Source organism: Pseudomonas sp. NUPR-001 (assembly GCF_052147955.1).
Lineage (GTDB): Bacteria > Pseudomonadota > Gammaproteobacteria > Pseudomonadales > Pseudomonadaceae > Aquipseudomonas.
Map to the genome: position 1 here is coordinate 349,347 of NZ_CP197353.1, position 57,671 is coordinate 407,017.

Below are 57,671 nucleotides of genomic sequence, written 5' to 3' on the forward strand. Positions count from 1 at the left end.
TCGCACGGCGTGCTTTCCTCTTCTTCGGCAACGGCACCGAATGCCAGTAACAGCAGGGTCAAGCCAACCATTGATCTCATCTGCGACATTCTCCTAAACCGGTGGGAACAGCGGCGCCGATTCTCGCTCAGCGCCACGGCAAAGAACAGGGTAGCTGCAAGCTCCGGCGCTTCCGAATGAAACTTACGCCGACCCTTTGTCGCGCTTTGACGCTTTCGGCAATTCCCCTGTCGTTTTTGCATCTGGGCGACCTGGCCCCTAGGCATATGCTGGCCCCAAAGCGCCGACAGACGATTCGGCGCAGGTAACATCAAAAAAGGGGACAGCCTGATGAGCCCAGCCGAGTTACACGCCGACAGCATCGTTATCGACGGGCTGATCATTGCCAAATGGAACCGCGAGCTGTTCGAGGACATGCGCAAGGGTGGCCTGACCGCTGCCAACTGCACGGTGTCGGTCTGGGAGGGCTTTCAGGCCACGGTCAACAACATTGCCGCCAGCCAGAAGCTGATCCGTGAAAACGCTGACCTGGTGATGCCGGTGCGTACCACCGCCGACATCCGCAAGGCCAAGGAACTGGGCAAAACCGGCATCCTCTTCGGCTTTCAGAATGCCCACGCGTTTGAAGACCAGATCGGCTATGTCGAGGTGTTCAAGCAGCTTGGCGTCGGTATCGTGCAGATGTGCTACAACACCCAGAACCTGGTGGGCACCGGTTGCTACGAGCGTGACGGCGGCCTGTCGGGCTTCGGTCGCGAAATCGTTGCCGAGATGAACCGCGTGGGGATCATGTGCGACCTCTCGCATGTCGGTTCGAAAACCTCTGAAGAAGTGATCCTCGAATCGAAAAAACCGGTGTGCTACTCCCACTGCCTGCCCTCCGGGCTTAAAGAGCACCCGCGCAACAAGTCTGATGCAGAACTGAAGTTCATTGCCGAGCACGGCGGCTTTGTCGGCGTGACCATGTTTGCGCCGTTCCTGGCCAAAGGCATCGACTCGACCATCGACGACTACGCCGAAGCGATCGAATACACCATGAACATCGTTGGTGAAGATGCGATCGGCATCGGCACCGACTTCACCCAGGGTCACGGTCAGGACTTTTTCGAGTACCTGACCCACGACAAGGGCTACGCCCGGCGCCTGACCAGCTTCGGCAAGATCATCAACCCGCTGGGCATCCGCACCGTGGGCGAGTTCCCCAACCTCACCGAAACCCTGCTGCGGCGCGGGCATAGCGAACGCGTGGTGCGCAAGATCATGGGCGAGAACTGGGTCAACGTGCTCAAGAGTGTCTGGGGCGAATAACGCCGCTCTCCACGCCTGTCCAGCCCCGGCCAGCAACGCCGGGGCCATCAATCAAATTTTTATGGAGTTGAGTTTCCATGGCCAAGATCGCCCCGCAATTGCCAATCGAAGTCGACAGCGAGACCGGTGTCTGGACCTCCGACGCCCTGCCGATGCTGTATGTGCCGCGGCATTTCTTCGTCAACAACCATATCGGCATCGAGGAAGTGCTGGGCGCCGATGCCTATGCCGAAATCCTCTACAAGGCGGGTTACAAGTCGGCCTGGCACTGGTGCGAGAAAGAGGCTGAATGCCACGGTCTGGAAGGTGTGGCGGTGTTTGAGCACTACATGAAGCGCTTGTCGCAACGCGGTTGGGGCCTGTTCAAGATCCAGGACATCGACCTGGAGAAAGGCACCGCCAGCGTCAAGCTGGAACACTCGGCGTTCGTCTACGTGTACGGCAAGGTCGGGCGCAAGGTCGATTACATGTTCACCGGCTGGTTCGCCGGGGCCATGGACCAGATCCTCGCCGCGCGTGGCAGCGCGATTCGCACGGTCGCCGAGCAGGTGTACGGCGGTTCGGAAGAAGGCCACGACGACGGCCTGTTCATCGTCAAGCCGCTGTAAGTCGAGGATCTCGCCATGGCGTTCGAAGCAATGTTCCAGCCGATCCAGATCGGCAAACTGACCATCCGCAACCGCGTGCTCAGCACCGCCCACGCCGAGGTGTACGCCACCGACGGCGGCATGACCACCGACCGCTATGTGAAGTATTACGAAGAGAAGGCCAAGGGTGGTCTGGGCCTGGCCATCTGCGGCGGTTCTTCAGTGGTGGCGATCGACAGCCCGCAGGAGTGGTGGGCGTCGGTGAACCTGTCCACGGACCGGATCATCCCGCACTTTCAGAACCTTGCCGACGCCATGCACAAGCACGGCGCCAAGATCATGATCCAGATTACCCACATGGGGCGTCGTTCACGCTGGGACGGCTTCAACTGGCCAACCCTGATGTCACCTTCGGGGATTCGTGAACCGGTCCACCGCGCCACCTGCAAAACCATCGAGCCGGAGGAGATCTGGCGGGTGATCGGCAACTATGCGCAAGCCGCGCGCCGCGCCAAAGAAGGCGGTCTGGACGGTGTGGAGCTGTCGGCGGTGCACCAGCACATGATCGACCAGTTCTGGAGCCCACGGGTCAACAAACGCACCGATGAATGGGGCGGTACTTTCGAGGGGCGGATGAAGTTCGGCCTGGAAGTGCTCAAGGCCGTGCGTGCCGAAGTGGGCCCGGACTTTTGCGTCGGCATGCGCATCTGCGGCGACGAGTTCCACCCCGATGGCCTCAGCCATGAGGACATGAAGGAGATCGCCAAGTATTACGACGCCACCGGCATGCTCGATTTCTTCGGGGTGATCGGTTCGGGGTGCGATACCCACAACACCCTGGCCAACGTTATCCCCAACATGAGTTATCCACCGGAGCCGTTCCTGCACCTGGCCGCCGGTATCAAGGAAGTGGTGAAGGTTCCGGTGCTGCACGCGCAGAACATCAAAGACCCGAACCAGGCCACGCGTATTCTGGAAGGTGGCTATGTCGATATGGTCGGCATGACCCGCGCACATATCGCCGACCCGCACCTGATCGCCAAGATCAAAATGGGCCAGGTCGATCAGATCAAGCAGTGCGTCGGGGCCAACTACTGCATCGACCGCCAGTACCAGGGCCTGGATGTGCTGTGCATCCAGAACGCGGCGACGTCTCGTGAATACATGGGCGTGCCGCACATCATCGAAAAATCCACCGGGCCCAAGCGCAAAGTGGTGGTGGTCGGTGCAGGCCCTGCCGGGATGGAAGCGGCGCGGGTTTCGGCCGAGCGTGGCCACGACGTCACCCTGTTCGAGAAGAAAGACGCCATTGGCGGTCAGATCAGCATCGCCGCCAAGGCTCCGCAGCGCGACCAGATTGCCGGTATCACCCGCTGGTATCAGCTGGAACTGGCGCGCCTGAAGGTAGACCTGCGCCTGGGTACCGCCGCGGATATCGACACCATCAAAGACCTGCGCCCGGATGTGATCGTACTGGCGGTGGGTGGCCATCCGTTCCTCGAGCAGAACGAGCACTGGGGCGCGGCCGAAGGCCTGGTGGTCAGCAGCTGGGATGTGCTCGACGGCAAGGTGGCGCCGGGCAAGAACGTGCTGGTGTACGACACCATTTGCGAGTTCACCGGCATGTCGGTGGCCGACTTCATTGCCGACAAAGGCAGCCAGGTCGAGATCGTTACCGACGACATCAAACCGGGCGTGGCCATTGGTGGCACCTCATTCCCGACCTACTACCGCAGCATGTACCCCAAGGAAGTGATCATGACCGGCGACCTGGCGCTGGAGAAGGTCTATCGCGAGGGTGACAAGCTGGTGGCGGTGCTGGAGAACGAATACACCGGCGCCAAAGAGGAGCGGGTGGTTGACCAGGTGGTGATCGAGAACGGCGTGCGTCCAGACGAAGCGCTGTACTACGGGCTCAAGGAAGGTTCGCGCAACAAAGGCCAGATCGATGTCGAGGCACTGTTCGCGATCCAGCCGCAGCCGATCCTTGGTCAGGCGGGCGAAGGCTACTTGCTGTATCGCATCGGCGACTGCGTGGCTCAGCGCAACACCCATGCGGCGATCTACGACGCCCTGCGCCTGTGCAAGGACTTCTGATCCCTCTCGGTAGGAGCGGGCTTGCCCCGCGATAGCGCAGCAGCTGACACACCGCTATCGCGGGGCAAGCCCGCTCCCACAGTGGATGTATCTCCAAATTGTGTGGGAGCTTCCCATGTTGAATACCCTGATCCCCATCCTGCTGTTCGCCGCCCTGGGCCTGGCGGTCCTCGGCGCGCTGCGGCGCGTGCGGATGTGGCGCCAAGGCCGGCCCTCTCAGGTCGATCTGCTCGGCGGCCTGCTGGCGATGCCGCGACGTTATATGGTTGACCTGCACCATGTGGTCGCCCGCGACAAATACATGGCCAACACCCACGTCGCTACCGCCGGTGGCTTTGTTCTGGCGGCGGTCTTGGCGATTGTGGTGCACGGTTTTGGCGTGCACAGCAGCATCCTGGCCTATGCCTTGCTGTTCGCCACCGTGCTGATGTTTGCCGGTGCCGTGTTCGTCTACAAACGCCGCCTCGATCCTCCTTCGCGCCTGTCCAAAGGGCCGTGGATGCGCCTGCCGAAAAGCTTGCTGGTGTTCGCCAGTACCTTCTTCATCGCCACTTTGCCGGTTGCCGGCATCCTGCCTGAAGGCTTTGGCGGTTGGCTGCTGGTGGCCCTGCTGGGCGTTGGTGTGCTGTGGGGCGTGTCCGAGCTGTTCTTCGGCATGACCTGGGGCGGGCCGATGAAGCACGCCTTCGCCGGGGCGCTGCACCTGGCCTGGCACCGCCGCGCCGAACGCTTCGGCGGTGGCCGTTCCACCGGCCTCAAGCCGCTGGACCTGGAAGACCCGCAAGCGCTGCTGGGGGTCGAGAAACCCAAGGACTTCACCTGGAACCAACTGCTCGGCTTCGATGCCTGCGTGCAGTGCGGCAAGTGCGAGGCCGCCTGCCCGGCATTCGCAGCCGGGCAACCGCTCAATCCGAAAAAGCTGATTCAGGACATGGTCGTTGGCCTGGCTGGCGGCACTGATGCCAAGTTTGCCGGCAGCCCTTACCCGGGCAAGCCGATTGGCGAACATGGCGGCAACCCGCACCAGCCGATCGTCAACGGCCTGGTCGATGCCGAAACCCTGTGGTCGTGCACCACCTGCCGCGCTTGCGTGGAAGAGTGCCCGATGATGATCGAGCACGTCGATGCCATCGTTGATATGCGCCGCCACCTGACCCTGGAAAAAGGCGCCACGCCGAACAAAGGCGCCGAGGTGCTGGATAACCTGATCGCCACCGACAACCCGGGCGGCTTTGCCCCTGGCGGGCGGATGAACTGGGCCGCAGACCTGAACCTGAAACTGCTCAGCGAGTGCCAAACCACCGACGTGCTGTTCTGGGTCGGTGACGGTGCCTTCGACATGCGCAACCAACGCACCCTTAGGGCCTTCGTCAAAGTGCTCAAGGCCGCGCAGGTGGACTTTGCCGTGCTCGGCCTGGAAGAGCGCGACAGTGGCGATGTGGCGCGGCGCTTGGGTGATGAGGCGACTTTCCAGCACCTGGCCAAGCGCAATATTCAGAGCATGGCCAAGTACAGCTTCAAACGTATCGTCACCTGCGACCCGCACAGCTTCCATGTGCTGAAGAACGAATACGCCGCCTTCGGTGGCGAGTACCGGGTGCAGCACCACAGCACCTACATCGCCGAGCTGATTGCCGCGGGTGCCTTGAGCCTGGGCCAGCACAAAGGGGGCAGCGTTACCTATCACGACCCGTGCTACCTGGGCCGCTACAACGGCGAGTACGAGGCGCCGCGCGATGTGCTACGGGCCCTGGGCATCGAGGTCAAGGAGATGCAACGTTCGGGCTTCCGCTCCCGCTGCTGCGGCGGTGGCGGCGGCGCGCCGATTACCGACATTCCCGGCAAGCAGCGGATTCCCGACATGCGCATGGACGACATCCGCGAGACAGCCGCCGAGCTGGTGGCGGTGGGTTGTCCACAGTGCACGGCAATGCTCGAAGGTGTGGTTGAGCCGCGTCCATTGATCAAAGACTTGGCCGAACTGGTGGCCGACGCCCTGCTTGAAGAGCAGACGCTAGCGAATAAGACCGCGCCAAGCAAGCGTGAACCTGCGGAGGTGCACTGATGAGCGACATTATTCGCCGTGACCCACGCGCCGAGTGGATTGCCCGCAACCGCCTGCATCCCCTGCACGCCGCCATGCAACAGAATCAACAGCACAGCTGGATGGGCCCCAACGGCATCATTCGCAAGAATCCCCATGGCGTTGGCTTCATCGGCCCCCACGGCATCAAGCGTATCGACCGTAGCGGGGCCCAGCAGGGCACCAGCAACAAGCGCAGCGCCGCGCAGGCGGTGGAACTGCCGCTGCATCAAGTGGCGCAACCCGCGTTCTACATCGCCGTTGTCCCGGACATGGTCGGTGGCCGCCTGGGCAGCCATGACCGCGACCTGCTCGGCCTGGCGCATAGCCTGGCGGGCAGCGATGGTGCGGTGTTGGCTGTGGTGTTTGGCGAGCACAAGGAAAGCAACTTTTCCACAGCCGGGGTGGATCGCCTGCTGGTCATCGAAGGCGATGAGTTCAGCGGTTATGCGCCGGAGCAGTGGGTGCAGGGTTTACGCGCTGTGGATAACCAGTTCAACCCGCGTCACTGGCTATTACCCGACAGCCGCAGCGGTGGCGGCGAGTTGGGCCGGCGCTTTGCGGCGGCGATCAATGAACGGCCAGCGACAAGGGTCTGGCAGGTCAACGATGGGCAGTGCAGCGGACGTGCCGGTGCCGGCCAGCAAGACCTGATTCGCGGCCTGCCACGGTTGATTCTGGCAGCCGCCGAATGCGCCGAGCCGGTCAGTGAAACCCGTCACGAAGCCTTGCCTGAGCAGTTATCCACAGCGGCAGCGCGAAGCCTGTCACGCATCGAAGACCTCGGCCCGGTGGCAGTGGACCCGGCTGCGATTGCCATGGCCGAAGCCGAGTTCATTGTCTCCGGGGGCAATGGCGTCAAGGACTGGCCGTTGTTCCACCGTGCCACCGTGGCCCTCGGCGCCACCGAAGGCGCTTCGCGGGTGGCGGTTGATGACGGCTTCATGCCGCGCAACCGTCAGGTTGGCGCTACCGGTACCTGGGTGACGGCGCGGGTGTATGTGGCTGTGGGTATCTCCGGGGCGATCCAGCACCTGCAGGGCATTGGCGCCTGCGACAAGGTGGTGGCGATCAACATGGACCCCGGCTGCGACATGATCAAACGCGCCGATTTGTCGGTGATCGGTGACAGCAGTGCGATTCTGCAGGCGCTGATCGAGGCTGTGGAAAACTACCGCAACGACGCCAAACGCGACGCGGCATAAGGCAGGGACAACTATGAACACCAAGGTCATTAGTCTGGTTTCAATCGGTGCCCATCCCACCTCAGGCCGCACCCGGCGTGCCGAGCAGGACGCGCGGGCGGTGGAACTGGGCCTTCAGCTGGCTGGGGATAACTTGCAGGTGTTGCACGCCGGTGATCCCCAGGAGCCTGCCTTACGCGCTTATCTGGGCATGGGCCTGGAACAACTGGATGTGCTTGAACAGCCTTACGGTGCCGATGCGCTGGGAGTACTTGGGGATTATCTACGCGACGCCGGTGCCCAGTTGGTGCTCACCGGAAGCCAGGCGGAAACTGGTGAAGGTTCCGGCATGCTGCCGTTCTTGTTGGCTGAGCGTTTGGGTTGGCCGCTGGTGGTGGGCCTGGCCGAAGTGGAATCTATCCACAACGGCGTGGCCCAGGTGCTGCAGGCGCTGCCGCGTGGCCAGCGGCGTCGCCTCAAGGTGCGCTTGCCGTTGCTGGCAACGGTGGATAACGCCGCGCCCAAGCCGCGGCAGAGCGCGTTTGGCCCGGCGCGGCGCGGGGTACTGGCTGCGCGTCAGGTGCAGGTTGTCGAAGACGAGTTATTCACAAGCGCCGAGCTGCAAGCCGCCAAGCCGCGCCCCAAGCGGTTGAAAGTGATCAAGGCCAAAAGCGGTGCTGACCGCATGAAAGCCGCCACCGCCAAGGCCAGTGGCGGCGGTGGACAAGTGCTCAAGGATGTCAGCCCGCAAGCCGGCGCCGAAGCCATCCTCAAGCTGTTGGTAGAAGAGGGCGTGCTGCGCTGAGCAGTTGCTCACAAACTCTGTTGGCCGATCTGTGGATAAAGTGTTTGTGTATGGCTACAAGGCACGCACTGCGTGCCTTTCGGCGTTATGGTCAAAAAATGATCAGGCTAAGTGACGGAATTTTCGAGCTTTTCTCTGAACGACTGGGCTGAGATTGCCCACAATCGCTGTTGGCGGCTCTGTGGATAATATGTTCGCCTATGGCTGCAGGCCACGTGCAATAAGGGCTGCACAGGTTTGATCAAAAAACGCTCAATTGGTGCATTTATCCCCTTCGACGCCCGGTTTTTATGCATGCTGAGGCGTTATCCACAGTGGTTTTCCACCGTCAGGACTTTTGCACACAAAGTCTGTTGGCGTCTTTGTGGATAAGGTGTTTGCCTTCCGCTGTGAGCCTTGTGTTTAAAGGGTTACAGAGAATTGATCAAATATTGATCAATAATTTTTGCTCGGAAAAACAGTGACTTGCCCACATTAGCTGTGGGCCGTCCTGTGGATAAAGTGTTTGCTGTATGGACGCGGCCAGCAGGGCCGGGGGATTGCGCGGGTTGGTCAATATTTAACCAGGTGATTGCCCTGCGATTGTGGTTTGCCAGTCCCATCGCATCGCGGGGCAAGCCCGCTCCCACAGAGTTTGCAATTCCAGGTGGGAGCGGGCTTGCCCCGCGATTGTGGTTTGTCAGTCACATTGCATCGCGGGGCAAGCCCGCTCCCACAGAGTCTGCAATTCCAGGTGGGAGCGGGCTTGCCCCGCGATTGGGTTTGTCAGTTACATTGTTTCGCGGGGCAAGCCCGCTCCTACTGTGAAGCCACGCCTTTGAGGTATGGCGCAGGCGCTGCCCCCAGGTTGTTCAGCATGCGCTCGCTGTACCAGTCGATGAAGTTCACCACGCCAAACTCGTAGGTCTTGGAATACGGCCCCGGCTGGTACGCGGTGGAGTTGATGCCGCGCTGGTTCTCTTCGGCCAGGCGCCGGTCCTGGTCGTTGGTGGCGTCCCACACCTGGCGCATGCGCTGCGGGTCGTAGTCCACGCCTTCAACGGCATCCTTGTGTACCAGCCACTTGGTGGTGACCATGGTTTCCTGGGCACTGATCGGCCACACGGTGAAGACGATCATGTGATCGCCCATGCAGTGGTTCCACGAATGCGGCAGGTGCAGGATGCGCATCGAGCCCAGGTCGGGGTTCTTGATCCGGCCCATGAGCTTCTGGCAGCCCTGCTTGCCATCCAGGGTCATCGACACCGTGCCTTTGAGCAAAGGCATGCGCACGATGCGGTTGCGCAGGCCGAAGCTGGCGTGGGCGTAGGGGATCTTTTCTGCGTCCCAGGCCGCCGCCGAGGCCGCGACGTGGTCTTTGAACGCCTGGTCAGCCCGTGGGTCGGTCACGTCGTCCCACTCCAGCAGGGTTTTCAACAGTTCCGGGTGGGAACCACTGCAGTGGTAGCACTCGCGGTTGTTTTCCAGCACCAGCTTCCAGTTGGCCTTTTCCATCAAGGTGGTTTGCACCGCCACCTTGGTGTTTTCCATGTCGTAGGGCTCCATGTAATGGGCCAGGGTGGAGAGGAAGTCATCGATCGCCGGTGGGTTCTCGGCCAGGCTGATAAAGATATAGCCGCCTGCGGTTTTCACCTGCACCGGCTTGAGCCCGTACTGCTTCATGTCGAAATCGGCGCCCATTTCGGTGCCGGCGAACAGCAGGCGACCATCGAGCTCGTAGGTCCACTGGTGGTAATGGCACACCAGCTTGGCGACTTTGCCTTTGTCGCTGGTGCACAGGCGCGAACCACGATGACGACAGACGTTATGGAAGGCATGCACCTGGCCTTCGGCGCCACGCACCACGAGGATCGGGTTCTTGCCGATCTGCAGGGTGAGGAAATTGCCCTTGGCCGGAATTTCACAGGTCATCCCGGCGATCAGCCATTCCTTCTGGAAGATCTCTTCCATGTCGATCTGGAACAGGCGTTCGTCGCAGTAAAACGGCTGTGGCAGCGAGAAGGTACGCTCGCGGCTCTGCAGCATCTCGGCAGTCGCCTTGCGTGCAGGTTCCAGTGGATCGCCCAGACTCAGAGTTGCGGTGACGTCCATCGTGTAAGTCCTCATGGCCAGTGCGTGTGGCCGGTGAAAGTGGCTAATCGTTGTTATGGCGACGCAAAGCTGAAGTACAGCAGGATTATTTGCGATGGAGTGTGCGATTGAAGCGGCGGCGATCCATGTCCATGGACGACATGATCCGATCCGTTTCCGACGCGCCAGCCCTTGCCACAGGGGGCTGGTCGCGATAAGCACGCCGATGTCGCGGATAGGAATGTGCCGGCCGCCGAGCTTGCGCAAAATCGCAATCATCAGGCCGCAGTCGGCCGTGGAGACGAGCATGTCCAACTTCCTCAATCCGGTCAGCACCCAGACCTGGGCCAACGGCCGTCACATCGTCCGTTGCGTCAAGGTGATCCAGGAAACCTGGGATGTGCGCACCTTCTGTTTCATGGCCGACCAACCGATCATGTTCTTCTTCAAGCCCGGTCAGTTCGTGACCCTGGAGCTGGAGATCGACGGCCAGCCGATCATGCGTTCGTACACCATCTCCAGCTCGCCTTCGGTGCCGTACAGCTTTTCGGTGACGATCAAGCGCGTGCCCGGCGGCAAGGTCTCCAACTGGCTGCACGACACCCTGCACGAAGGCCAGGAGCTGGCGGTGCACGGGCCGGTGGGGTTGTTCAATGCCATCGATTTTCCCAGCCCGAAAGTGCTGTACCTCAGTGGCGGTGTCGGCATCACGCCGGTGATGTCCATGGCGCGCTGGTTCTACGACACCAACGGCAATGTCGACATGGTGTTCGTGCACAGCGCCCGCTCACCGAAAGACATCATTTATCACCGCGAGCTGGAGCACATGGCGTCGCGGATCGAAAACTTCAGCTTGCACATCATTTGTGAGAAGCACGGCCTGGGTGAGCCTTGGGCCGGCTACCGTGGCTACCTGAACCAGAAACTGATGGAACTGATTGCCCCGGACTACCTGGAGCGGGAAATCTTCTGCTGTGGCCCTACGCCTTACATGCATGCGGTCAAACGCCTGCTCGAAGGCAGTGGCTACGACATGAGCCGCTACCATGAAGAGTCGTTCGGGGCGACCCCGGCTGAGGTCAAGGCCGATGCGGTTGAACTGGCAGAGCTTGCGGCCGAGGCGCCAGAGCTCGATAACGCCGACCTGCATCAAGTGGAATTTACCGCTGCGGGCAAAAGCATTCGCGTGGCCCCAGGCGAGACCGTGCATGCGGCAGCCGCCAAGCTGGGCCTGATGATCCCCAAGGCCTGCGGCATGGGTATCTGCGGCACCTGCAAAGTGCTCAAGCTGGGCGGTGAGGTAGAGATGGAGCACAACGGCGGCATCACCGACGATGACGTTGCCGAAGGCTATATCTTGTCGTGCTGCAGTGTGCCCAAGGGCGATGTACGGATTGAGTATTGAGGTGAGAGGATTTCACGGGGCAAGCCCGCTCCTACGGTAGGAGCGGGCTTGCCCCGCGAAAAGTCAGGCTCGATTTTCCTGACAAGCGGGCACATTCAGCGGGAACCGGACGGTTATCAGTGGGTCAATCTGCACCAGGCCGAAGCGTCTAACCCGATATCCCTGGCGAGCACGCGGAGTTTTCTTTATCGTGTGCGCCCCCTGAAAAACCCGAGAAGGCAATCATGTTGGAAACTTCCCTCAGTCAATTGGAACAACTGGTCAGCGACCTGGTACAGAAGAATCAGGAACTGGCCGAGCGCAATCAGCAGATCAGCGCAGAACTGGCCCAGGCCAAAGATGAAAACGAAAGCCTGCAGCTGGCGCTGATGGAACAGGAAGAAAAGCAGGGCGCTACCGCAGCACGCATTCAGGCCCTGGTTGAGCGCGCCAGCGTCGGTACCGTCAACGCATGAGAACTTCAGCACAGCCGATCAATGTCGTGTCGATTCTGGGCAACGACTACTCGATCAAGGCTCCCGAAGGCCAGGAACAGGCCCTGGCGCAGGCCGTGCAGATGCTCAATGCGTCGCTGGCCGACACCAAGCGCAAATACCCGACCCTGATTGGTGACAAGCTGCTGGTACTTGCAGCCCTGAACCTGTGCTCGCAGCAGGTCGAACTGCAACAGCAACACCAACAAGCCCTCGACCGTTACCAAGAGCAAGTCAGCGCCACGGTCGATGCCATTTCACGGACCATCGGCAACAGCTGATAGGGCCCGCTATAGCATCCTGCATTCTTTTGCTTGCTCACTGCCATTACGGCAGTGGGCGGCATTGTCGTGAGTCAATGGAATTATTGTATTTCCACCTGTATACAATTGGCCTGGCTATTGCAGCTCAAGGCTTATTTACTCAGGGGAAGCTACATGCAGTTCTGGCGGCGCAGCATTCAGTGGCAATTGATCGCAAGCATGGGCGCAGCCCTGTTGGTGAGCATTTTAATCGTGGTCGGGATCTACTCGGTGGTGGTCAATCGCCTGACCGAGCGTTACCTGGTCGAGACCGCATTGCCGGCCAGCATTGAGGCAATTCGTAACGATATCGAACGGATGTTGAGCCGTCCGCTCACCGCCGCCGCCGACATTGCCAACAACACCTTGCTGCGCGACTGGCTGGCAGCAGGCGAAGACCCTGCCCAAGCGCCGCAATTTATCGAGTACATCGAAGCGGTGCGGCAGAAGAACCAGGCCTTCACCGCGCTGTTCGCCGCGACGCAAACCGACCACTACTACAACGAAAAAGGCCTGGACCGCACGCTGAGTCGCAGCAACCCCAAGGACAAATGGTTTTACGGCTTTATCGACAGTGGCAACCCGCGCCTGCTCAACATCGACATTGATGGCAGTACCGGGGAACTGGCGCTGTTTATCGACTACCGGGTGGAGAAAGCCGGGAAGTTGGTGGGCATCGCCGGGCTTGGCTTGCGCATGACCGAGTTGTCGACCCTGATTCACAACTTCAGCTTCGGTGAGCGCGGCCGGGTTTTCCTGGTGCGTAACGATGGCCTGATCCAGGTGCACCCGGAGCAGCAGTTGAGTGGCAAAACAAAACTCGCCGAGCAGATCGGTGAATCCGCGGCCCAAGCGGTGTTGACGCGCACTGACGGCTTGCACAGCAGCCGCTTCGAGCGTGAGGGTGAGGGTTACCTAGCCTTGAGCCTGCCGTTGCGCGACATGAACTGGACCCTGGTCGCTGAAGTGCCGGAAGCGCAAATCTATGCCCCGGTGCGCGAGGCGCTGTGGTGGACCAGCCTGATCGGTGCCGCCGTGGCCCTGGTGTCGCTGTTGCTGGTGGTGTTGCTGGCGCGGGGTATTGTGCGGCCGATTCGCCGGGTCACGGCTGCCTTGATGGCGATTGGCAATGGTGGTGGCGACCTCACCCAACGTCTGGATGCAACACGCGCCGACGAACTGGGCGATCTGGCGCGTGGCTTCAACCGCTTTCTCGACAGCCAGCGCGACCTGATTGCTGACGTGCTGCGCACCAGTGAGCGCCTGCACAGCTCGGTGGCCCAAGTGACGCAGGTGGTGGAAAACACTGCCGAGCGTTCAGGGCGCCAGCAGGAAATGACCGAAATGGTCGCCACCGCCGTGCATGAGATGGGCCTGACCGTGCAAGACATTGCCCAGAACGCCGGTAACGCCGCGCAAGCCTCGGAAACCGCACGCACAGAAGCGCTGCAAGCCCGTGAGGTGGTGCGCCGCTCGATCGCCCACATTGAAAGCATGTCGGGCGAAATTGGCCAGGCCGCCGATGCGGTCGGTGAATTGGCCAATGAAGTGGCTTCGATTGACGAAGTGCTGGCGGTGATTCGCAGCATTTCCGAGCAAACCAACCTGCTGGCGCTCAATGCCGCGATTGAAGCGGCGCGTGCAGGGGAAATGGGCCGTGGTTTTGCCGTGGTGGCGGATGAAGTGCGGACACTGGCCAGACGTACCCAGGTGTCTACCGATGAAGTGCAGCAGATGATTCTGCGCCTCAAGCAGGGGGCGGGCAGTGCGGTGGCGTCCATGCAGGCCGGGCAGGTTGCCACTGGCACCGGCGTGCAATCGAGCCAGCAGACCGGTGCATCGCTGGGCACCATCACCGATCAGGTTGAGCACATCAGCGACATGAACCATCAGGTCGCCACCGCGACCGAGGAACAGTCGGCGGTGACGGAAGAAATCAACCGCACCGTGCAAGGCATTTCCGACCTGGCGCGGGCCACTGCATCAGAAGTGCAGGGGTGCCGGGAAGAGTGCCAGGCCTTGCGTGGCCTGGCTGATGATCTGGCGCGGCAGATGGGCGGCTTCAGACTTTAACCCGTAGGAGCGGGCTTGCCCCGCGATTGCGGTGTGTCTGTTACATCGCATCGCGGGGCAAGCCCGCTCCTACCGGCGGTTATTCAGGCACCCATGGCCGCGCGTATATCGGCGGCCAATTCACGTACCCGCGCTTCGTCGGTATCCCACGAGCACATAAACCGCGCACCCCCGCTACCGATGAAGGTGTAAAAGCGCCAGCCCTTGTTGCGCAAGGTTTCCAGGGCCGGTTCCGACATCTGCAGAAACACGCCGTTGGCCTCAACCGGGAACATCAGTTCAACCCCCGGCACGTCACTGACCAGCTCGCTGAGCAGCGTCGCGCAGCGGTTGGCATGGGCGCCGTACTTGAGCCAGGCGCCATCTTCCAGCAAGCCCACCCAAGGTGCCGACAGAAAGCGCATCTTCGAGGCCAGTTGGCCTGCCTGTTTGCAGCGGTAGTCAAAATCTTCCGCCAGCTTGCGGTTGAAGAACAGAATCGCCTCACCCACGGCCATGCCGTTTTTCGTGCCGCCAAAGCACAACACATCAACCCCGGCCTTCCAGGTCAGTTCAGCTGGTGTGCAGCCCAGAGAGGCGCAGGCGTTGCTGAAACGGGCGCCGTCCATGTGCAGGTTCAGGCCCAGCTCTTTGCAGGTGGCGCTGATGGCCTTGAGCTCATCGGGACGGTACACGGTACCGACTTCGGTCGCCTGGGTGATGGTCACCACACGCGGCTTGGGGTAGTGGATGTCCTGGCGCTTGAGGGCGATTTCGCGGATCGATTCCGGGGTCAGCTTACCGGCCACAGTACGCGCGGTGAGCAATTTGGAACCGTTGGAGAAGAACTCCGGTGCACCGCACTCGTCGGTTTCGACGTGGGCGGTTTCAGAGCAGATGACGCTGTGATAGCTCTGGCACAACGACGACAGCGCCAGGGAGTTGGCGGCGGTGCCGTTGAAGGCGAAGAACACTTCGCAGTCGGTTTCGAACAGCTTGCGAAAGTACTCGGCGGCACGGGCGGTCCACTGGTCATCGCCATAGGAGCGATCGTGGCCCTGGTTGGCTTTTTCCATCGCGGCCCAGGCTTCAGGGCAGATACCGGAATAGTTGTCGCTGGCGAATTGTTGGCTTTGATCTGTCATGACCCTGTCCTGTGAACGACGCAGAACAGCACTCTAAATCATGCCTCGCAGCTTGCCCATAGGAGTGTGCTGCCGTCGGCGAAGGACGGTATCTACGACGGCAAGGCTGTTCATTTAGGTTTGTCATTCATCACGATAGGGGTGAGTTGTATATCAAACTCCTCTTCAACTTGCATGGTGCGCCAGTTGACAAGGTGTACGTGGTCTTGGTCTGCGAAAACGACGAAGTCGCCTGGAACTAATTGTTTTACAGCACCAATCATTGTGAAGTCGCGCTCTATGAAGGCCGCGTTGATTGTTTCGATCACAAACTTCGCTCTTCCATCAGGTAGTTCGTAAAGCGTCCTTGATTTTACAGTGTCGTCGACTCCAAGAATTTTGATCTTGTTGTTTTTTGAGAGAAAAAGTGCGGCCGGATGGCTAGTTCCGGCTGTCGGGGCTAGTGGCGGAAGAACAGAGATTTGTAAGTCTGTTGATACACCATTTACAGGGATGGTTTTACCAGAGACGAAGTTGTATTCGCCATTTTCTATTATGATGTCAAAATTATCAGCGTTGGCTTTGGCCTCCTCATGGTCGACGTCTTCGGAATGCCAATCGAATGGTAAGCAAATGCTGATAGTTGCTTTGTCAGGATGCGTCAAGTCGATGAAGCGCAGCATGACAATTTGATCGGCATCATGATTTTTGTAATAGCTGCCCATTGGCGTATGCAGAAGGGTTCCAACGCCTTTAACTTTTTTCGATATTTTATCTTGACTAAGTACTTCGTTCAGGGTCGGTTGATTTTTTGTGGTTTTTTTCATGGCGATCGTCCTGCTATATTTCTTCAGTCAAATGTTGGAAGTGTGTGTGCAGTCGCCTTTGCTAGGTGTGATCGCTTAGGGATTCAGGTTAGGGATGCCCGAGACCACCTCGTATATATGATCTTCAACTTCCATTATGCGTCCGTTAACAAAGTTCATATTTGCTTTGAGTTTATAAACGACGAAATCACCGGGGACTAGAAATTCTCCAAATTCCTCGCCGGTAACGTCATCTTCAAATATATCATTGTCTTTTGTTTTTACGACAAGTTTGGATGTTCTATCTTCAAAGTGGTAGAGCGTCCTTGACGTTACGACGTCGATTTTTCCAAGAATATTAGTTCTAGTGTTTCTGGGGGTATGGCGCACGATTTTATTCTTAATCCCAGTCTCTGCATCGCGAGGTGGAAGGTCACAGGTTTCCAATCGTACTGGTACACCGTCTTCGTCAATAATTTTATGCAAGACAAACTGGTATTTGCCGTTTTCCAGGATAATGTCAAACATATCTACGCAGGCGATAGCTTTATCGCGGTCGACGACTTCGCTGTACCAAGTGTTCAGCGCCTGAATACTAATGGTCGCTTCGCCAGGGACTGTCAGATCGATGATGCGTATTCTGACAAAGGAATTATAATCGTGGGTTTTGTAATAACTTCTCATTGGTGTATACAGAAGGCTTCCAGGAATTTGAACTTTTTCCGGCGTTCTGAAGTTTTTCAGTTGCTCTTGAACGCTTAGTTCCTGAATTTCGAGGTTTTCCATGGTGAGTGTCCTGGCAAGTGCCTATCGGTTTTTCAGAAAGTTTTCGTGCAACTGCAGACGTTAAATTAAGTTTCAGCCGGGGCAGGGGCAACTGACAGTTTTACTAGTTGTCGAGCGTTGCCAGGCAGCGTTTACTGTGCGGCTATCCCGCACTTTTGTTTCAATTTGCGCTGGGTTGTCACAGCACCATCCTCTCCTCGCTACATAGGCAGGCTTCATCTGCGCGCCACGAATGTCGTAAACGCGCCACTGCACGGCGTGCGTAGGCATCTGGGCGGTCTGCGTCGGTCATACCATCGCTGCAAAAGGGCGATTGCCCGACAAGAACCGATGCCGCTGCCGGGAGAGATGCGATGTTCAGCAAGCAAGACCAGATCCAGGGTTACGACGATGCACTGCTGGCGGCGATCAATGCCGAAGAACAGCGTCAGGAAGATCACATCGAACTGATCGCCTCGGAGAACTACACCAGCAACCGGGTGATGCAGGCTCAAGGCAGCGGCCTGACCAACAAGTACGCCGAAGGCTACCCGGGCAAGCGCTACTACGGCGGCTGCGAGCATGTGGATAAAGTCGAGCAACTGGCGATCGACCGCGCTAAACAGCTGTTCGGCGCCGACTACGCGAACGTTCAGCCGCATTCCGGTTCGTCAGCCAATAGCGCCGTGTACCTGGCCCTGCTGCAAGCTGGCGACACCATCCTGGGCATGAGCCTGGCCCACGGTGGGCACCTGACCCACGGCGCCAAAGTGTCGTCTTCGGGCAAGCTGTACAACGCTGTGCAGTACGGCATCGACACTGCAACCGGCCTGATCGACTACGACGAAGTCGAGCGCCTGGCGCTGGAGCACAAGCCGAAGATGATCGTCGCCGGTTTCTCGGCCTACTCGAAAACCCTGGATTTCCCACGCTTTCGGCAGATCGCTGACAAAGTCGGTGCCTACCTGTTCGTCGACATGGCCCACGTTGCCGGCCTGGTTGCCGCAGGCCTGTACCCGAACCCGCTGCCGTACGCCGATGTCGTCACCACCACCACCCACAAAACCCTGCGTGGTCCACGGGGTGGCCTGATCCTGGCGCGCAGCAACGAAGAGATCGAGAAGAAGCTCAACGCTGCGGTGTTCCCCGGCGCCCAGGGTGGCCCGCTGATGCACGTCATTGCTGCCAAAGCGGTGTGCTTCAAAGAGGCGCTGGAGCCGGGCTTCAAGACTTATCAGCAGCAGGTCATCGACAACGCCCAGGCGATGGCTAAGGTATTTGTCGAGCGCGGCTTCGATGTGGTTTCCGGCGGCACTGACAACCACCTGTTCCTGGTCAGCCTGATTCGTCAGGGCCTGACCGGCAAAGATGCCGATGCCGCCCTGGGCCGCGCGCATATCACCGTTAACAAGAACGCCGTGCCGAACGACCCGCAGTCGCCGTTCGTCACCTCCGGTTTGCGTATCGGTACCCCGGCGGTGACCAGCCGTGGTTTCAAGGTGGCCCAGTGTGTGGCGCTGGCCGGTTGGATCTGCGACATCCTCGACAACCTCGGTGACGCCGATGTCGAGGCCAACGTTGCGAACAACGTGTCGGCACTCTGTGCAGATTTCCCGGTTTATCGCTGAGCGGTTCAGGAGTGAAGACTATGCAACGTTACTCGGGCTTCGGCCTTTTCAAGCACTCGCTCAGCCATCACGAAAACTGGCAGCGCATGTGGCGCACGCCTACCCCGAAAAAGGTCTATGACGTGGTCATCGTTGGCGGCGGCGGGCATGGCCTGGCCACCGCCTACTACCTGGCCAAAGAACACGGCATCACCAATGTGGCGGTGGTTGAAAAGGGCTGGCTGGGCGGTGGCAACACCGCGCGCAACACCACCATCGTGCGTTCCAACTACCTGTGGGACGAGTCGGCGCACCTCTATGAGCACGCCATGAAGCTCTGGGAAGGCCTGTCGCAAGACATCAACTACAACGTGATGTTCTCCCAGCGTGGCGTCTACAACCTGTGCCACACCTTGCAGGACATCCGCGACTCCGAGCGACGTGTCAGTGCCAACCGCCTCAATGGCGTGGACGGCGAACTGCTCAATACCCAGCAGGTTGCCGACGAGATTCCGTACCTGGATTGCTCGAAAAACACCCGCTACCCGATCCTCGGCGCCACCGTGCAACGGCGCGGCGGTGTTGCTCGTCACGATGCCGTGGCCTGGGGCTATGCCCGTGCCGCTGACGCCCTGGGCGTGGACCTGATCCAGCAAACCGAAGTCATCGGCTTTCGCAAAGAAAACGGTGTGGTCATCGGCGTCGAAACCAACAAAGGCTTCATCGGCGCCAAGCGCGTTGGTGTGGTCACCGCCGGTAACTCCGGACACATGGCCAAGCTTGCCGGTTTCCGCCTGCCAATCGAATCGCACCCGCTGCAGGCGCTGGTGTCCGAACCGCTCAAGCCGATTATCGACAGCGTGATCATGTCCAACGCCGTACACGGCTATATCAGCCAGTCGGACAAGGGCGACCTGGTGATCGGCGCCGGTATCGACGGCTGGGTCGGCTACGGTCAGCGCGGTTCGTACCCGGTGATCGAACACACGCTGCAGGCCATCGTTGAAATGTTCCCGATTCTTTCCCGGGTGCGCATGAACCGCCAGTGGGGCGGCATCGTCGATACCACCCCGGACGCTTGCCCGATCATCTCCAAGACCCCGGTGAAGAACATGTTCTTCAACTGCGGCTGGGGCACCGGTGGCTTCAAGGCCACGCCGGGTTCGGGCAACGTCTTTGCCGCCAGTCTGGCCAAGGGCGAAATGCACCCGCTGGCCAAACCCTTTTCCATCGACCGTTTCTACAACGGTGCACTGATCGACGAACACGGCGCCGCCGCTGTCGCCCATTAACAGGAGAAATTCCGATGCTGCATATCTTCTGTCCCCACTGCGGCGAGCTGCGCTCCGAAGAGGAGTTTCACGCTGCAGGCCAGGCGCATATTCCGCGGCCGCTGGACCCTAACGCCTGCTCCGACGAGGAGTGGGGCACTTACATGTTCTTCCGCGATAACCCGCGTGGCCTGCACCACGAGCTGTGGATTCACGCCGCCGGTTGCCGCCAGTACTTCAACGCCACCCGTGACACGGTGACTTACGAAATCCTGGAAACCTATCCAATCGGCGCCAAGCCACAAGTGACCGGTAAAAGCACCAGCCCGCAGTTGGCAGTCAGTGGTCAGGGAGAAAAGGTATGAGCCAGGTCTATCGCCTGTCCAGCGGCGGTCGTATCGATCGCAGCAAAGTCTTGAACTTCACCTTCAACGGTCAGACCTACCAGGGCTATGCCGGCGACACCCTGGCCGCCGCGTTGCTGGCCAACGGCGTCGATATTGTCGGGCGCAGCTTCAAGTACTCGCGCCCTCGCGGGATCATCGCCGCAGGCTCTGAAGAGCCGAACGCCATCCTGCAGATCGGCGCCACCGAAGCCACCCAGGTGCCGAACGTGCGCGCCACCCAGCAGGCGTTGTATGCCGGCCTGGTAGCGTCCAGCGTCAATGGCTGGCCGAGCGTGAACACCGACATGATGGGGATTCTTGGCAAGGTCGGCGGCAAGCTGATGCCGCCGGGTTTCTACTACAAGACCTTCATGTACCCGCAGTCGTTCTGGATGACCTACGAGAAGTACATCCGTAAAGCCGCAGGCCTTGGACGTGCGCCGCTGGCCAACGACCCGGACAGCTACGACTACATGAACCAGCACTGCGATGTGCTGGTGGTCGGCGCCGGGCCTGCTGGCCTCGCCGCAGCACTGGCCGCAGGTCGCAGCGGTGCGCGGGTGATCCTGGCCGATGAGCAGGAAGAGTTTGGTGGCAGCCTGCTCGACAGTCGCGAAAGCCTCGATGGCAAACCGGCGGGTGAATGGGTCGCTGCGGTGGTGGCCGAACTCAGGGGCATGCGTGAAGTCACGCTGTTGCCACGGGCGACGGTCAACGGTTATCACGACCACAACTTCCTCACCATCCATGAGCGCCTGACCGACCACCTGGGTGACCGCGCCCCAATCGGCAGCGTGCGCCAGCGCATGCACCGGGTGCGTGCCAAGCGTGTGGTGCTGGCCACCGGCGCCCATGAGCGGCCGCTGGTGTATGGCAACAACGATGTGCCGGGCAACATGCTGGCCGGTGCAGTGTCCACCTATGTGCGCCGCTATGGTGTAGCGCCGGGGCGTAATCTGGTGCTGTCGACCAACAACGACCACGCCTACCGCGTGGCGCTGGACTGGCATGACGCGGGCCTGAAAGTCGTCGCCATCGCCGATGCCCGGCATAACCCGCGCGGTTCGCTGGTGGAAGAAGCGCGCGCCAAGGGCATGCGCATCCTCACCTCCAGCGCGGTGATCGAAACCCGTGGCAGCAAGCATGTCACCTCTGCCCGCGTCGCGGCCATCGATGCCAAGGCGCATAAAATCACCAGCCCCGGCGAATGGCTGGACTGCGACTTGGTGGCGTCCTCCGGCGGCTACAGCCCGGTGGTGCACCTGGCTTCTCATCTGGGTGGCAAGCCCGTCTGGCGTGAAGACATCCTCGGCTTTGTGCCGGGCGATGCCCCGCAAAAACGTGTGTGTGTCGGTGGTATCAACGGTGTGTTCGCGCTGGCTGACACCCTGGCAGACGGCTTCGAAGGCGGTGTACGCGCCGCCACCGAGGCAGGTTTCAAGGCGGTAGAAGGCACCCTTCCCAAGGTGCTGGCGCGTCATGAAGAGGCCACCCTGGCGCTGTTCCAGGTGCCACACGACAAAACCACCGCGCGGGCACCGAAGCAGTTTGTCGATCAACAGAACGACGTTACCGCTGCCGCCATCGAGCTGGCTACCCGCGAAGGCTTCGAGTCGGTCGAACACGTCAAGCGTTACACCGCACTGGGCTTCGGTACCGACCAGGGCAAACTCGGCAACATCAACGGCCTGGCCATTGCTGCCCGCTCCATGGGCATCAGCATCCCGGAAATGGGCACCACCATGTTCCGTCCCAACTACACGCCGATTACCTTCGGTGCGGTGGCGGGTCGGCACTGTGGTCACCTGTTCGAGCCGGTACGCTTCACCGCGCTGCATGCCTGGCACCTGAAAAACGGCGCCGAGTTCGAAGACGTCGGGCAGTGGAAACGGCCGTGGTACTTCCCGCGCAACGGCGAAGACATCCACGCTGCCGTCGCCCGCGAGTGCAAGGCAGTGCGCGACAGCGTCGGCCTGCTCGATGCATCGACCCTGGGCAAGATCGACATCCAGGGCCCGGACGCACGTGAATTCCTCAACCGCATCTACACCAACGCCTGGACCAAGCTTGATGTCGGCAAGGCGCGCTACGGCCTGATGTGCAAAGAAGACGGCATGGTCTTCGACGACGGCGTTACCGCCTGCGTTGGCGAAAACCATTTCATCATGACCACCACCACGGGCGGTGCGGCGCGTGTGCTGCAGTGGCTGGAGATTTATCAACAGACCGAGTGGCCAGAGCTGAAGGTGTACTTCACCTCGGTCACTGACCACTGGGCGACGCTGACCTTGTCTGGCCCCAACAGCCGCAAGCTGCTCAGCGAAGTGACCGACATTGACCTGGACAAAGACGCCTTCCCGTTCATGAGCTGGAAGGAAGGCCTGGTGGCCGGTGTTCCGGCGCGGGTGTTCCGTATTTCGTTCACTGGCGAGCTGTCTTACGAGATCAACATCCAGGCCAACTACGCCATGGGTGTACTGGAGAAAATCGCTGAAGCAGGCAAGCAGTACAACCTGACCCCGTACGGCACCGAAACCATGCACGTACTGCGGGCCGAGAAGGGCTTCATCATCGTTGGTCAGGATACCGACGGCTCGATGACTCCGGACGATCTGAACATGGGCTGGTGTGTGGGTCGCACTAAAGCGTTCTCGTGGATCGGCTGGCGCGGCATGAACCGCGAAGACTGCGTGCGGGAAAACCGCAAGCAGTTGGTCGGGCTCAAGCCGGTTGATCCGACCCAGTGGCTGCCGGAGGGTGCGCAACTGGTGTTCGACCCGAAACAAGCGATTCCGATGGACATGGTTGGGCACGTCACTTCCAGCTACGCCAGCAACTCCCTGGGCTATTCCTTCGCTATGGGCGTGGTCAAAGGTGGGCTCAAGCGTATCGGCGAGCGGGTCTACTCGCCGCAGGCCGATGGCAGCGTGATCGAAGCGGAGATCTGTTCTTCGGTGTTCTTCGATCCGAAGGGCGAACGGCAGAACGTAGCGTAGGGGTGGGGTTGACCCGCGATGTGATGTGACTGACAGAGCGCTATCGCGGGGCAAGCCCGCTCCCACAGCAAGCCCGCTCCTACAGGCAGGGTCCATAGAATTCAAGGCAGGTGTGTAATGAGCACAGTCAACGTTTATCAGCAAAACCCTGGCAACGGTGTCAAAGCCGAGTCGCCACTGCACCACGCCGACCTGCCGAGCCTGGTCGGCAAAGGCCGCAAGAACGCCGGGGTGACCCTGCGTGAACACAAATTCCTCGGTCACCTGACCCTGCGTGGCGATGGCCGCGACCCGGCTTTTGCCGGTGGGGTCTTCAAAGCGCTGGGCCTGGAATTGCCGGTGGCACTGACGGTGGTCGCCAATGGCGAGATGTCGCTGCAATGGCTGGGCCCGGATGAGTGGCTGCTGATTGTCCCGGGCGGTCAGGAGTTTGCCGTCGAGCAAAAACTGCGCGATGCCCTTGAAGGGCAGCACATCCAGGTGGTCAACGTCAGCGGCGGGCAAACCCTGCTGGAACTCAGTGGCCCCAATGTGCGCGAAGTGCTGATGAAGTCCACCAGCTACGATGTACATCCAAACAACTTCCCCGTCGGCAAGGCAGTCGGCACCGTGTTCGCCAAGTCGCAACTGGTGATCCGCCGCACCGGCGAGGAAACCTGGGAGTTGCTGATTCGTCGCAGCTTCTCTGACTACTGGTGGCTGTGGCTGCAGGATGCGGCAGCCGAGTATGGTTTGAGCATCGAAGCCTAGGGAGCGTTGTCATGAGCCGAGCACCGGACACCTGGATTCTCACCGCTGACTGTCCGAGCCTGCTCGGCACGGTCGATGTGGTGACGCGTTATCTGTATGAGCAGCAGTGCTACGTCACCGAGCACCATTCGTTCGATGACCGCTTGTCCGGGCGCTTTTTCATTCGCGTGGAATTCCGCCAGTCGGATGACTTCGACGAAGCCCGCTTTCGCGACGGGCTGGCCGAGCGTGGTGAGGCCTTTGGCATGCTGTTCGAACTCACCGCGCCCAAGCATCGGCCGAAAGTGGTGATCATGGTGTCCAAAGCCGATCACTGCCTCAACGACCTGCTCTATCGCCAGCGCATCGGGCAATTGAGCATGGACGTTGTGGCAGTGATCTCCAATCACCCCGACCTTGAACCGCTGGCGCATTGGCACCGTATTCCTTACTACCACTTCGCCCTTGACCCGCACGACAAACCGGCGCAAGAACGCAAGGTGCTGCAGGTGATCGAAGAGTCTGGCGCCGAACTGGTGATCCTTGCCCGCTACATGCAGGTGCTGTCGCCGGAGCTGTGCCGCAAGCTCGATGGTTGGGCGATCAATATCCATCACTCGTTGTTGCCGGGCTTCAAAGGCGCCAAGCCTTACCACCAGGCCTACAACAAGGGCGTGAAACTGGTGGGCGCCACTGCCCACTACATCAACAACGACCTCGACGAGGGGCCGATCATTGCTCAGGGCGTGGAGTCGGTTGACCACAGCCATTACCCCGAAGACCTGATTGCCAAGGGGCGCGACATCGAGTGCCTGACCCTGGCGCGGGCGGTGGGGTATCACATTGAGCGGCGGGTGTTTTTGAACGCTAACAGGACGGTAGTGCTTTGATCGCGGGGCCGGTGGGAGCGGGCTTGCCCCGCGATAGAACAAACAGATTCCAGTAACACAGCGTCGCTACATAACAACAAACCTAGCGAGGTAAAAGCATGTCTGGTAATCGTGGTGTGGTGTATCTCGGTGCAGGCAAGGTCGAGGTGCAAAAAATTGACTACCCGAAAATGCAGGACCCACGAGGCAAGAAAATCGAGCACGGGGTGATCCTCAGGGTGGTTTCCACCAACATCTGCGGCTCCGACCAGCACATGGTCCGTGGCCGTACCACGGCCCAGGTTGGCCTGGTACTGGGCCATGAAATCACCGGCGAGGTGATCGAAAAGGGCCGCGATGTGGAAAACCTGCAGATCGGTGATCTGGTCTCGGTACCGTTCAACGTCGCCTGTGGCCGCTGCCGCTCCTGCAAGGAACAACACACCGGCGTGTGCCTGACCGTTAACCCGGCGCGTGCCGGTGGTGCCTACGGTTATGTCGACATGGGCGACTGGACCGGTGGCCAGGCCGAATACGTGCTGGTGCCTTACGCCGATTTCAACCTGCTGAAACTGCCCAACCGCGACAAGGCCATGGAGAAGATCCGCGACCTGACCTGCCTGTCCGACATCCTGCCGACCGGCTATCACGGCGCAGTAACCGCCGGTGTTGGCCCGGGCAGTTCGGTGTATATCGCAGGCGCCGGCCCGGTCGGTTTGGCTGCCGCTGCATCGGCGCGTCTGCTGGGCGCTGCGGTGGTCATCGTTGGTGATGTAAACCCGGTGCGCCTGGCCCACGCCAAAGCCCAGGGTTTTGAAATTGCCGACCTGTCTCAAGACACCCCGCTGCACGAGCAGATTGCCAACCTGCTGGGTGAGCCGGAAGTCGACTGCGCCGTTGATGCCGTAGGCTTTGAAGCGCGTGGCCACGGCCATGCCGGTGCCAAGCATGAAGCACCGGCCACCGTGCTCAACTCCCTGATGGGCGTGGTGCGGGTGGCGGGCAAGATTGGTATTCCCGGCCTCTACGTCACCGAAGACCCGGGTGCGGTGGATGCGGCAGCGAAGATCGGCAGCCTGAGCATTCGCTTTGGTTTGGGCTGGGCCAAATCGCACAGCTTCCATACCGGGCAAACGCCAGTGATGAAATACAACCGCCAGCTGATGCAGGCGATCATGTGGGACCGTATCAACATTGCCGAAGTGGTGGGTGTGCAGGTGATCAGCCTGGATCAGGCACCTGAGGGGTATGGGGAGTTTGATGCCGGGGTGCCGAAGAAATTTGTGATTGATCCGCATAAGTTGTTCAGCGCCGCTTGAAGCAATCGCGGGGCAAGCCCGCTCCCACCAGGCCTGTGGGAGCGGGCTTGCCCCGCGATAGATTCAAAGCCACACCGCATCCCAATGCGGATAATCCCCCAGCTTTTCCACCAGGCCAGCCCTCAGCGGGTTGGCCACCACATAGCGCGCCACCGTGCGTACATTCTCTTCGCGGCGCAGTGCATGGTCGTGGTAGCCGGGCTGCCACAGCTTGCCCTGCAGCGCTCCGGCCTTGTACAGCGCACATCGACTGCGGGACTTGAAGCGGCTCATCAGGCAGGCCAGAGAGCCGTGTTGTAGTTGGATCAGCCAATGAATGTGATCGGGCATCACCACCCAGGCCAGCGTGCGGGCGGCGCCTTCCAGTTGTGCCTGGTGGAACTGTGCGGGAATACAGCGTGCGGCCTGAAAGTCATTGAAGTAGGGGATGCGATTGCGGGTAATACTGGTGAGCAGATACAGCCGCCCTGGCTCGGAGAACCTTCCTCGGCGCAGGCGATGAGAAGCGGGACTGTCCATGTCGTGCTCCTTGAGAGGTGAGTACTCAAGGTAGTTGTCCTGTGCGCAAGACAGCGCCCAGTGTTGAATCTCAATATTACAGCCACCCCCTTCCGGTGGGAGCGGGCTTGCCCCGCGATAGCGGTCTGTCAGTCACATTGCATCGCGGGGCAAGCCCGCTCCCACCGGGTGTGCTTCGGGATGTTTCGTGGCTGGTCAATTCAGGTCCTAGGAAATACCCTACTGAGTCTGTCGATCACCGTCTGATTGCCCTCGGAAGCCTGTCCTCCTAGGCTCCGTGGGTCGCTGTCAGTTCAGCGACCGGGTGTGGAAACCCGGTAATCACACGATTGTCGTCCTTGTTATGGCGGCTGTGCGCGGGAGGCTTTCGAGCCTACCGGGTTTCTCCGTGTGCCCCGGCTTTCCACCCCGCGTACAGCTGCCACCATTTCGTGTGGAAACTAAATGGTGCAGCCAAACTACACACGGAGGCTGTATGAAAAAGATCGTCCCCGACCCACCCCCATCACTCAACGCCACCCTCGAAAAGCCCTTCGGCGACTGCCCAGCCGGTCACCCGCAACTATTTGCAGTAAATGCCGGAATCGCCCCGCATGACGCGTTGGTGCATGTTTCGCTGTACCTGCGTTGCGCCTACGACACTGCGTATAAATCTTTTGAGGGTATCGACGAAGCCTCCAAAGGCTTTCTCTGGTCCACCCTGCACTCGGTCGAAATGGCCAAGGGGTTGGTCGAAGCCTTGCTGGATGCGCTGGAAAATCATGAGCTGACCCCACTCTGACTGTGGGTGGGAGCGGGCTTGCCCCGCGATAGCGATCTGTCTGCCACATCGCATCGCGGGGCAAGCCCGCTCCTACCGGGGGATTGAACATTCTCCCGCGCATGCAGTCCAACCCTCGTTTCCCCCGCCTTTACGGCTGACGAGGTCTATTCATGAAACGTTTTGCACTGGTCACCCTGATGACCCTGGCCGCCGGGTCGGTATTTGCCTTCAACCTCAATGACGCAGCCAACGCGGTTTCCGCTATTCAAGGCAACAAGGACGGGGCAGCGGTACAGGCGCCAGCGGCGTCGGCGAATTTGCTCAACACCCTCGGCAGCGAACTGAAAATCACCCCTGAACAAGCCATCGGCGGCACCGGCGCTTTGTTGGGCCTTGCTCGCAATCAGCTGAGCAGCACCGACTATGAGCAGTTGAGCAAAGCCGTGCCGGGCCTTGATCTGCTCTCTGGCGAAAACGCCTTGGGCGCGTTGAGCGGGCTGGGTGAGTTGCTGGGCAACAGCGAAAACGCTTCGGCCCTGAGCAATGCCCTGGGCGATAACGTCAAAAGCGCCACCGACCTGAGTAACGCCTTCAGCGCGTTGGGCATGGACACCGGCATGATCGGCCAGTTTGCCCCGCTGATCTTGCAATACCTCGGTCAGCAGGGCGTTGCCGGTTCGTTGCTGCAGAACTTGAGTAGCCTGTGGATTACACCCGAGACCGTGCCTTCGGTGTAATCAGCTTCAAGCCGCTTCAGAGAAGTTGACCGTGCGCACCGGGCGGCGGAAGCCGCTGGTGAGCACCATCAGGTAGGCCAGCCCCAGGCCGAACCAGCTCAGACCAATGGTCAGGGTCAGCGTCGACAGGCTGGTCCACAGCCACAGGGTCAGGCACATACCCACCAGCGGGATCAGGCCATAGCGCAGCAACCCGGCCAGGTTGCGATGGCTGCTGTCGCTGATCAGGTGAGTACGAATCACCGCCAGGTTGACCGCCGAGAAGGCGACCAGCGCGCCAAAGCTGATCAGCGATGCCAGGGTGGCGAGGTCGATCACCAGCGCCAGCAAAGAGAACGCCGAAACCACCAGGGTGGCAACCACCGGGGTACCAAAGCGCGGCGACAGAGTCGCGAACCAACGTTCAGGCAAAACCTTGTCGCGGCCCATGGTGTAGAGGATGCGCGACACCGCCGCTTGCGAAGCCAGCGCAGAACCCAGGCTGCCAGCCACATAGGCTGCGGTGAAGAAGTTGGCGAGGAACTGCCCGCCTGCCTTGAGCATGACTTCGTTGGCAGCCGCATCGGTATTGGCGAAATGGCTGCCAGGCATCACCAACTGGCTGATGTAGGCCAGCAGGGTGAACAGCAAGCCCGCCCCCAGGGTGGTGAGGATGATGGCCCGTGGCACGTTGCGCTGCGGGTCTTTGGCTTCTTCGGCCAGGGTCGATACCGCATCGAAGCCAAGAAACGACAAGCACAGCACCGCCGCCCCGGCCATCAAGGCGCCAAAGCCTGGCTGGCTGCCATCACCGAGCAACGGCGAGAGCACATCGACCGGCTGCCCGCCGAGGGTTTTCACCGACATGGCGACGAATACCACAATGAAGATGATCTGCGCGCCGACAATCAGGTTGCTGGCTTTGGCTACGGAATGGATGCCGAGGACGTTGAGTACGGTGACCAGGGTGATCGAGCCGAGCACCAGGGTCCAGACCGGAATGCTGGGGAAGGCGATGTTCAGGAACAGGCCGATCAACAGGTAGTTGATCATTGGCAGGAACAGGTAATCGAGCAGCAGCGACCAGCCGGCGAGAAAGCCTACGCCTGGTCCGAATGCCAGGTTGGTGTAGGAGTAGGCAGAGCCTGCAACCGGAAAGCGGCGCACCATGAAGCTGTAGGAGGCGGCGGTGAACAGCATGGCCAGCAAGGTGACCAGGTAAGCGCCAGCGGTACGGCCACCGGTCAGCTCGGTGACGATGCCGTAGGTGGTGAAGATGGTCAGCGGGACCATGTACACCAGGCCGAAGAACACCAGGGCGGGAAGGCCGAGGACGCGGCGCAGTTGAGCGGAATCTGCCTGGGCAGTAGTGCTGGATGGGGTGGCCATTGATCGATCCTGGCTTTTTTGTAGTTGTTTGTTGATCGATTTTTATCCAGTTAATCCGCCAATAGCAAAGAAGATTCCCTTATCTCGATTATTAGTGAGGGTTTTAATGGGCGCCTGTAGGAGCGGGCTTGCCCCGCGATAGCGGTCTGTCAGTTAAATCGCATCGCGGGGCAAGCCCGCTCCTACAGGCTGCGCAACGCTTCTATGCGCTGATCTTTTTCATGCCACAGCTGGTTGACCCACTCCTGTACCGCTTGGCGCACAGCCGGATCGCTTTCGTAATCACCACTCCACAGCGCCGGGTCCAGCTCACGCACCTGAATGTCGATGATCACCTTAGGCACCGCGCCGCTCAGCAGGTCCCAGAATCCCGGGGCTTTGTTGCCGGGGTAGACAATGGTGACATCCAGCAAGGCATCAAGTTGGTCGCCCAGTGCAGCCAGCACGAAGGCGACGCCTCCGGCCTTGGGCTTGAGCAGGTGCTTGTACGGTGATTGCTGGGCGCTACGCTTGGCTTCGGTGAAGCGAGTGCCTTCCAGGTAGTTGACCACGGTCACCGGCTGGCGCTTGAACAGCTCGCAGGCCGCCTTGGTGATTTCCAGGTCCTGGCCTTTGAGGTGCGGATGTTTATCGAGAAACGCTTTGCTGTAGCGCTTCATGAACGGGTAATCCAACGCCCACCAGGCCAGGCCCAGCAGCGGCACCCAGATCAGCTCTTTCTTCAGGAAGAATTTGAAGAACGGAATGCGCCGGTTCAGTGCCTGGATCAATGCCGGAATATCGACCCAGGTCTGATGGTTGCTGATCGCCAGGTACGAAGTGTCCAGGCGCAGGTCTTCTGCGCCGCGCACTTCCCATACAGTGGGGATGCACAGGCGGAAAATCAGCTTGTCGATTTCCGACCAGGTTTCGGCGATCCACATCACCGCCAAGGAGGCGTAGTCGCGGTAACGGCCGGGCAGAACCAGCTTGAGCAGGGCAAAGACCAGCAAGGGGCCGATCAGGACCAGGGTGTTGAGCAGCAACAGCAAGGTCACCAGAATGCCCGTTAGTAAGCGGCGCATAAGAAAGCTCTTATCTTCAAGTAAACAGTCGGCAATGATAAGCAGCCTGGCGGCGTACGCCAAATGTGCCGGTCTGCGAGTACCGGACAAATGTTTCACATTGTGTTGAATAAGCTATTAACGCGAACCTATCCTGCTTGCGCAGTCTAAACACTGTCTTATCTCAAGGAAGCGCAACCTGTGAAATCTGTACTTGCCCTGCTGTCGCTGCTGGCCCTTCCGGTGATGGCTGCCGAACCGACCCTGTACGGCCGTTACGAATACATCACCTTGCCGGAATTTGGCGGTGAAACCCTCAAGGCGAAAATGGACACCGGCGCGCTGACCGCCTCGTTGTCGGCCAAAGACATCGAACTGTTCACCCGAGACGGTGAAGAGTGGGTGCGTTTCCGCCTGGCGACCAAAGAGTCCGATGGCAAGGTCTACGAACACAAGCTGGCGCGCATCAGCAAAATCAAAAACCGCGCCGACGAAGATGAAGACGGTGAGGGCGCGGAAATCAGCAAACGCCCAGTGGTTGATCTGGAACTGTGCCTGGGCGACGTCAAGCGCACGGTCGAGGTTAACCTGACCGACCGCAGCAGCTTCAATTACCCGCTGCTCATCGGTGCCAAGGCCTTGCGCGAGTTCAAGGCAGCAGTGAACCCGGCGCGACGCTTTACCGCGGGCAAACCAGAGTGTTGACTGGAAGCTTCAAGTTTTAAGCGGTTAGCGGCAAGATGAAGCAGTTTGTGTAACGTCACCGAATCTGCTTCTTCTTGAAGCTTGTTGCTTGAGGCTTGCAGCTCCCCATGTCGTACATTCTGATTGTCGAAGATGAAGCGGCCATCGCCGATACCCTGATTTTTGCCTTGCAGGGCGACGGTCACAGCACACAGTGGGTGACGCTGGGGAATGCAGCGGTGGAGCAGCAGCGTCAGCACCCGGCTGACCTGATCATTCTCGATATCGGCCTGCCGGATATCAGCGGCTTTGAAGCCTGCCGGCAACTGCGGCGTTTCACTGAGGTGCCGGTGATGTTCCTGAGTGCCCGCGATGGCGAAATCGATCGGGTGGTGGGGCTGGAAATCGGTGCCGACGATTATGTGGTCAAGCCGTTCAGCCCGCGGGAAGTCGCAGCGCGGGTGCGCGCCATCCTCAAGCGTATGGCGCCGCGTGCCGAACCAACCAGCAGCGCGCCTGGGCTGTTTCAGGTCGATACCTTGCGCATGCTGATCAGCTATCGCGGCCAGGCCCTGAGCCTGACCCGTCACGAATTTCGCCTGTTGCAGAGCCTGCTGGAGCAGCCGGAGCGGGTGCTGAGCCGCGAGCAGTTGCTCGATGCCGTCGGGGTGCCGGCCGATGCCGGTTATGAGCGCAGTATCGACAGCCACATCAAGAGCCTGCGCGCCAAACTGCGCCTGGTGGCTGCCGAGGCCGAGCCGATCCAGACCCACCGCGGCCTGGGTTACAGCTATAGCCCGAGCCACAGCTGATGCGTCTGGGGATCCGGATCTTTCTGGTGTACTTCCTGTTTGTCGGGCTGACCGGGTATTTCATCCTCAGCACGGTGCGCGAGGAGATCCGCCCCGGGGTGCGCCAATCCACCGAAGAAACCCTGGTAGACACCGCCAACCTGCTCGCTGAACTGCTGCATGACGACGTCAAGGCCGGCACGCTCGGTCAGAGTCGTTTGCCGCAGTTGTTGCGCGCCTATGGCCAGCGTCAGCCGCGTGCGGATATCTGGGGGCTGTCGAAGAATCAGGTCAATCACCGCATCTACGTTACCGATGCCAAGGGCATTGTCCTGCTCGATTCCACGGGTGCAGCGGTGGGCCAGGACTATTCGCGCTGGAACGATGTGTACCTGACCCTGCGCGGTGAATACGGGGCGCGTTCAACCCGCAGCAATCCGGATGATCCTGAGTCGTCGGTGATGCACGTTGCCGCACCCATCCTCGATGACGGCAAGATCATCGGCGTGGTGACCGTGGCCAAGCCGAACAAGTCGCTGCAGCCTTATATCGACCGCTCCGAACAGCGCCTGATGTACCTGGGCTTGGGGCTGATCGGCCTGGGCTTGCTGGTGGGTGCGGCGTTGTCGTGGTGGCTGGCACGCTCGCTGCGGCGCCTGACCCACTACGCGCAGGCCGTCAGCGAGGGTGAGCGTACCGCGCTGCCGCATTATCGCGGCGGTGAACTGGGGCAGCTGGCCGCGGCGGTAGAGCGCATGCGCACCCAGCTCGATGGCAAAGACTATGTCGAGCGCTATGTGCACACCCTGACCCATGAGCTGAAGAGCCCGCTGGCGGCGATCCGCGGCGCCTCCGAGCTGCTTCAGGGGCCGATGCCGGAGGAGCAGCGCCAGCGCTTTGCCGATAACATTGAGCGTGAAAGTGCGCGCATGCAGCAGCTGATCGAGCGCTTGCTCAATCTGGCTCAGGTCGAGCAATTACAGACGCTGGAGGAACAGCAACAGGTGTCGCTGGCGGCCTTGGTTGATGAACTGCTGCTGGCCCAGAGCGCGCGGATCGAAAGCAATGCATTGCAGGTGCGCCAGCGCATCGCGGCCAGCACCCGGTTGCTGTGTGAGCCTTTTCTCATGCGTCAGGCGATTGCCAATCTGCTCGACAACGCCCTCGATTTCACCCCGCCCGGTGGCCTGTTGTTGTTCGAGCTGGAAAAACGCGGCGAGCGTGTGGCGCTGAGCCTGTTCAACCAGGGCGAGGCGATTCCCGACTATGCCCTGGGGCGCTTGAGCGAGCGCTTCTACTCGTTGCCGCGCCCGGCGAGCGGGCGTAAAAGCACCGGGCTGGGGCTGAACTTCGTCGAAGAAGTGATGCAGCTGCACGGTGGCTCGCTGGAAGTGGCCAACGTTGAAGAGGGCGTGCGCGTGCGCCTGTGGTTGCCGGCCAAACGCCTGGACTGAAACTTCACACACTCTGCACACACGCTCCACATAGCTCCCTCAAGGCTCCATGTGGATTGCCCAGACTCCGCCTATCGAAACCGGAGTCTTGCCTCATGAACCGAACCTTGAGTATCAAACTGGGCACCATTGCCTTGCTGATTGTGTTGTTGCTGATTCCGCTGCTGATGATCGGCGGCCTGATCGGTGAACGCCAGGAGCAGCGCGACAGCGTTGTACAAGACATCGCCCAGAGCGCGAGCTTCAGCCAGCAGATCAGTGGCCCGCTATTGGTGGTGCCGTACCGCAAAACCGAACGGCGCTGGAAAACCGAAGAAGGCCACACGTTCCAGGAAACCAAAGAGGTCAACGGCCACCTGTACTTTTTGCCGGAAACCTTCGAACTGAAGTCGGGCGTCAACACCGAGCTGCGCTCGCGAGGGATTTACCAGACGCGGTTGTTCCACGCCGACAACCACATCAGCGGCACATTCAAAGTCCCGGCCAACTGGGGTATCAGCGTCAACCTTGACGACTACCGTTTTGATCCGGCGTTTCTGGTGGTGGGTGTCAGTGATATCCGTGGTATCGAAAAGGGTGTGCAACTGCAGTACAACGACCAGCGCCTGGACTTTCAGGCGGGCACGCGCCTGAGCTGGTTTGGCGGTGGTGTGCACGTGGTGCTGAACAACCTCGATGGCAAGGCGCCCACCCAGTTCAATTACGCCTTTGACCTCAGCCTGCAGGGCACCGGGCTGCTGCAAGTGTTGCCGGTGGGCCGCAGTAGCAGTGTCAGCATGGCAGCCAACTGGCCGCACCCAAGCTTTGTCGGCAGCTACCTGCCGGGTACGCGCAAGATCGATGCCGGCGGCTTCTCGGCGCACTGGCAAACCTCATTCTTTTCCACCAACCTGGAAGACGCCTTGCGTCAGTGTGTGGGCAACGAAGGCTGTGATGAATTTCGTAGCCGCGCCTTTGGGGTGAGTTTTATCGACCCGGTCGACCAGTACCTCAAGAGTGAGCGGGCGATCAAATATGCGCTGCTGTTCATTGCCCTGACCTTTGCCGGCTTCTTCCTCTTCGAAGTGCTCAAGAATCTGAGCGTGCACCCGATTCAGTACATCCTGGTGGGGGCGGCGCTGGCGTTGTTCTACCTGCTGCTGTTGTCGTTGTCCGAACACCTGGGCTTTGGCCTGGCTTACCTGCTGTCTGCGGCGGCCTGTGTGCTGTTGATCGGCTTCTACCTGTGCCATGTGCTGCACAGCCTGATGCGCGCCACCAGCTTTGCCCTGGGTCTGGCGGTGCTTTACGGCATGCTCTACGGACTGCTCAGCGCCGAGGACTATGCCTTGCTGATGGGCTCGCTGTTGCTGTTCGGGCTGTTGGGCGTGTTCATGGTTCTGACCCGGCGGTTGGATTGGTACAGCGTTGGCCAGGGGAAACTGCAATGAGCGGGTTACGTGAAGAGCGGCGAGTGGGGGCGGTGCTGGCCAGGCGGATTGAGCGGTGGCTCATTCGCGGGGCAAGCCCGCTCCCACTGGTTACCTATCAATCCTGTGGGAGCGGGCTTGCCCCGCGAGACGATGTGCCAGACAAACCGCCATCGCGGGTCAAGCCCGCTCCTACCGAAGTAAACCCTCAGGCGGGTGGGGCAGTCGCCAGCATCGAAGGGCGCTGGCTGACTTGGGCATACCACGCCGCCAGCTTCGGCTGCTGCTCACGCCAGCCGAAGTCGGGCATGCGCAGGTCGAGGTAACCCAACGCACAGGCCACACCAATCGCGGCGATGTCGAACACGGAGCTCAGCTCGGCCATGTGCTCCTGTTCGAAGTTGGCCAGGCCACGACGGATTTTGTCCTGCTGCGCTTCGACCCAGGCATCCCAACGCTTGTCCTCTGGGCGCAGGAAGGTTTCGTAACGGGTCAGCACCGCCGCATCCATGATCGCATCGGCCAGCGAGGCGAGGGTCAGGCGGTGCCAGCGCGACCAGCCTTCCTTGGCAATCAGGGGAACACCGACATGCTGCTGGTCGAGGTATTCGCAGATCACCCGGCTGTCGTGCAGTACGTTACCGTCAGCCAGGCGCAGGGCCGGGATCTTGCCGGCCGGGTTGCCCTGGTTGAGTTCATCGACCGGGCTGATCGGCGACAGGTTGACGGCATGCAGGGCAACGCGATCGGTTTGCCCGGTCTCGTGCAGCACCACCATGACCTTGCGCACGAACGGCGAGGAGGGGGAATGAAACAGCGTCATGCTCGGTGCTGACATGTCGAACCCTCAGTTGCCTTGCAGGCTAGGTGGCAAGCAGACACCGGTACCACCGATGCCGCAGTAGCCTTGGGGGTTCTTGGCCAGGTATTGCTGGTGATAGGCCTCGGCGAAGTAGACGGTCGGCGCCTGATCAATCTCAGTGGTGATTTCGCCAAAACCGGCCTTGCTCAGCTCGGCCTGGTAAGCCCGTTTGCTGGCCTGGGCTTCTTCCAGTTGCTCAGGGGTGGTGCAGTAGATCACCGAGCGGTACTGGGTGCCGATGTCGTTGCCCTGGCGCATGCCCTGGGTAGGGTTGTGCAGTTCCCAGAACATCGCCAGTAGTTCGCGGTAGCTGATCTTGTCCTGGTCGTAGACCACCAGCACCACTTCGGTGTGGCCGGTCAGGCCCGAGCAGACTTCTTCGTAGGTGGGGTTGGGGGTAATGCCGCCGGCATAGCCGACCACGGTGCTGACCACACCCTCACGCTGCCAGAAGCGCCGCTCGGCGCCCCAGAAGCAACCCAGGCCGAAGATGGCGAAGCCAACATTCTCGAAGAACGGACCCAGCAGCGGGGTATCGTTGACGAAGTGCTTCTCCGGCAGGGTCATCGGGGTTTCGCGGCCAGGCAGGGCCTGTTCCGCAGTGGGCAGCACGTTTTTGTTCACCAGAATCTCCGAACGCAGGACCATAGCTGTTCCTCTGTTTTCAGGTCGATAGGGGGCGGCCCTTTCGCGGGGCAAGCCCGCTCCTACCGGTAGGAGCGGGCTTGCCCCGCGATGGCGCCTTGAATGAACACTATATTGCCCTGCTGTCAGGCCATCGGTCCACGTGGATAACGCTTGAGTTTGTTCACCAGCTCAGCCCCGGGGATTGGCTTGTCGAACAGGTAACCCTGGCCAACGTCACAACGGTGACGCCGCAGAAACGCCAGTTGCTCGGCGGTTTCAATGCCTTCGGCCACCACCTTGAGCTTCAGGTTGTGGGCCATCGCCACCACCGCAGAGGTGATTTCCATGTCGTCCTGATTGTCGGGAATTTCATGGATGAAGCTGCGGTCGATCTTGATGATGTCGATCGGGAACTTCTTCAGGTAGCTGAGCGAGGAGTAACCGGTGCCGAAGTCGTCCATGGCCAGGGTCAGGCCCAGTTGCTTGAGCTGGTCGAGCTGGCGGTGGGTGTCTTCGGTGGCTTCCAGCAGCAGGCCTTCGGTCAGCTCCAGTTCGAGCAGGTGCGGCGGCAGGGCTTCTTCTTTGAGAATGTTGCCGATCGAAGCAACCAGATCAGGGTCGGAGAACTGCTTCGGCGACAAGTTGATCGCCACCTGCAGGTTGCCCAGCCCTTCGGTACGTAAGCGCTGGCTCATGCGGCAGGCCTGGCGGGCGATCCATTTGCCGATGGGAATGATCAGCCCGGTTTCTTCGGCAACGCTGATGAACTGGTCCGGGCGGATCATGCCCTTCTCGGGGTGGTTCCAGCGCAGCAGCGCTTCCAGGCCCAGCAAACGGCCGCTACGCAGGCACAGCTTGGGCTGGTAGAACACGTCCAGTTCGTTTTGCGCCAGGGCGCGGCGCAGGTTGTTTTCAACGAACAGTTTGTAGCTGGCTTCGGCATTCAGCGCTTCGGTGAACACCTGGGCCTGATGCTTGCCGTTGGCTTTGGCCTTGTGCAAGGCCAGGCCTGCGTTCTTCATCAGGGTCTGCGGGTCGCGGCCATGCAAGGGCGCGCAGGCCAGGCCTACGGAGCCGGTGACGTTGATCAGCTGATTGTCGACGAACAGCGGCTTGTCGAGGGTTCGCAGCAACTGCTGGGCAATCTGCTGGCCGCTGTTGAGGTCGGTATCTTCCAGCAACACCGCGAACTCGTTACTGGCAAAGCGCGCCAGGCTGCCACCGACACTCAGGCTATTGCGCAAACGCCGCGCCAGGCTGATGAGCAATTTGTCGCCGGTCTGGTGACCGAGGCTGTCGTTGATCCGCTTGAAGTTGTCGATGTCCACCAGCAGCAGGCAGATCGGGCTGTCGCTGTCGCGGGCGAAACGCTCGTCGAGGTTGCGGATGAACGCCGGGCGGTTGCCCAGGCTGGTCAGGTTGTCGGTATAGGCCAGGCGTTCGATGCGCTGCTGGGCCAGCTTGCTTTGGGTGATGTCTTCGTAGATGCCGATGTAGTGGGTCAGCTCACGGTTGTCACCGTAGACCTTGGAAATCGACAGCTGCCCCCAGTAGGGCTCGAGGTTCTTGCGCCGACTCTTGAACTCACCCTGCCAGCTGTTGCTGCCGTCGAGGTCCGAAGGGCCGTCGAACAACAGCTCGTTGAGGTTTTCCAGTGCCGGTAACTCCGCGAGCCGGTGGCCGTGGACTTCCTCGGTGCTGTACTGGGTGATGGCGGTGAAGCTTGGATTGACGTACTCGACCACGCCATCGCGGTTGACCAGCAAAAAGGCGTTGGCGCTTTGTTCTACCGCACGCTGGAACAGGTGCAGGGCGCTGGTGGCGGTACGGCGGTTGTGGTTGTTGATGACCTGGGCGAACTGATCGGCCAGCTCACCGGCAAAGGCAATTTCATCGGTCTGCCAGGCGCGGGTTGAACCGGTGTGTTCCAGGCAGAGTACGCCGACCACCTGGCCATCGATGCGGATACTGGCATCGAGCATGGCGTTGATATCGCGCGCGCGCAGGCTTTCAGCCATTTCCCGGGTACGCGGGTCATGGTTGGCGTTGTGGGCATCGATGGCGCGGCTGGTGTGCAAGGCATCGAGGTAGTCGGGAAAGCAACTGGCGTCGATGGGCTCGGGCAGGCGGTGTTCCTGGGTGTCGCGGTAGTACGCGGAAATCGGCTCCAGCTGCTGGCCTTCCAGGTACCAGATACTCGCACAATCGATCCTGTAGATCTCACAAGCGCTGCGGGTGATCAGTTCAGCGGCCTCCAGCAACGAGTTGCTGGCGCTGTAGCGGTGGCGGGCCAGGTGCAGGATCAGTTCCTGCTGGGCGCGCACTCGCTCAAGGTGTTCAAGCTGCTCTTGCTGGGCCTGCTGGTTCAGTTGCAAGGCGATCTGCAGGCGGTTGTTGCGGGTTTCCAGCTCGACGGCGCTGAGGGTGGGGGCATCGCCGGGTTGGGCGTCGATCACCATCAGGTAGCCGCGTAACAGCTGACGGTTGTGCTGCTTATAGGCTTCACCCAGCTCCAGCAGATGCAGCGGCCCTTGCGCCGTGTGCAGGGTGTAGCGCACCAGGTAGTGCGGGCGCTGGCCCAACTGCAGCTGGATGGCGTCATGCAGCTTGTAGCGCGCCTCAGGCTCCATCAGGCTGGCATAGGGCGAGCCGACCAAGGCGCAGAGCTCGACCGCCGCCAGGCCGAACTGGCGTTCACAGGCAGGGTCGAGGTACAGCAGCGCCCAGCTGGCCTCATTCAGCCGTTCGAAACGCAGCATGCCGAGCCGCGAGGGCACGGGCAACTGCGTCACGACCTCGGCCACCATACGGCTGGCGGCATCGGGTTGGCTTTTCATTGAGAGCTCGCTTCAAGAGGGCTGTTCGCGAAGGTAGCGCAATCTGCTACTCGACGTTTTCGCAAGGTTGCATCATGCAGCGGGGGCTGACAAGCCTGCACACACTGTGTCGGCAGCAAAGCCAGAATCTTGACCCATTCCGGTGGGAGCGGGCTTGCCCCGCGATTGCGGTTTGTCAGCCACATCGTATCGCGGGGCAAGCCCGCTCCTACCGGAGTCTGGTAAACCGTGGGGCAAAAAAAGCCCCGCCAAAGTGGCGGGGTTGAGGTACGAGCGTGGCAGCTCGAAAAGGGAGCCTGTCTCCCCCGGCAGAGGGAGACAGGAAACAGCAGTTACAGCAGCATGGTGCGGATGTCGGTCAGCAGGTCGCCCAGGCGCTTGGTGAAGCGCGCAGCAGCGGCACCGTTGATCACGCGGTGATCGTAAGACAGCGACAGCGGCAGCATCAGCTTCGGCTGGAAGGCTTTGCCATCCCAGACTGGCTGGATGGTGGCCTTGGAAACACCGAGGATCGCCACTTCCGGCGCGTTGACGATCGGCGTGAAGCCGGTGCCGCCAATGTGACCGAGGCTGGAGATAGTGAAGCAAGCGCCTTGCATGTCATCAGCCGAGAGCTTTTTGGTCCGGGCTTTTTCAGCCAGGGCCGCCGCTTCGCCAGCCAGTTGCAGCAGGCTCTTCTGATCGACGTTCTTGATCACCGGAACCAGCAGGCCATCCGGGGTATCAACGGCGAAACCGACGTTGACGTACTTCTTGCGGATGATCGCTTTGCCGCTTGGCGCCAGCGAGCTGTTGAAGTCTGGCAGTTCCTTGAGCAGGTGTGCGCAGGCCTTGAGCAGTAGCGGCAGAACGGTCAGCTTGACGCCAGCTTTCTCTGCAACCGCTTTCTGCGCAACGCGGAAGGCTTCCAGTTCAGTGATGTCGGCCGAATCGAACTGGGTGACGTGAGGCACGTTCAGCCAGCTGCGGTGCAGGTTGGTCGCGCCCATCTGCATCAGGCGGGTCATCGGCACTTCTTCGATTTCGCCGAAACGGCTGAAGTCGACTTCCGGGATCGGCGGGATGCCAGCACCACCGGTTGCACCGGCGGCAGGGGCTTCCTTGGCCTTCTGCATCATGGCCTTGACGTAAACCTGCACGTCTTCCTTGAGGATACGACCGTGCGGGCCAGTGGCAGCGACAGCGCTCAGCTCGACGCCAAACTCACGGGCCAGCTGACGTACCGCTGGGCCTGCGTGAACCTTGGCACCGCTGGCAGCAGCAGGTGCGGCAGCCGGTGCTGCGGGTGCAGCTTCAGCTTTGGCAGCTGGCGCTGGAGCAGCAGCGGCCGGAGCGGCAGCAGCAGGTGCAGCGGCAGGTGCTGGAGCTGCGGCGGCGGCAGGCGCAGCGCCCGCCACTTTCAGCTTGAGGATCAGGTCGCCGGTACCGACTTCGTCGTCCAGCTTGGCAACAATGGCTTCGACCACGCCTGCGGCAGGAGACGGGATCTCCATCGAGGCTTTGTCCGATTCCAGGGTGATCAGCGACTGGTCAGCTTCGACGCTGTCGCCAACCTTGACCAGCATTTCGATGATCTTGGCTTTGCCCGAGGAACCGATATCCGGAACGTGGATGTCCTGAACAGCGGCAGCAGCCGGTGCAGCGGCCTCGGCAACTGGAGCAGCAGCGGCAGGGGCAGCAGCAGGGGCTGCGGCCGGAGCCTCAGGCGCAGCAACTGCGCCCTCGACTTCCAGTTCCAGCAGTTCGTCGCCTTCTTTCAGGCGGTCGCCCAGCTTGACCTTCAGCGACTTGATCACGCCGGCCTTGGGGGCCGGGATCTCCATGGAGGCCTTGTCGGACTCCAGGGTCAGCAGGCTTTGGTCAGCCTCGATGCGGTCGCCGACTTTGACGAACAGCTCAATGATTTCACCTTCACCGCTGCCGATGTCAGGTACGCGAATGAGTTCGCTCACTTAAAAATACTCCTCAGCAGTCCAGTGGGTTGCGCTTGTCCGGGTCGATACCGAACTTGGTGATGGCATCGGCCACGACCTTAGGTTCGATTTCGCCACGGTCAGCCAGGGCTTCCAGGGCAGCCAGCACCACGAAGTGACGGTCGACTTCGAAGAAGTGACGCAGCTTCTTGCGGCTGTCGCTGCGACCGTAGCCATCGGTACCCAGGACTTTGAATTCTTTGCTCGGCACCCACTGACGGATCTGCTCGGCGAACAGTTTCATGTAGTCGGTAGAGGCAATGACCGGACCTTTGCGACCGTTCAGGCACTGCTCGACGTAAGTCTGCTGTGGCTTCTGGCCAGGCTTGAGGCGGTTGCTGCGCTCTACGGCCAGGCCGTCGCGACGCAGTTCGTTGAAGCTGGTGACGCTCCACACGTCGGCGCCGACGTTGAACTCTTCACGCAGGATCTTCGCCGCTTCACGCACTTCACGCAGGATGGTGCCGGAGCCCATCAGTTGAACGTGATGCGCCGCTTCACGGGTATCTTCCTCGAGCAGGTACATACCTTTGATGATGCCTTCCTCGACACCGGCCGGCATGGCTGGCTGCTGGTAAGACTCGTTCATCACGGTGATGTAGTAGAAGACGTCCTGTTGCTCTTCGGTCATCTTCTTCATGCCGTCCTGGATGATCACCGCCAGCTCGTAGCCGTAGGTTGGATCGTAGGTGCGGCAGTTCGGGATGGTACCGGCCATCATGTGGCTGTGACCGTCTTCGTGCTGCAGGCCTTCACCGTTGAGGGTGGTACGGCCGGCGGTACCGCCGATCAGGAAGCCACGGGTACGGCTGTCGCCAGCGGCCCAGGCCAGGTCACCGATGCGCTGGAAGCCGAACATCGAGTAGAAGATGTAGAACGGCAGCATCGGCTGGTTGTGGCAGCTGTACGAAGTACCGGCAGCGATGAACGACGACATGGCGCCGGCTTCGTTGATGCCTTCTTCGAGGATCTGACCTTTCTTGTCTTCGCGGTAGAACATCACCTGGTCTTTATCGACTGGCTCGTAGAGCTGGCCGACCGACGAGTAGATGCCCAGCTGGCGGAACATGCCTTCCATACCAAAGGTACGGGCTTCGTCCGGGATGATCGGAACGATGCGCTGGCCGATTTCCTTGTCTTTGACCAGTTGCGCGAGGATCCGCACGAAGGCCATGGTGGTGGAGATTTCGCGGTCGCCCGAACCGTCCAGGATCGCCTTCAGGGTTTCCAGTGGCGGGGTTGGCACGCTGAAGCTCTGGGCGCGGCGTTGTGGCACGAAACCACCCAGTGCAGAGCGGCGCTCGGCCAGGTAACGGGCTTCGGCGCTGCCTTCTTCCGGTTTGAAGAACGGCAGGTTTTCCAGCTCGTCGTCTTTGACTGGGATGTCGAAGCGGTCGCGGAACTGACGCAGGCTCTCGACGTCGACCTTCTTGGTGTTGTGCGCGGTGTTCTTGGCTTCGCCAGCACCGGTGCCGTAACCCTTGATGGTCTTGGCCAGGATGACAGTCGGTTGCTCTTTGTGGTTGACCGCCTGATGGTAGGCCGCATAGACCTTGTACGGGTCGTGACCACCACGGTTGAGCTTCCAGATCTCGTCGTCGGACAGGTCTTCGACCATGGCCTTGAGCTCTGGGGTGTTGAAGAAGTGCTCACGGACGAACGCGCCGTCTTTGGCTTTGTAGTTCTGGTACTCGCCGTCGATGACTTCGTCCATACGGCGTTGCAGGGCACCGTTGGTGTCCTTGGCCAGCAGTGGGTCCCAGAAACGGCCCCAAACCACTTTGTTGACGTTCCAGCCACCGCCACGGAACACGCCTTCGAGTTCCTGGATGATCTTGCCGTTGCCGCGAACCGGGCCGTCGAGGCGCTGCAGGTTGCAGTTGATGACGAAGATCAGGTTGTCCAGCTTCTCGCGGCCAGCCAGGGCGATTGCACCCAGGGATTCCGGCTCGTCGCACTCGCCGTCGCCCATGAAGCACCAGACTTTCTGCTTGCCAGCCGGGATGAAACCACGGGCTTCCAGGTACTTCATGAAGCGTGCCTGGTAGATCGCCTGGATCGGGCCCAGACCCATGGAAACAGTCGGGAACTGCCAGAAGTCAGGCATCAGCCATGGGTGCGGGTAGGACGACAGGCCCTTGCCATCAACTTCCTGACGGAAGTTGTTCATCTGGTCTTCGCTGATGCGGCCTTCCATGAAGGCGCGGGCGTAGACGCCAGGCGAGGCGTGGCCCTGGAAGAAGATCAGGTCGCCGCCGTGTTCTTCGGTCGGGGCCTGGAAGAAGTAGTTGAAGCCGATGTCATACAGGGTGGCACTGGAGGCGAAGCTCGAAATGTGGCCGCCCAGATCCGAGTCTTTCAGGTTGGTGCGCATAACCATTGCCAGCGCGTTCCAACGAACCATCGAGCGAATGCGGCGTTCCATGAACAGGTCGCCAGGCATGCGTGCTTCGTGGGTGACAGGGATGGTGTTGCGGTATGGCGTGGTGATGGCATATGGCAGCTGGGAGCCACTACGGGTGGCCAGCTCGCCCATACGGGTCATCAGGTAGTGAGCGCGGTCTTCGCCTTCTTTGTCGAGAACCGACTCCAGGGCGTCCAGCCATTCCTGGGTTTCGACGGGATCGAGGTCTTGCATGGCTTGCTCCAGGGCGGAAAGGCTTCCAGAATCGGTTGCCTGAGTTTGCGACTGGCCTTTTGGGCAGACGACATGAAATTCTTGGATTACCGGAGAGTGTACCGGCGTTGTGTAGTTTTACTACAAATGAATCACCATTTCATGCTTTTGAAGTGAAGAAGCAGTAGTAAAACTACAGAAAACTGGCTTGTGGCCTCAGTTCAGGTTGTGGGAAAAAACGATACCGGTGGTTAAAAGCAAGTTAAGAAAAGGTTTGCTGCGATGGTTTCTGCCACAGAATCATGTTTTTCAGCTATTTCTAACTTTTGTATGACAGTCCAGCCACGGTTGGTGGGAGCGGGCTTGCCCCGCGATCGCATTTCACCCATCACATCGCTTCGCGGGGCAAGCCCGCTCCTACAGAGGGTGCAATACAAATGATCCCACCTGTTGCCGCTAATCTTTTCTCGCCGATCAAGGATAGACCATGAGCCTGCCTTTGCTGGTTGACCTGCCTGCCCCCCTCGCACCGTTAGTCAGCCGTAACGAACAAGCGCTGCGCGCCGCGGTTGCCCAGGTGCCTGATGTGTCCCTTGATAGCTGGACGCCTGAACGGTGGGCGCAGTTCGCTCGGGTTGCCGCCGCCAGTGACTTTGTCCTGGAACAGTCATTGCGCGACCCGGCCATGCTGCTGGCACTGGCCGCCAGCGGCGAACTCGACCGTAGCTTCGGCCCAGGTGAACTGTGCGCGCAGATTGCCGACGCCAGTCAGGCGGCGCAAAGCGAGGACGAACTGGCGCGCAACTTGCGCCGCCAGCGCAACCGCCAGCAGGTGCGGATCATCTGGCGTGACCTGAACCGCCAGGCCGATCTGGTGCAAAGCTGCCGGGACCTGTCTGATCTGGCCGATGCCTGCATTGACCAAGCCTATAACTGGCTGTACCCGCGTCACTGCCAGCAGTTCGGTACACCGATGGGGCATCGCAGCGGCCAGCCGCAGCACATGGTGGTGCTGGGCATGGGCAAGCTGGGTGCGGTCGAGCTGAACCTGTCTTCGGACATCGACCTGATCTTTGCCTTCCCCGAGGGTGGTGAAACCGAAGGGGTCAAGCGCTCGCTGGATAACCAGGAGTTCTTTACCCGCCTGGGCCAGCGCCTGATCAAAGCCCTGGACCCGATCACCGTCGACGGTTTCGTGTTCCGCGTTGATATGCGTCTGCGGCCTTACGGCTCGTCGGGCGCGCTGGTGCTCAGCTTCAATGCACTGGAGCAGTATTACCAGGACCAGGGCCGCGACTGGGAACGCTACGCGATGATCAAGGCGCGGGTGGTGGCCGGTGACCAGCAGGCCGGAGCACAGTTGCTGAATGTGCTGCGCCCGTTCGTTTACCGGCGCTACCTGGATTTTTCCGCCATTGAAGCGCTGCGCACCATGAAGCAGCTGATCCAGCAAGAAGTGCGGCGCAAAGGTATGGCCGACAACATCAAGCTCGGTGCTGGCGGTATTCGTGAGGTCGAGTTTATTGCCCAGGCGTTCCAGCTGATTCACGGCGGGCGCGACCTGAGCCTGCAGCAACGGCCCTTGCTCAAGGTGCTGGCGACCCTTGAGGGGCAAGGCTACCTGCCGCCTGCGGTGGTCGCCGAACTGCGTGAAGGCTATGAGTTCTTGCGTTACACCGAGCATGCGATCCAGGCCATCGCCGACCGCCAGACCCAGATGCTGCCAGACAGTGACCTGGACCGTGCGCGCATCGCCTTTATGCTCGGCTTTGCCGACTGGGCGAGTTTCCATGCCCAGCTGATGCACTGGCGCGGCCGCATCGACTGGCATTTCCGTCAGGTCATCGCCGACCCGGACGAAGACGAAAACGAAGAGGGCGAGGTGATTGTTGGCGGTGAATGGCTGCCGCTGTGGGAAGAAGCCCAGGATGAGGAGGCCGCTTGCCGCCAGCTGCAGGACGCCGGTTTTGCCGACCCGAGCAAGGCGCTGCGGCAACTGGCCGGTCTGCGCAACAGTGGCCAGCTGCGCGCCATGCAGCGCTTGGGGCGTGAGCGTCTGGACGCCTTCATTCCACGCTTGCTGGCGCAGGCCGTGGAGCATGCCGACCCGGACCTGGTGCTCGAGCGGGTCTTGCCGTTGGTGGAAGCGGTGGCCCGGCGTTCGGCGTATCTGGTGCTGCTGACCGAAAACCCCGGGGCGCTGCGCCGTTTGTTGACCTTGTGTGCCGCCAGCCCGTGGATTGCCGAGCAGATCACCCGCTTCCCGCTGCTGCTCGATGAACTGTTGAACGAGGGCCGTTTGTTCAGCCCGCCACTGGCGCCGGAGCTTGCAGCCGAGCTGCGCGAGCGGCTGACGCGCATCCCCGAGGACGATCTGGAACAGCAGATGGAAGCCTTGCGCCATTTCAAGCTGGCCCACAGCCTGCGCGTGGCCGCGTCTGAAATCGCCGGTAACCTGCCGTTGATGAAGGTCAGTGACTACCTGACCTGGCTGGCGGAAGCGATTCTCAACCAGGTGCTGGCCCTGGCCTGGCGCCAGACGGTATCGCGCCACGGCCAACCGAAGCGCAGCGACGGCAGCCTGTGTGATCCGGGGTTCATTATTGTCGGCTACGGCAAAGTCGGTGGCATCGAACTGGGCCATGGCTCGGACCTTGACCTGGTGTTCATCCATGACGGTGATCCGCAGGCCGAAACCGATGGCGCCAAACCTATCGACAGCGCCCAGTTCTTCACCCGCCTGGGCCAGCGCATCATTCACCTGCTGACCACCCAGACCAACTCCGGGCAGCTCTACGACGTGGACATGCGCCTGCGTCCTTCAGGTGCCTCGGGCCTGTTGGTCAGTTCGGTAGGGGCTTTCGAGCGTTATCAACAGAACGAGGCCTGGACCTGGGAGCACCAGGCGCTGGTGCGCGCACGGGTGTTGGCCGGTTGCCCACAGGTGGGCTCGGCCTTCGAAGCGGTACGGGCGCGGATTCTCGGGCAGGCGCGTGATTTGCCCAAGTTGCAGCTTGAAGTCAGCGAAATGCGCACCAAGATGCGTGACAACCTGGGGACCAAGGTCAGTGCCGCCGGTACCGGCGCCAACGCTTTCGAGGCGGGCGTGCCCTTTGATATCAAGCAGGATGCCGGTGGTATCGTCGATATCGAATTTATGGTGCAATACGCCGCTTTGGCCTGGTCTCACGACCATCCGGAACTGCTGCGCTGGACCGACAACATCCGCATCCTTGAAGAGCTTGAACAGGCCGGGTTGATGCCCGCCAGCGATGCGATTCTGCTGCGTGAGGTGTACAAGGCATTTCGCTCGGCAGCTCACCGCCAGGCCCTGCAGAAGCAGGCCGGGGTGATCGATGCCTCGCAGTTCGTTAAAGAACGCGGCGAAGTGCGGCGGATCTGGGCGCAAATGGGCCTGACCTAAGCGGTTGAACCAGGCGAATCAGGCGGCAGGAAGCCTGCCTCGACCACACTACAGCCCGAGTGGCGTACACTGGTCGCTATATAGCCTGAATATAAAGAAGGGAGGCCAGGCTGTTTGCGGACAGGCTGCAGCCTCCCTGATCGTTTCTGGATAAAGCATGAGAATTTTGATCATTGGCCCCAGCTGGGTGGGCGACATGGTAATGGCACAGACCCTGTTCCATTGCCTGAAGCAGCAACATCCGGCGTGTGTGATCGACGTCCTGGCCCCCGAGTGGAGCCGGCCGATCCTCGAGCGCATGCCTGAAGTGCGTCAGGCCTTGAGCTTTCCGCTCGGCCACGGCGCGCTGGAACTGGCGACGCGGCGGCGTATCGGCAAATCGCTGGCCGGTCAGTACGACCAGGCCATCTTGCTGCCCAATTCGCTGAAGTCGGCGTTGGTGCCGTTCTTCGCTGGTATCCCCAAGCGCACCGGCTGGCGCGGTGAGCTGCGTTTCGGCCTGCTCAACGATGTGCGCAAGCTGGACAAGGCGCGCTACCCGCTGATGATCGAGCGCTTCATGGCCCTGGCTTACCCGGCAGGCACCGAGCTGCCAAAGCCGTACCCGCGCCCAAGCCTGCAGATCGAGGCCACCAGCCGTGATGCGGCCCTGGCCAAGTTCGGCCTGAGCCTCGATCGTCCGGTATTGGCGCTGTGCCCGGGTGCCGAGTTCGGCGAGGCCAAACGCTGGCCTTCGGAACACTACGCCAAGGTTGCCGAGGTGAAGATCCGCGAAGGCTGGCAAGTGTGGCTGTTTGGCTCGAAAAACGACCACGCGGTGGGCGAGTCGATTCGTGACCGGCTGATCCCGGGCCTGCGTGAAGAGTCCTATAACCTCAGCGGCGAAACCTCGCTGGCCGAGGCTATCGATCTGCTGTCGTGCAGCGATGCGGTGGTGTCCAACGATTCGGGGCTGATGCATGTAGCCGCAGCCCTCAACCGTCCGCTGGTAGCGGTCTACGGCTCAACCTCACCGGGCTTTACCCCGCCGCTGGCCGATCAGGTCGAAGTGGTGCGCCTGGGCCTGGAGTGCAGCCCGTGTTTCGACCGTACCTGCCGTTTCGGCCATTACAACTGCCTGCGTCAGCTCGAACCTGAGGCTGTGGTAGCTGCCTTGCAGCGCCTGAATGGTCCGAGCCTGGTCGATGTTCTGGTTGAGGTCGACTAAGTGCGGGTATTGCTGATCAAGACCTCGTCCCTGGGTGATGTGATTCACGCGCTGCCGGCGCTCACCGACGCGTCGCGGGCGATTCCCGGGATTCGATTCGACTGGGTGGTTGAAGAAGGCTTTGCCGAGATCCCCAGCTGGCACCCGGCGGTAGACCAGGTCATCCCGGTGGCGATTCGCCGTTGGCGCAAGAACCTCTGGCAGACCATCAAAAATGGCGAATGGCGGCAGTTCAAGCAGCGCCTGCGCGAGCGTCAGTATGACCTGGTGATCGACGCGCAAGGCCTGGTCAAATCGGCCTGGCTGACCCGCTACGTCAAAGCCCCGGTGGCTGGGCTGGACCGTTATTCGGCACGTGAAGGGCTGTCCAGCCGCTTCTATGACCGACGCTTTTCGGTGCAGCGCGGGCAACATGCGGTGGAGCGGGTACGGCAACTGATCGCCCTGGCCTTGGGCTATGACCTGCCCGCTGGCCTGGGTGACTACGGGCTCGACCTCAATCGCCTGCAGTTGCCGCCAGCTGCACCGTTCGTGGTGTTCCTGCATGGCACAACCTGGGCGACCAAGCACTGGCCCGAGGCCTACTGGCGGCAGTTGGCTGAGCGCCTGGGCCAGCAAGGCCTGCAGGTGCGCCTGCCGTGGGGCAATCCGGCCGAGCAGGCGCGTGCCGAACGCATTGCCAAAGGCTTGAGCAACTGCCAGGTACTGCCAAAATTGAACCTGGCCGGTGTCGCCCGGGTGCTGGCTGCGGCCAAGGCCTGTGTGGCGGTGGATACCGGACTGGGGCACTTGGCTGCGGCGCTGGATGTGCCGACCCTGTCGCTGTTCGGCCCGACCAACCCGGGGCTGACCGGCGCTTACGGCAAGTCGCAGGTACACCTGGCCAGCGACTTTGCCTGTGCCCCGTGCCTGCAGAAAAAATGTACCTATAAACCGAGTGCTGACGATCAGCGCCGGTTCGATCTCAAACGCGAGTGGCCGCTGTGCTTCACTCGCCTGAATCCCGAGCGTGTAGCGAGCCAATTGCGCGCGTTGCTGCTGGCTGAGGATGTTCGTTAATGCAACTGGCTTTTGTGCTGTACAAATATTTCCCCTTCGGCGGGCTGCAGCGCGATTTCATGCGTATCGCCCTGGAGTGCCAGCGCCGTGGTCACAAGATCCGCGTTTACACGCTGATCTGGGAAGGCGATGTGCCTGAAGGTTTCGAGGTGCTGGTGGCACCGGTCAAGGCGCTGTTCAACCATCGGCGCAACGAGAAACTCAGCGCCTGGATGGAGGCCGACCTGGCCAAGCGTCCGGTAGACCGTCTGATCGGCTTCAACAAGATGCCGGGGCTGGATGTGTACTACGCCGCCGACGGCTGCTTCGAAGACAAGGCGCAGAACCTGCGTAACTCGCTGTACCGTCGCTGGGGCCGCTACCGGCACTTTGCCGAGTATGAGCGGGCGGTGTTTGCCAAGGATGCCAAGACCGAGGTGTTGATGATCTCGGAAGTCCAGCAACCCTTGTTCATCAAGCACTACGGCACGCCGCTGGAGCGTTTCCACCTGCTGCCGCCGGGAATTTCCCAGGACCGTCGGGCGCCGGCCAATGCCGCCGAGATCCGCGCCGAGTTTCGCCGTGAGTTCGACCTCAAGGATGACCAGCTGCTGATGGTGCAGATCGGCTCCGGGTTCAAGACCAAAGGCGTTGACCGCAGCCTCAAGGCGCTGGCGGCGCTGCCCACGGCCCTGCGCAAGCGCACCCGGCTGATGGTGATCGGCCAGGACGATCCCAAGGTGTTCCAGCTGCAGAGCACAACACTCGGTCTGAACGATCAGGTGCAGTTCCTCAAGGGCCGCAGCGATATCCCGCGTTTCCTGCTCGGCGCCGACCTGTTGATTCACCCGGCCTACAACGAAAACACTGGCACGGTATTGCTCGAAGCGCTGGTCGCCGGGCTGCCGGTGCTGGTCTCGGCAGTCTGTGGTTATGCCCATTACATTGCCGAGGCCGACAGCGGCCTGGTGCTGGATGAGCCGTTCGAACAGGAACAGCTCAATCAGTACCTGCAGCGCATGCTCGAAGACGATAGCGCCCGCGCTGACTGGGCCCGCAATGGCCTGGCGTTCGCCGACACCGCCGACCTCTACAGCATGCCCGAGCATGCTGCCGATGTGATTCTGGCCCCGGAGCGTAAATGAAACTGATATTGGCCGAGCCGTTCAAACGCCTGTGGGCCGGGCGCGATGCCTTCGATGCCGTGGAGGGCCTGCAGGGCCAGGTGTACCGCGAGCTGGAAGGTCGCCGCACGCTGCGCACCGAGGTCGAGGGGCGTGGCTACTTCGTGAAGATTCACCGGGGCATTGGCTGGGGTGAGATCTTCAAGAACCTGTTCACTGCCAAGCTGCCGGTGCTCGGTGCCGGTCAGGAATGGCAAGCGATCCAGCGCCTGCATGAGGTTGGCGTGCCGACCATGACCGCCGTGGCGTACGGCGAGCGTGGCAGCAACCCGGCGGCGCAGCATTCATTTATCGTCACCGAAGAGCTGGCGCCGACGGTCAGCCTCGAAGACTTCAGCATCGACTGGCTCAAGCAACCGCCGCAGCCGCGCCTCAAGCGCGCGCTGATCGCTGAAGTGGCGCGCATGACCGGGATGATGCACCGCGCCGGGGTCAATCACCGAGACTGCTACATCTGCCACTTTCTGCTGCACACCGACCGCGAAGTGACGGCCGATGATTTCAAACTGTCGGTCATCGACCTGCACCGTGCGCAGACCCGTGCGAGCATCTCGCGACGCTGGCGTAACAAGGACCTGGCCGCGCTGTATTTCTCGGCGCTGGACATCGGCCTGACCCGGCGCGACAAGTTGCGCTTTCTGCGCGGTTACTTCCAGCAACCGCTGCGCCAGATCCTTGCCGAAGAAGCCGTGCTGCTGCGCTGGCTGGAAGGCAAGGCGCAGAAGCTCTACGAGCGTAAACAACGATACGGGGATGCGCTCTGATGGCGGGATGGACACTGGAGCCTGGTTACCAGGCGCTGGCGGCGGATTTTGGCAGTATCGAGGCAGTCTTCGCCTTGCAGGGTGAGCGTCTGACCCACGACCCGTTGAGTGAAGTGATCCGCGTTGAGCGCGACGGGGTGAATTATTACGTCAAGCGTTACACCGGCGCCGGTAAAGGCTTGCGCCGCTACTTGGGGCGCCCGCGGATCAAGGCCGAGTGGCAAAACCTCAAGCAGTTCGCCAAATGGGATATCCCCACCGCCGAGGTGGTGGCCTGGGGCCTGGAACGCAACGGCCTGGCCTTTGGCCGTGGGGCGATGATCACCCGCGAACTGCCGCGCACCGAAGACCTCTCGGCCCTGGCCGAGCGCAAGGACTCACGCCTGGCCGATCGTGGCTGGGTCGACCACATCAGCCGTCAGTTGGCCCGGCACACGCGGGTCATGCATGATCACCATTTCACCCATAACGACCTGAAGTGGCGCAACCTGCTGGTTGATGATCAAGCGCGGCTATTCTTCATCGATTGCCCGACGGGCGACTTCTGGTGGGGCTTTATGCTGCGCTACCGGATTACCAAAGACTTGGCGTGCCTGGACAAAGTGGCCAAATATCACCTGTCGGCCACGCAGCGTTTGCGCTTTTACCTGCAGTACCGCGGGCGCGAGCGCCTCAATGCATCGGACAAGCGCCGGATTCGGCATGTCGTGACGTTTTTCGAGGGACGCGAATGACTGATTTTCTCGCCAGTGCCGACATTGCACTGCTTGAGCGCCATGGCCTGAACGGTTTCGACCAGCTCTGGGCGCTGCAGCTCGATGCCGTGGATGAGCCCAACACCGGCCGCGGCGGCTGGAGCAGCGTTTATCGTCTGGAGCTTGAGGGTAAGGGTTACTACCTCAAACGCCAGAGCGACTACCTGACCCGCACCTTGCATCGGCCCTTCGGTGAGCCGACCTTTGCCCGCGAGTTCCGCAATATCACCCGTTACCAGAAGTTGGGCATTCCCGCGCTGCAGGCGGTTTACTACGGCGAACGCAAGATTGATGGTGAGCGCCGGGCGATCCTGCTGACCCGTGCGCTCGATGACTGGAGCGACCTGGACAGCCTGTTCGGCGTGTGGCCGACCCTGGAGATTGGCCAGCGCCAAGGCATTCTGCGGGCCTGTGGCCTGTTGGCGCGTACCGTGCACTCAGCAGGTCAGGTGCATGGCTGTTTCTATCCCAAGCACATTTTTTTGCGTGAGCGCAGCGAAGGCTGGCAGGCGCAACTGATCGACCTGGAAAAAACCCGGCCGCTGTTGCTGGGCATGCGTGACCGGCTCAAGGATCTTGAGCCGCTGTTGCGTCGCGCACCGCTGTGGAGCGAGGCTGATGTGCGGGTAATGCTGTCGTCTTATCTTGAGCAACCCACCGACAGCACGCTGGTCGATACCTGGCTGCAGCGCCTGTCGCGCCGCCGTCGTGAGAAAGAGGCTCGTTGATGCGTTTGTCCGAACTCAAAGGTGCCGGGCGTTACCCGGACCTGCCCCTGAACATCGGCCTGGCCGATGCCGCAGGCCCTGCCGAACTGCAATTGCTCAGCCTGTTGCGGGTGTTGCCCGGGCAACGTTACGTAGGCGCCGGTATCTGGCGCGGCAAGCCGGTGCTGGCAAAGCTGCTGGTTGGCAACAGTGCCCCCCGGCATTTTCAGCGTGAACTCGACGGTGCCCGCCTGCTGGCGGCGCAAGGGCTGACCACGCCGCTGCTGCTGGCCGACGGCCTGCGCGAAGGCGAGGGCGGCTGGTTGTTGTTCGAATTCCTTGAAGGTGCGCAGAGCCTGGCCGATGCCTGGGCCGAGGTCGAAGCCCTGCCTGTGCTGGCTGATGAGCAACAAATGGTGCTCGGTGAAGCGTTGGCCGCCGTGGCACAGATGCACGCCAAGGGCTTGTGGCAGGAAGACTTGCACCTGGACAACCTGATGCGCCATGGCGGTCAGCTGTACCTGATCGATGGCGCCGGGATCAAGGCCGAAACCTTGGGTAAACCGCTGTCGCGCGCGCAGGTGTTGCAGAACCTCGGCGTATTGTTCGCACAACTGCCCAAGCGCCTGGAACCGTTCATTGAAGAACTGCTGGTGCATTACCTGTTGGCCAACGCCGAGCATGCGCTGCCACTGGAAGCGCTGCAGAAGCAGATCGACAAGGTACGCAGCTGGCGTTTGAAGGATTATCTGGAAAAGGCCGGTCGCGAATGCACGCTGTTCAGCGTGGAGCGTGGCCTGAGCGGATTGCGTTCGGTTCGTCGCGAAGAACTGGCTGCCATGCTGCCGGTGCTGGAGCAGGCGGATTCACTGATTGACCAGGGCCACCTGTACAAGACCGGTGGTGCTGCCAGTGTCGCGCGAGTCGAGGTGAATGGCCGGCCGTTGGTGCTCAAGCGTTACAACATCAAGAACACCGCGCACTGGTTCAAGCGCTTCTGGCGCCCGAGCCGGGCCTGGCACTCGTGGATCGAAGGGCATCGCCTGGAGTTTCTCGGTATCGCCACGCCCCGACCGCTGGCGGTGTTGGAGCAGCGGGTCATGGGCTTGCGCAGCCGTGCCTATCTGGTGACCGAGTACGCCGAAGGACCGGACCTGATCGAGTGCTTCGCACCTTATATCGACAGCGGCGAAGTGCCCGAGGCGCAGCTTGAGGCCTTGCAGGCGCTGCTCAAGCAGCTGATCCACGAGCGCATCAGTCACGGCGACATGAAGGGTCATAACCTGTTCTGGCAGGCCGGCCAATGGTCGCTGATCGACCTCGACGCGATGTGTCAGCACGCCACCCAGCTCAGTTTCGCCCCGGCCTTTGCCCGTGACCGTGCGCGCCTGCTGCGCAACTGGCCGAGTGGCAGTGCCTTGCACAAACGCCTGGATGAGTGCCTGCCAAAGCTGACCGATTGACCACCCTCCGGTGGGAGCGGCGGTGCGGCGATCCGACTTGCCCCGCGATTGCGGTTTGTCAGTCACATCGCATCGCGGGGCAAGCCCGCTCCTACCGGGACTCGTCCGGCAGTGGCAGCCAGTCGCTGCTACGGCCGCTCTGGCGAACGCGAATACGCCATTGTTTGTCTTGCCAGCGCAACACCGCCCACACCGGCACGGCGCTGTGCTGCGCCTGCGGGATCTGTAGGTGGTAGTGGTCAGCGAGCAGGTGCGGGCGTAGCGGCAGTTGGTGGGTCTTGGCTTGCAGGTAGAGTTGTCCGTCAGCCCGGTAAAGCTGGCTGGCTGGCTCGACCGGGGCGCCAGCCAATGGTGTATCCGGCTGGCAGTCGGCAAACAGCTTGGGCAAGTCGGGCAACCCGTCGTACCAGAGTACCGGTGAGTCGATCACCCACTCGCCATCTTCACGACGCTTGAGCGGCACTTTCAGGTAGCTGTCCGGTTGTTTGGGATCGATCGCCAGCCAGCGTCGCCCGTCGTAGCTGACCTGGTAGTGACGCCCTTGCCTGTCCTTGACGAAGTATTGAGTGAGCCCCGTATAGGCTGACGATTGCTCGTAGACACCTTCTCCGTAAATACCATCGATTCGATAGCGCAACTGGCTGCTGTTGGGCGTTACGCTCATGCGTTGCGGTAAAGGCAGGGGTGGGTTTTTGGGCAGGCCACGCAGGGTGCGGCGCATCAACGTCGAGCCCGCATAATTGTTGATGCCGTCGCTCGTGTGTGCCAAAGCGCTGTAGGTATGACGCAGCACCGCCTCGAGGTCGTTAGCTTTGAGGCCCGACAGCGCATCCCAGACATCAATGGCCATACGGCCAAACGCCAGCGCTGCCAAGGCACGGCTAGGCAGTACCAGGCTGATCAGGTCGACGATCCACCAGGCGATCGTCACCATTGACTGAATATTCATCTCAGTCGTTGTACGGCTACCGTTGTCGACCGCGGCAAGCAGCGACTTCACTTCCGCCAGGTAGTAGGCCTCGCACCAGTTGCCGTCGATGGTAGGCCGACTCAGGTGTGGGCCGAGCCTGCCCTTGTGTAGCAACTGATCAATGTATTTGCCATCGGCAAAGGGCACGCGCTCGACGAAGTAGCTGCGCAACGTCGGAGATTTGCGCAGGGCTTTGAGCAGTTCGCGTGAGTTACGGTATTCCCGCCAGGGGCGTCGGTCAGGGGCATTGGGGGTGTAAAGCACAAAAGAACTGACACTGTCGACTTCAGCCGTCAGCAGCAGTACACCCTGCACGGTATGACCCTGGATGACCAGTTGGCGAACACTGATCCGGTGCTCTTCTACCGTTGCGCGCCATGCGCTGTCGGGGAATTTGAGAATCACGCTGGCCCAGCGATAACCCTGCTCCAGCGAGTCGGCAAGGAAGTGCCCGGCATGCCGCGCCTTGGCTGCTTCGGCACGCATACGTGCCCGATTGACACTGATGTGGGCTTGCTGGCGCCACTGGCCGGCGTCTGAGTCGATCAAGTGGCTGCGCACAAAGTGCGCATAGCCACTGCCGGCATTGAGGGAGCGAACCAGCGCTTTCACAACACCTGGTGTCAGTGCTGGTATGTTGAGACCATCAACGTGATAGACACGGGCCGTCAGCCAGTAGTCGATATCGAACCAGGCGATGTTCAGCAGCGCCAGCTCATCCAGGGACCAGGTGGTGCTCACCATTTCGATGCTTTCACCGGCCTGCGGTCGGCTGGCCACGGCAATGTAACTGGTTGGCAGCAACGGGTTCAGGACTGGCCCGATCTGGCGGGCCATGGTGACGCTGATGCGAATGTCTTGCGGCTTGAGGTCCAGCCCATGCTCGTTGCGTAGGCGTTCGCGCAGCCGTTCCTGCGTCCAGCCGAGCAGCGTGTGGCGCTGATTGAATTGCTCAAGGGTGAGGATGCCCGGGGCTGCAGCGAGTTCGATGGCGGCGGCCAACTCCTGCAGGGTCTGCATGATCTGGGAGAGGGCTTGCTGCGAGCTTGAGCGCAGCCAGGACGGCAGGTGCTTCTCCAGTAGCAAGGCATAGCGGGTGGCGAGCAAGCCTTTGCTGGTGGCCGCCGGGCGCAGGTCCATCGCCTGCAGGAGCGCACGGTCAAAGGCCGGGATATCGCCTTGAAGACCCTGGTTCCAGGCCTCCAGCCAGGCGTTGCTCAAGCGTGCACGCTGCACGGCTAGCAGGCTTTCGACCTGTTCTTCCAGCACGCTCCCGGTAAACCAGTCGTAGCGCAGGCGTTCGGCCTGAGGGGCTCGTTCGCGGTCTTGGGGGCGCGTTGTCAGTTCGAGCAGGGGCGAGCTTTGATGAGGATCGTCCAGGCGTTCGCACAGCTCAGTGTGCAAGGCCTTGAGACTGGCGAAGACTTCGATGCCATGCGCCAGGCTGTAAAGCAGCGCCGAGCCCACCTCTTCCTGGCCTGTGAGCATCGTCCCTTGCGGCCCCGTCTGGACGATCACCAGCGTGCCTGGCAGGTAGGCCCGCCAATTGGGGGCGCTGGCGCTGAGCAAGGGGCGGTACACCTGTGGGCGATTGCTCAATGGCAAATGCAGACGTTGCCAGGGCAGTGGCAGCTCCAGGCAGATTCGCAGGGAGTAGGCCTGGTCGTAGTTCAGGGTTTGATCACCCAGGCGCAGTTCGATTTCGTTGAGCAATTGTGTTTTGCGTAGCGCGGTCAGGCGCTGCTGGCGGCTTTTCCCCGTGCTGTCTGTCTGTGCCCAGAAGTCGAGCAGGCTGGCGTAAAAGGTTTGCCGCAGGTGCTGGCAGAGCGTCTCAACAGCACTGGCCAATGCCTTCAGGTTGAGTGCTGTCAGCGGCTTATCGCCGTGGCTGACCAGGCTGTCGGCTGCAAGGGTAAATGCGCTGTTGCCCTGTAGCCGCTCGCCCACATGTTCGAGCAGGGATCGCTTGTCGATGATCAGGTCACGGGCGCGCAGGGTGGTGTCAGCCGCAGCATTGGCCAGGCACTGGTCCAGGGCCTGCTCCAGGCTGGGTAGCCCTTCCAGCAAGGTGCCCAGCTGGGTATCAATGGATTCAATACGATCGAGGGGGGTTGGCATGGCCCAGCTCCTGATGAAAGGGAGCTGGGCATGCTAGGCCTGCGCGGTTGAGCGCAGTCGGTACATGCTTATGTCACTTTTGCGCGGCGTTTGAGCAGTCCACGCAGGCTCAGTAACGC

Annotated in this window: 46 protein-coding genes and 1 pseudogene (2 of these 47 cut by a window edge); 32 read left to right on the forward strand and 15 right to left on the reverse strand. The window is 60.9% G+C overall.

What is annotated here, in order from left to right:
* On the reverse strand, window positions 1-80 hold the start of the coding sequence (locus ACP6KB_RS01585) for a lysozyme inhibitor LprI family protein (RefSeq protein WP_442111615.1). Its footprint begins 322 nt before the window's first position; only the first 80 of its 402 coding nucleotides appear in the window; the start codon lies at window positions 78-80; its stop codon lies beyond the left edge, outside the window.
* 250 nt (window positions 81-330) lie between these two features.
* Between ACP6KB_RS01585 and ACP6KB_RS01590 the strand changes: the two genes are divergently transcribed.
* The 6 genes from ACP6KB_RS01590 (at window position 331) to etfB (ending at window position 8,064) form a co-directional block, all read left to right on the forward strand.
* A complete protein-coding gene (locus tag ACP6KB_RS01590; protein WP_442111617.1) occupies window positions 331-1,308 on the forward strand; it encodes a dipeptidase in 978 nt (325 codons plus the stop codon).
* 77 nt (window positions 1,309-1,385) lie between these two features.
* Window positions 1,386-1,916 carry a DUF5943 domain-containing protein gene (locus ACP6KB_RS01595; RefSeq protein ID WP_442111619.1) on the forward strand — a complete coding sequence of 177 codons (531 nt, stop codon included), beginning with the start codon at window positions 1,386-1,388 and terminating at the stop codon, window positions 1,914-1,916.
* A 15-nt stretch (window positions 1,917-1,931) separates the two neighbouring features.
* On the forward strand, window positions 1,932-3,992 hold the full coding sequence (dgcA, locus tag ACP6KB_RS01600; RefSeq protein ID WP_442111621.1) for a dimethylglycine demethylation protein DgcA: 2,061 nt from the start codon (window positions 1,932-1,934) through the stop codon (window positions 3,990-3,992).
* Between the two features lie 115 nt (window positions 3,993-4,107).
* Entirely contained in the window at window positions 4,108-6,057 is a 1,950-nt protein-coding gene (dgcB, locus tag ACP6KB_RS01605) for a dimethylglycine demethylation protein DgcB (RefSeq protein ID WP_442111623.1), read from the forward strand.
* The gene (etfA, locus tag ACP6KB_RS01610; RefSeq protein WP_442111625.1) at window positions 6,057-7,280 is read left to right on the forward strand and encodes an electron transfer flavoprotein subunit alpha; all 1,224 of its coding nucleotides are present in this window, start codon (window positions 6,057-6,059) and stop codon (window positions 7,278-7,280) included. The genes dgcB and etfA overlap by 1 nt, the downstream gene beginning before the upstream one ends.
* Window positions 7,281-7,293: 13 nt before the next feature.
* On the forward strand, window positions 7,294-8,064 hold the full coding sequence (gene etfB / locus ACP6KB_RS01615; RefSeq protein WP_442111627.1) for an electron transfer flavoprotein subunit beta: 771 nt from the start codon (window positions 7,294-7,296) through the stop codon (window positions 8,062-8,064).
* Between the two features lie 798 nt (window positions 8,065-8,862).
* Here etfB and gbcA read toward each other — a convergent pair.
* Window positions 8,863-10,155 carry a glycine-betaine demethylase subunit GbcA gene (gene gbcA, locus ACP6KB_RS01620; protein ID WP_442111629.1) on the reverse strand — a complete coding sequence of 431 codons (1,293 nt, stop codon included), beginning with the start codon at window positions 10,153-10,155 and terminating at the stop codon, window positions 8,863-8,865.
* Between the two features lie 286 nt (window positions 10,156-10,441).
* Here gbcA and gbcB point away from each other — a divergent pair, with 286 nt between their 5' ends.
* The 5 genes and pseudogenes from gbcB to ACP6KB_RS01645 all read left to right on the forward strand — a co-directional run bounded on the left by gbcB (window position 10,442) and on the right by ACP6KB_RS01645 (window position 14,387).
* A complete protein-coding gene (gene gbcB / locus ACP6KB_RS01625; RefSeq protein ID WP_442111631.1) occupies window positions 10,442-11,539 on the forward strand; it encodes a glycine-betaine demethylase subunit GbcB in 1,098 nt (365 codons plus the stop codon).
* Window positions 11,540-11,763: 224 nt separating this feature from the next.
* The gene (locus ACP6KB_RS01630) at window positions 11,764-11,994 is read left to right on the forward strand and encodes a hypothetical protein (RefSeq protein WP_442111633.1); all 231 of its coding nucleotides are present in this window, start codon (window positions 11,764-11,766) and stop codon (window positions 11,992-11,994) included.
* Window positions 11,991-12,293, forward strand: coding sequence for a cell division protein ZapA (locus tag ACP6KB_RS01635; protein ID WP_442111634.1), 303 nt, complete (start codon window positions 11,991-11,993; stop codon window positions 12,291-12,293). Before ACP6KB_RS01630 ends, ACP6KB_RS01635 begins: the two co-directional genes overlap by 4 nt.
* A gap of 201 nt (window positions 12,294-12,494) precedes the next feature.
* Window positions 12,495-13,526 (forward strand): annotated as a pseudogene (locus tag ACP6KB_RS01640) (HAMP domain-containing protein); the annotation flags it as partial.
* A gap of 132 nt (window positions 13,527-13,658) precedes the next feature.
* Window positions 13,659-14,387, forward strand: coding sequence for a methyl-accepting chemotaxis protein (locus tag ACP6KB_RS01645; RefSeq protein WP_442114241.1), 729 nt, complete (start codon window positions 13,659-13,661; stop codon window positions 14,385-14,387).
* A gap of 83 nt (window positions 14,388-14,470) precedes the next feature.
* Here ACP6KB_RS01645 and ACP6KB_RS01650 read toward each other — a convergent pair whose 3' ends face one another.
* From ACP6KB_RS01650 to ACP6KB_RS01660, 3 genes are all read right to left on the reverse strand, one after another.
* Complete coding sequence (locus tag ACP6KB_RS01650) at window positions 14,471-15,511, reverse strand: threonine aldolase family protein (RefSeq protein WP_442111636.1); 1,041 nt, start codon at window positions 15,509-15,511, stop codon at window positions 14,471-14,473.
* A 110-nt stretch (window positions 15,512-15,621) separates the two neighbouring features.
* Window positions 15,622-16,317, reverse strand: a complete 696-nt coding sequence (locus ACP6KB_RS01655) for a hypothetical protein (protein ID WP_442111637.1) — start codon at window positions 16,315-16,317, stop codon at window positions 15,622-15,624.
* A 75-nt stretch (window positions 16,318-16,392) separates the two neighbouring features.
* The gene (locus tag ACP6KB_RS01660) at window positions 16,393-17,082 is read right to left on the reverse strand and encodes a hypothetical protein (protein ID WP_442111639.1); all 690 of its coding nucleotides are present in this window, start codon (window positions 17,080-17,082) and stop codon (window positions 16,393-16,395) included.
* A 353-nt stretch (window positions 17,083-17,435) separates the two neighbouring features.
* Here ACP6KB_RS01660 and glyA point away from each other — a divergent pair, with 353 nt between their 5' ends.
* The 7 genes from glyA (at window position 17,436) to fdhA (ending at window position 26,238) form a co-directional block, all read left to right on the forward strand.
* Window positions 17,436-18,689: a serine hydroxymethyltransferase gene (gene glyA, locus ACP6KB_RS01665; protein WP_442111641.1), complete on the forward strand. Its 1,254-nt coding sequence runs from the start codon at window positions 17,436-17,438 to the stop codon at window positions 18,687-18,689.
* 20 nt (window positions 18,690-18,709) lie between these two features.
* Window positions 18,710-19,960 carry a sarcosine oxidase subunit beta family protein gene (locus ACP6KB_RS01670; RefSeq protein WP_442111643.1) on the forward strand — a complete coding sequence of 417 codons (1,251 nt, stop codon included), beginning with the start codon at window positions 18,710-18,712 and terminating at the stop codon, window positions 19,958-19,960.
* Window positions 19,961-19,974: 14 nt separating this feature from the next.
* A complete protein-coding gene (locus ACP6KB_RS01675) occupies window positions 19,975-20,304 on the forward strand; it encodes a sarcosine oxidase subunit delta (protein WP_442111645.1) in 330 nt (109 codons plus the stop codon).
* Window positions 20,301-23,321 (forward strand): sarcosine oxidase subunit alpha, encoded by a 3,021-nt coding sequence (locus ACP6KB_RS01680; RefSeq protein ID WP_442111647.1) that lies wholly within the window; start codon window positions 20,301-20,303, stop codon window positions 23,319-23,321. Before ACP6KB_RS01675 ends, ACP6KB_RS01680 begins: the two co-directional genes overlap by 4 nt.
* Window positions 23,322-23,438: 117 nt before the next feature.
* On the forward strand, window positions 23,439-24,071 hold the full coding sequence (locus ACP6KB_RS01685) for a sarcosine oxidase subunit gamma (RefSeq protein WP_442111649.1): 633 nt from the start codon (window positions 23,439-23,441) through the stop codon (window positions 24,069-24,071).
* An 11-nt stretch (window positions 24,072-24,082) separates the two neighbouring features.
* On the forward strand, window positions 24,083-24,940 hold the full coding sequence (gene purU, locus ACP6KB_RS01690) for a formyltetrahydrofolate deformylase (protein WP_442111651.1): 858 nt from the start codon (window positions 24,083-24,085) through the stop codon (window positions 24,938-24,940).
* 98 nt (window positions 24,941-25,038) lie between these two features.
* Window positions 25,039-26,238 (forward strand): formaldehyde dehydrogenase, glutathione-independent, encoded by a 1,200-nt coding sequence (fdhA, locus tag ACP6KB_RS01695; protein WP_028942224.1) that lies wholly within the window; start codon window positions 25,039-25,041, stop codon window positions 26,236-26,238.
* A gap of 63 nt (window positions 26,239-26,301) precedes the next feature.
* Here fdhA and ACP6KB_RS01700 read toward each other — a convergent pair whose 3' ends face one another.
* Window positions 26,302-26,757 (reverse strand): REP-associated tyrosine transposase, encoded by a 456-nt coding sequence (locus ACP6KB_RS01700; RefSeq protein ID WP_442111653.1) that lies wholly within the window; start codon window positions 26,755-26,757, stop codon window positions 26,302-26,304.
* Between the two features lie 475 nt (window positions 26,758-27,232).
* On the opposite strand from ACP6KB_RS01700, the gene ACP6KB_RS01705 reads away from it, so the two are divergent.
* Both ACP6KB_RS01705 and ACP6KB_RS01710 read left to right on the forward strand, forming a co-directional pair.
* Window positions 27,233-27,538 carry a DUF3077 domain-containing protein gene (locus ACP6KB_RS01705; protein ID WP_442111655.1) on the forward strand — a complete coding sequence of 102 codons (306 nt, stop codon included), beginning with the start codon at window positions 27,233-27,235 and terminating at the stop codon, window positions 27,536-27,538.
* 152 nt (window positions 27,539-27,690) lie between these two features.
* On the forward strand, window positions 27,691-28,257 hold the full coding sequence (locus tag ACP6KB_RS01710; protein ID WP_442111657.1) for a DUF2780 domain-containing protein: 567 nt from the start codon (window positions 27,691-27,693) through the stop codon (window positions 28,255-28,257).
* A 6-nt stretch (window positions 28,258-28,263) separates the two neighbouring features.
* Here ACP6KB_RS01710 and ACP6KB_RS01715 read toward each other — a convergent pair whose 3' ends face one another.
* Entirely contained in the window at window positions 28,264-29,625 is a 1,362-nt protein-coding gene (locus ACP6KB_RS01715; RefSeq protein WP_442111659.1) for an APC family permease, read from the reverse strand.
* Between the two features lie 182 nt (window positions 29,626-29,807).
* Entirely contained in the window at window positions 29,808-30,689 is an 882-nt protein-coding gene (locus tag ACP6KB_RS01720) for an acyltransferase (RefSeq protein ID WP_442111661.1), read from the reverse strand.
* A gap of 180 nt (window positions 30,690-30,869) precedes the next feature.
* Here ACP6KB_RS01720 and rloA2 point away from each other — a divergent pair, with 180 nt between their 5' ends.
* The 4 genes from rloA2 (at window position 30,870) to creD (ending at window position 35,027) form a co-directional block, all read left to right on the forward strand.
* The gene (gene rloA2, locus ACP6KB_RS01725; RefSeq protein ID WP_442111663.1) at window positions 30,870-31,373 is read left to right on the forward strand and encodes a retropepsin-like aspartic peptidase RloA2; all 504 of its coding nucleotides are present in this window, start codon (window positions 30,870-30,872) and stop codon (window positions 31,371-31,373) included.
* A gap of 107 nt (window positions 31,374-31,480) precedes the next feature.
* The gene (gene creB, locus ACP6KB_RS01730; protein WP_442111665.1) at window positions 31,481-32,164 is read left to right on the forward strand and encodes a two-component system response regulator CreB; all 684 of its coding nucleotides are present in this window, start codon (window positions 31,481-31,483) and stop codon (window positions 32,162-32,164) included.
* Window positions 32,164-33,597, forward strand: a complete 1,434-nt coding sequence (gene creC / locus ACP6KB_RS01735) for a two-component system sensor histidine kinase CreC (RefSeq protein ID WP_442111667.1) — start codon at window positions 32,164-32,166, stop codon at window positions 33,595-33,597. The genes creB and creC overlap by 1 nt, the downstream gene beginning before the upstream one ends.
* A gap of 95 nt (window positions 33,598-33,692) precedes the next feature.
* Window positions 33,693-35,027, forward strand: coding sequence for a cell envelope integrity protein CreD (gene creD, locus ACP6KB_RS01740; RefSeq protein WP_442111669.1), 1,335 nt, complete (start codon window positions 33,693-33,695; stop codon window positions 35,025-35,027).
* A gap of 187 nt (window positions 35,028-35,214) precedes the next feature.
* Here the strand turns inward: creD and ACP6KB_RS01745 are convergent, their stop codons facing one another.
* From ACP6KB_RS01745 to aceE, 5 genes are all read right to left on the reverse strand, one after another.
* Window positions 35,215-35,844, reverse strand: a complete 630-nt coding sequence (locus ACP6KB_RS01745; RefSeq protein WP_442111670.1) for a glutathione S-transferase — start codon at window positions 35,842-35,844, stop codon at window positions 35,215-35,217.
* A gap of 9 nt (window positions 35,845-35,853) precedes the next feature.
* Window positions 35,854-36,516: a peptide-methionine (S)-S-oxide reductase MsrA gene (msrA, locus tag ACP6KB_RS01750; RefSeq protein ID WP_442111671.1), complete on the reverse strand. Its 663-nt coding sequence runs from the start codon at window positions 36,514-36,516 to the stop codon at window positions 35,854-35,856.
* A 122-nt stretch (window positions 36,517-36,638) separates the two neighbouring features.
* Complete coding sequence (locus tag ACP6KB_RS01755) at window positions 36,639-39,332, reverse strand: putative bifunctional diguanylate cyclase/phosphodiesterase (RefSeq protein WP_442111672.1); 2,694 nt, start codon at window positions 39,330-39,332, stop codon at window positions 36,639-36,641.
* 332 nt (window positions 39,333-39,664) lie between these two features.
* On the reverse strand, window positions 39,665-41,284 hold the full coding sequence (aceF, locus tag ACP6KB_RS01760; RefSeq protein ID WP_442111673.1) for a dihydrolipoyllysine-residue acetyltransferase: 1,620 nt from the start codon (window positions 41,282-41,284) through the stop codon (window positions 39,665-39,667).
* 13 nt (window positions 41,285-41,297) lie between these two features.
* Window positions 41,298-43,943: a pyruvate dehydrogenase (acetyl-transferring), homodimeric type gene (gene aceE / locus ACP6KB_RS01765; protein ID WP_442111675.1), complete on the reverse strand. Its 2,646-nt coding sequence runs from the start codon at window positions 43,941-43,943 to the stop codon at window positions 41,298-41,300.
* A gap of 466 nt (window positions 43,944-44,409) precedes the next feature.
* On the opposite strand from aceE, the gene glnE reads away from it, so the two are divergent.
* The 8 genes from glnE (at window position 44,410) to ACP6KB_RS01805 (ending at window position 54,464) form a co-directional block, all read left to right on the forward strand.
* Window positions 44,410-47,346 carry a bifunctional [glutamate--ammonia ligase]-adenylyl-L-tyrosine phosphorylase/[glutamate--ammonia-ligase] adenylyltransferase gene (gene glnE, locus ACP6KB_RS01770; RefSeq protein ID WP_442111677.1) on the forward strand — a complete coding sequence of 979 codons (2,937 nt, stop codon included), beginning with the start codon at window positions 44,410-44,412 and terminating at the stop codon, window positions 47,344-47,346.
* 157 nt (window positions 47,347-47,503) lie between these two features.
* Complete coding sequence (gene waaF / locus ACP6KB_RS01775; protein ID WP_442111679.1) at window positions 47,504-48,553, forward strand: lipopolysaccharide heptosyltransferase II; 1,050 nt, start codon at window positions 47,504-47,506, stop codon at window positions 48,551-48,553.
* Window positions 48,554-49,612, forward strand: coding sequence for a lipopolysaccharide heptosyltransferase I (gene waaC, locus ACP6KB_RS01780; protein WP_442111681.1), 1,059 nt, complete (start codon window positions 48,554-48,556; stop codon window positions 49,610-49,612).
* On the forward strand, window positions 49,612-50,736 hold the full coding sequence (locus ACP6KB_RS01785; RefSeq protein ID WP_442111683.1) for a glycosyltransferase family 4 protein: 1,125 nt from the start codon (window positions 49,612-49,614) through the stop codon (window positions 50,734-50,736). Before waaC ends, ACP6KB_RS01785 begins: the two co-directional genes overlap by 1 nt.
* Window positions 50,733-51,539, forward strand: a complete 807-nt coding sequence (rfaP, locus tag ACP6KB_RS01790; protein WP_442111685.1) for a lipopolysaccharide core heptose(I) kinase RfaP — start codon at window positions 50,733-50,735, stop codon at window positions 51,537-51,539. Before ACP6KB_RS01785 ends, rfaP begins: the two co-directional genes overlap by 4 nt.
* Window positions 51,539-52,273, forward strand: a complete 735-nt coding sequence (locus tag ACP6KB_RS01795; RefSeq protein WP_442111687.1) for a lipopolysaccharide kinase InaA family protein — start codon at window positions 51,539-51,541, stop codon at window positions 52,271-52,273. The genes rfaP and ACP6KB_RS01795 overlap by 1 nt, the downstream gene beginning before the upstream one ends.
* A complete protein-coding gene (locus tag ACP6KB_RS01800) occupies window positions 52,270-53,022 on the forward strand; it encodes a lipopolysaccharide kinase InaA family protein (protein WP_442111689.1) in 753 nt (250 codons plus the stop codon). The genes ACP6KB_RS01795 and ACP6KB_RS01800 overlap by 4 nt, the downstream gene beginning before the upstream one ends.
* Window positions 53,022-54,464 (forward strand): lipopolysaccharide kinase InaA family protein, encoded by a 1,443-nt coding sequence (locus ACP6KB_RS01805; protein ID WP_442111691.1) that lies wholly within the window; start codon window positions 53,022-53,024, stop codon window positions 54,462-54,464. Before ACP6KB_RS01800 ends, ACP6KB_RS01805 begins: the two co-directional genes overlap by 1 nt.
* Window positions 54,465-54,555: 91 nt before the next feature.
* On the opposite strand, the gene ACP6KB_RS01810 is transcribed toward ACP6KB_RS01805, so the two are convergent.
* Together ACP6KB_RS01810 and ACP6KB_RS01815 are read right to left on the reverse strand one after the other, a co-directional pair.
* Window positions 54,556-57,552, reverse strand: a complete 2,997-nt coding sequence (locus tag ACP6KB_RS01810) for a dermonecrotic toxin domain-containing protein (RefSeq protein WP_442111693.1) — start codon at window positions 57,550-57,552, stop codon at window positions 54,556-54,558.
* 68 nt (window positions 57,553-57,620) lie between these two features.
* Window positions 57,621-57,671, reverse strand: the final stretch of a protein-coding gene (locus ACP6KB_RS01815) for a hypothetical protein (RefSeq protein WP_442111694.1). Its footprint extends 141 nt past the window's final position; the window shows 51 of its 192 coding nt (coding positions 142-192); its start codon lies off the right edge, out of view — the gene reads right to left on this strand; its stop codon occupies window positions 57,621-57,623.

Coding starts and splice junctions, on each gene's coding strand:
- ACP6KB_RS01755 (WP_442111672.1), bottom strand. CDS start 39,332: ATGAAAAGCCAACCCGATGCCGCCAGCCGTATGGTGGCCGAGGTCGTG.
- ACP6KB_RS01720 (WP_442111661.1), bottom strand. CDS start 30,689: ATGCGCCGCTTACTAACGGGCATTCTGGTGACCTTGCTGTTGCTGCTC.
- msrA (WP_442111671.1), bottom strand. CDS start 36,516: ATGGTCCTGCGTTCGGAGATTCTGGTGAACAAAAACGTGCTGCCCACT.
- rfaP (WP_442111685.1), top strand. CDS start 50,733: ATGAAACTGATATTGGCCGAGCCGTTCAAACGCCTGTGGGCCGGGCGC.
- ACP6KB_RS01800 (WP_442111689.1), top strand. CDS start 52,270: ATGACTGATTTTCTCGCCAGTGCCGACATTGCACTGCTTGAGCGCCAT.
- ACP6KB_RS01590 (WP_442111617.1), top strand. CDS start 331: ATGAGCCCAGCCGAGTTACACGCCGACAGCATCGTTATCGACGGGCTG.
- ACP6KB_RS01685 (WP_442111649.1), top strand. CDS start 23,439: ATGAGCACAGTCAACGTTTATCAGCAAAACCCTGGCAACGGTGTCAAA.
- ACP6KB_RS01795 (WP_442111687.1), top strand. CDS start 51,539: ATGGCGGGATGGACACTGGAGCCTGGTTACCAGGCGCTGGCGGCGGAT.
- ACP6KB_RS01675 (WP_442111645.1), top strand. CDS start 19,975: ATGCTGCATATCTTCTGTCCCCACTGCGGCGAGCTGCGCTCCGAAGAG.
- gbcB (WP_442111631.1), top strand. CDS start 10,442: ATGTCCAACTTCCTCAATCCGGTCAGCACCCAGACCTGGGCCAACGGC.
- ACP6KB_RS01680 (WP_442111647.1), top strand. CDS start 20,301: ATGAGCCAGGTCTATCGCCTGTCCAGCGGCGGTCGTATCGATCGCAGC.
- glyA (WP_442111641.1), top strand. CDS start 17,436: ATGTTCAGCAAGCAAGACCAGATCCAGGGTTACGACGATGCACTGCTG.
- ACP6KB_RS01705 (WP_442111655.1), top strand. CDS start 27,233: ATGAAAAAGATCGTCCCCGACCCACCCCCATCACTCAACGCCACCCTC.
- creB (WP_442111665.1), top strand. CDS start 31,481: ATGTCGTACATTCTGATTGTCGAAGATGAAGCGGCCATCGCCGATACC.
- gbcA (WP_442111629.1), bottom strand. CDS start 10,155: ATGGACGTCACCGCAACTCTGAGTCTGGGCGATCCACTGGAACCTGCA.
- ACP6KB_RS01645 (WP_442114241.1), top strand. CDS start 13,659: ATGGTCGCCACCGCCGTGCATGAGATGGGCCTGACCGTGCAAGACATT.
- ACP6KB_RS01670 (WP_442111643.1), top strand. CDS start 18,710: ATGCAACGTTACTCGGGCTTCGGCCTTTTCAAGCACTCGCTCAGCCAT.
- ACP6KB_RS01745 (WP_442111670.1), bottom strand. CDS start 35,844: ATGTCAGCACCGAGCATGACGCTGTTTCATTCCCCCTCCTCGCCGTTC.
- waaF (WP_442111679.1), top strand. CDS start 47,504: ATGAGAATTTTGATCATTGGCCCCAGCTGGGTGGGCGACATGGTAATG.
- dgcB (WP_442111623.1), top strand. CDS start 4,108: ATGTTGAATACCCTGATCCCCATCCTGCTGTTCGCCGCCCTGGGCCTG.
- dgcA (WP_442111621.1), top strand. CDS start 1,932: ATGGCGTTCGAAGCAATGTTCCAGCCGATCCAGATCGGCAAACTGACC.
- creC (WP_442111667.1), top strand. CDS start 32,164: ATGCGTCTGGGGATCCGGATCTTTCTGGTGTACTTCCTGTTTGTCGGG.
- ACP6KB_RS01630 (WP_442111633.1), top strand. CDS start 11,764: ATGTTGGAAACTTCCCTCAGTCAATTGGAACAACTGGTCAGCGACCTG.
- ACP6KB_RS01785 (WP_442111683.1), top strand. CDS start 49,612: ATGCAACTGGCTTTTGTGCTGTACAAATATTTCCCCTTCGGCGGGCTG.
- glnE (WP_442111677.1), top strand. CDS start 44,410: ATGAGCCTGCCTTTGCTGGTTGACCTGCCTGCCCCCCTCGCACCGTTA.
- ACP6KB_RS01595 (WP_442111619.1), top strand. CDS start 1,386: ATGGCCAAGATCGCCCCGCAATTGCCAATCGAAGTCGACAGCGAGACC.
- ACP6KB_RS01810 (WP_442111693.1), bottom strand. CDS start 57,552: ATGCCAACCCCCCTCGATCGTATTGAATCCATTGATACCCAGCTGGGC.
- ACP6KB_RS01635 (WP_442111634.1), top strand. CDS start 11,991: ATGAGAACTTCAGCACAGCCGATCAATGTCGTGTCGATTCTGGGCAAC.
- ACP6KB_RS01710 (WP_442111657.1), top strand. CDS start 27,691: ATGAAACGTTTTGCACTGGTCACCCTGATGACCCTGGCCGCCGGGTCG.
- ACP6KB_RS01700 (WP_442111653.1), bottom strand. CDS start 26,757: ATGGACAGTCCCGCTTCTCATCGCCTGCGCCGAGGAAGGTTCTCCGAG.
- fdhA (WP_028942224.1), top strand. CDS start 25,039: ATGTCTGGTAATCGTGGTGTGGTGTATCTCGGTGCAGGCAAGGTCGAG.
- ACP6KB_RS01805 (WP_442111691.1), top strand. CDS start 53,022: ATGCGTTTGTCCGAACTCAAAGGTGCCGGGCGTTACCCGGACCTGCCC.
- ACP6KB_RS01655 (WP_442111637.1), bottom strand. CDS start 16,317: ATGAAAAAAACCACAAAAAATCAACCGACCCTGAACGAAGTACTTAGT.
- creD (WP_442111669.1), top strand. CDS start 33,693: ATGAACCGAACCTTGAGTATCAAACTGGGCACCATTGCCTTGCTGATT.
- ACP6KB_RS01650 (WP_442111636.1), bottom strand. CDS start 15,511: ATGACAGATCAAAGCCAACAATTCGCCAGCGACAACTATTCCGGTATC.
- etfA (WP_442111625.1), top strand. CDS start 6,057: ATGAGCGACATTATTCGCCGTGACCCACGCGCCGAGTGGATTGCCCGC.
- aceE (WP_442111675.1), bottom strand. CDS start 43,943: ATGCAAGACCTCGATCCCGTCGAAACCCAGGAATGGCTGGACGCCCTG.
- ACP6KB_RS01660 (WP_442111639.1), bottom strand. CDS start 17,082: ATGGAAAACCTCGAAATTCAGGAACTAAGCGTTCAAGAGCAACTGAAA.
- etfB (WP_442111627.1), top strand. CDS start 7,294: ATGAACACCAAGGTCATTAGTCTGGTTTCAATCGGTGCCCATCCCACC.
- purU (WP_442111651.1), top strand. CDS start 24,083: ATGAGCCGAGCACCGGACACCTGGATTCTCACCGCTGACTGTCCGAGC.
- ACP6KB_RS01715 (WP_442111659.1), bottom strand. CDS start 29,625: ATGGCCACCCCATCCAGCACTACTGCCCAGGCAGATTCCGCTCAACTG.